The organism is Ignavibacteriota bacterium, assembly GCA_016708125.1.
In the GTDB taxonomy this organism is placed as follows: Bacteria; Bacteroidota; Ignavibacteria; order Ignavibacteriales; family Melioribacteraceae.
In genome coordinates, this window is record JADJGF010000001.1 from 3,290,559 (window position 1) to 3,348,229 (window position 57,671).

Below are 57,671 nucleotides of genomic sequence, written 5' to 3' on the forward strand. Positions count from 1 at the left end.
CAAAGGTGAAATTTATTCGAATACAAATGATAATATAATTTTACAAAGCTCACTTGCCGTAAGAGGAAAATTACTTTTTGATTTATCATTAGTTCCGGAGAATATAGTAATAAATAAAGCTACTTTAGATTTGTTTATTGATAATAACAATACAGAATTTGGAACAATTGATGCTGATACAATTGCGATAGGATTTTTAACAGATTTTGAGAAGTCAACTTTAAGTACAGAAATTGGGAAATATCCAATATTAAAAAGCGGCGATAAATATTCCGGCGATATTAGATTATTTGTTCAAAAATGGATGGATGGCGAAGAAAATAAAGGATTACTTATTCAGCTCTCTGATGAACTTAGATCTGTTTCCCGAGTTGGAATTTTTAATAGTACATCTTCAGTAGATTCACTTAAACCAAGATTAACAATTTACTACACAAATAAATACGAATAATGAAAAATAAGTCAATTATAGTTTTACTAATATTAATTTCACAAATTACATTTGCTTCCGGTGGCACAATTTACACGCGATATGGCGTTGGCGACTTATTCCATTATAACTCTGCGGGAAAATTATCACTCGGTGGAATTGGAACTGCATTAGTAAATGAGAATTTAATAAATTTGAATAATCCCTCAACTTGGAATTCAATTAATAGTACAAAGTTAGGTTTAAATATTCTCGCAAACATTTCTCAAATTGGTGATGGAAATTCCGACGCAAATTTTTCTGAAGTTAGATTTACCGGATTTCATTTAGCATTTCCTGTTGAAAGAGATTTAGGAATTGGATTCGTATTTGGATTAACTCCATATTCAACAATTAACTATGATATTACAAATAAATATTTAGAAGGCGAAGAAAATAGTTATACCGAAGATTTTATCGGTACCGGAGGATTATCAAAAGTATTTTTTGGATTTTCAACTCTTCTTCCATTGGATTTTTCCGTTGGAGCAACTTTTGAATATTATACCGGAAACAGTAAATATGAAACACAAATAATTTATAATGACACATCTGATTTTTCCGATTCATATTTTACATCCGAATTAAAACATAAAGGATTGGGAACAACAATAGGATTTTTAACTCCAAATATTTCATCAATTTTTGGAAGTGAAAATATCAAAAGTTTAAGATTTGGCTTAAGTTACGAAGTTGGAAGCAAAATAAATACAGATAGTTCTTCTTACGCTACAACCACCTTGGGTAAAAAGGTATTACAAAGTAAATCGTTTAAAACAGAAATTCCATCAAAATTATCAATCGGTTTAAATTTCTCGATCGATAAATATAATTTAATTATAGATTACGTAAATCAACCTTGGTCAAAATTCAAACAAAACGATAAAATTTTTACTAATTTAAAAGACCTTAATAGATATAGTTTGGGAATTGAGTATGATAAGCAGGTCAAAAAATTTGCCACATTTTGGGAACTAGTAAAATATAGATTTGGTTTAAGTTATGAACAAACACAATATACTTTTAAAGGTGAAGACATAAATCAATTTGGAATACATACTGGAATATCATTTCCGTTAGGATTTGAAAATTCAATAGATTTAGGTTTAATGTACGGAATTAGAGGTACAACTAATCAAAATTTACTAAAAGAAAATATTTTACAAGCAACATTTTCTGTTAACTTTGGTGAGCTTTGGTTTGTTAGACAAGATAGATAATAACTAAAGGAGAATTAAATTGAAATTACTTAAAACAATTACATTAACAATAATTGCTACTATTTCTCTTCTTAACACAAATTTATCAGCAAAAAATATTTCTGATAGCGGTGATAGTATCAATGTAATGGTTGAAGCAAGTCTCTTTTTTGAAGCATACAAAATTAAGCAATATGAAATGTGGACAATAGAAAAAGGATTTAATGTAATAAATATTAAACCAGATTTTATGCCTCAATATAAAATTTATAAAAAAATGGATAAAGTAATTTTTGAAGTTTATGCAGACAGCATTACTACTGAAGAAACAAAAACATTACTTGCTGATACTGTAATATATTTATATGATAAAGCTGCTCAATATGATAAAGAAGATGCCGGATACTATCTGCTGAAAAAAGCTTATGTTTTAGATCAATGGAAAAAATCGGATCCGGAAATTTCCATTGCAGCGTATGAACAAGGATTTGCTATCGATACAGTTTATAATACAGATGAAATTTATTATGCAGATCAACTTGGAAATTTATATGTAAATAATATGAATGATAGCAATGATTATAAAATGAAGGCTTTAGATATTTATATGAAACTTGCTGATTTGGAACCGGACAATGCAGTTTGGAATAGTAAAATTACAAGATTGGCAGAAGATCAGACTCAACTCCAAGAATTTATGAAGAAAGCTTGGTATCAGGACAAAGAGAATTCCGAAAAAGCTTGGAAATATGCAATGATATGCAAGAAGAATGATGATTATGAAGCTTCATTAGAACCTTTAAAATTCTTAATTGAAAAAAATCCAGAAGTAATCAATTATTGGAACGAAATTGCAAGAGCATATCAAAAAAATGATCAAGTTGATATGGCAATTAATTCATATAAAAAATTAATTGATCTACAACCTGAAAATAGAGATAGCTATTTTAACTTAGCATTGCTTTATAAAGATATGGATCAATTATCAGTTTCAAGAAGCTATTTAGTTAAAGCTTCAAAAGCAAGTCCTGGATGGGATTATCCAACTTATATAGAAGCTGGGTTATATGAACAAGCTGCAAGAAGCTGCGGTTTTGAATTTGAAGATAAATGCGTTTACCAATTAGCCGCAGATACATATCGTCAAGTTGTTAGAATGGGCGGAGAACATGCTTCTGCAGCGGCAGAAAGAGTTAGTGCGCTTCAAAATTCAATTCCGCAAAAAGAAGATTATTTCTTTAGAAAAAAACAAAATGGTGATGTAATTAAAATTGAAGGCAGATGCTACGATTGGATAGGAAAATCAATAACCGTTTCTTTCTAAGGAAAATTTATGTATCAATATTTAGCGAATGATAAAGAAATTGCCGATGTTTTAAAATTAGAAATTTCACGTCAATCAGATTATCTTGAACTTATCGCATCCGAAAATTTTGTGAGTCCAGCCGTCTTATCTGCGGCTGGTTCTATTTTAACAAATAAATATGCAGAAGGTTATCCGGGCAGAAGATATTACGGCGGTTGTGAATATGTTGATATGGCCGAAGAAATTGCTATCAATAGAATAAAAAAAATATTCAATGCGGAATATGCAAATGTACAGCCGCACAGCGGATCCCAAGCAAATATGGCTGTATTTATGACTTTACTCAAACCCGGCGATACTTTTCTTGGTTTGGATTTGGCTCATGGCGGACATTTAACTCACGGTTCTCCAGTTAACTTTTCCGGAAAAATTTATAAAGCGATTGGATATTCACTAAATAAAGAGACTGAAGAATTAGATTATAATGTTATTGAAAATTTGGCGATGAAAGAAAAACCAAAATTAATTATAACCGGAGCAAGTGCATATTCGCGAGAATGGGATTATGCAAAGTTTAGAGAAATTGCGGATAAAGTTGGCGCATTTTTAATGTGCGATATGGCTCATCCGGCTGGACTGATTGCAAAAAATTTATTAAACAATCCGTTACCTTATTGTGATGTTGTTACTTCTACTACACACAAAACTTTACGAGGTCCAAGAGGCGGAATTATTTTAATCGGAAAAGATTCTGAAAATAAATTGGGAATCAAAACTCTTAAGGATGATCGATTAAAATTAATGTCTGAATTATTTGACAGCACAGTTATGCCGGGAATTCAAGGCGGACCATTAATGCATATAATAATGGCAAAAGCTGTTGCATTCGGGGAGATTCTTCAAGATTCATTTCAAACTTATGCTGAACAAGTTATAAAAAATGCAAAAGTTTTAGCTGATAGTTTAGTTCAGAAAGGATATAAAATTGTTTCCGGCGGAACTTCAAATCACTTAATGCTTGTTGATTTATCTAATAAAAATGTTTCCGGCAAAAAAGCTGAAATTGCTTTAGAGAAAGCCGGAATTACTGTAAATAAAAATATGGTCCCGTTTGATACAAAAAGTCCGTTTGTAACAAGTGGAATTAGAATCGGAACTCCGGCAGCAACTACACGCGGAATGAAAGAATCGGAAATGAAAATTATCGCTGATATAATTGATAGAGCAATTACAAATTTTGAGAATGAAGAAAAACTTGTTGATCTAAAACCGGAAGTAAAAAAATTATGTTCAAAATTTCCGCTTTATTCAGAATTTAGAAATTAATAATTCTTTGTGAAAAGTATAGAAACTCCAGCTGACGAAATTATTGAAGAAGAAGGAGAAATGTCCTTTCTTGAACACCTTGAGGAATTAAGGTGGCGAATTCTTTATCTTTTAATTGGCGTAACTTTAGGTACAATTTTATCATGGATTTTTATCGATTTTTTAATTGATAGCGTTTTACTCATTCCCGCCAAAAAAGCCAATTTAAATCTTCAAAATTTAAAGCCTTTCGGACAATTATTTATTTATTTTCAAGTTGCAGTTATTGGTGGATTTATTCTAAGTGTTCCAAATGTTTTTTATCAACTTTGGAAATTTATTTCTCCCGCACTAAAAAAAAATGAACGTAAATATGTTTCGCTAATTGTAATTTTTTCTTCACTTTGTTTTTTAGCGGGAATTACTTTTGCGTATTTTGTAATGCTTCCTTTAACTTTAACTTTTGCCGGTCAATTTGGAACAACATCAATAGAAAATAATTTTGCAATCGATGAATATTTTTCAATAATAATTAGCGTTATGTTAGCTTCCGGCGTTATTTTTGAATTACCAATGTTATCATTTTTCCTAACTAAATTAGGAATTCTAACTCCAAAGTTTATGCGAAAATATAGAAAACATTCGGTTGTAGGAATTTTAATTGTTGCCGCAATTTTAACTCCCGGAACAGATCCGGTTGCACAAATACTTTTAGCAATCCCTTTGTTTTTATTATATGAAATAAGTATATTCGTTTCAAAATTTTCAATGAAAAATAATATTGAAACCTAATCTTTCCGAAATAAGCAAACCAATTCTAAATGAATTAGAAGACTTTAATCTACTCTTTAAAAAATCTCTAAAATCTGAAGTTGGAATTGTTGATTTAGTTACCAAATATATTCTGAAGCAAAAAGGTAAAAAAATTCGACCAATACTTGTTTTGCTTTCTGCCAAAGTAATTGGAGATGTAAATCAAAAAAGTTTAAGAGGCGCAATTCTTGTTGAACTTTTACATACGGCAACTTTAGTTCATGATGATGTTGTTGACGGAGCAGAAAAAAGACGCGGACTTCCATCAATAAATGCAGTTTGGAAAAACAAAGTTGCAGTTTTAATGGGCGATTATTTGCTTTCAAGAGGTTTATTAATTTCTTTAGATAGTGATGATTTTGATTTGCTTAAAATAATTACAAAAGCTGTAAAGAGAATGTCGGAAGGTGAATTACTTCAAATAAGAAAAACACATAAACTTGATATTGATGAAGAAACTTACTTTAGAATAATTTCAGATAAAACTGCATCGCTGCTTTCAACATGCTGTGAAATTGGCGCTGCAAGCTCAACAAATAATGATTTATACATTTCTGCTTTGAGAAACTACGGCGAAAATTTAGGAAAAGCATTTCAAATTGTTGACGATATTTTAGACTATATCGGAACTTCTTCTATAATCGGAAAACCACTTGGAGCTGATATTCGAGACAAAAAAATTACACTTCCATTAATTCATTCACTTAGAACTGCATCAAAAAGTGAATCATCCGCAGTTATTAAACTTATCAAAAATGTAAAAACCAAAAATAATATAAATGAAATACTGGATTTTGTTAATAAGTATAAAGGAATTGAATATTCCTACAATATTGCAAAATCATTTATTTCCGAAGCAAAAGAATCTTTAAAAGTATTTGACGAATCTGAAAGTAAAAAATCTTTAGAATTACTTTTAGATTTTGTACTTGAAAGAAAAAAATAATTTTATAGTATAAAAGTTTATTATTTTTTTTGGTAATTTATATCAGATTTTTTATCTTAAAAAAGTATTTTTTCTAAAATATTATAGTTTGTTTGTTCCATCGATCTTTAAGTTGCTTCTGATTTTAGATATAGTTAAACATTTAGGTAATAAATGAAAAAATCTTTTCTTGATTATACTCTTAAGGTTAGATTACCGCTTACCTTATTTGTTGCATTGGTTTCCTTTTTAATCACATTTTATGTTTCAAGACCAGAAAGAGATGGGATTGGTTATCAGCCAACACAACCAATTGCATATTCACATAAACTGCATGCCGGTCAAATGAAAATTGATTGTCAATATTGCCACACCGGAGTTACAAAAGGAAGACATGCATTAGTTCCATCGGCTAATATTTGTATGAACTGCCATACTTTAGCAAGAAATAAACAACCGGAAATTATTAAACTTGCAAAATATTATAATGAAAATACTCCAATTCCTTGGAAGAGAATTCACAAAGTTCCGGAATACGCTTACTTCAATCATTCGGTTCATGTTAATAAAGGAATGAAATGCGAAACTTGCCACGGCAATATTGCCGATATGGAAGTTGTAAGTCAAATGAAAGGTTGGACAATGACGGCTTGTATTGATTGCCATAGAAATCCCGAAAAACAATTACCATATTTAGAAAATGTAAAACAAGGTCCAACAAATTGCGCGGCTTGTCATAGATAAAGGATTAAGAAAATGTCATCAATAAATAGAAGAAAATTTTTTAATAAAATATCATTAAGTGCAATCGGAACTTTATTTTTAAGTTCGTTTCCGTTAAACATTTTTGGCACAGAAAAGAAAAAAAGTTTTAAAAACATAAAAGTTAAAATTCACCCAGATTCAGTAAAGAGAAATAAATAGGATTTTGTAAAATGTCGAATAAAATCGGAACGAATAATATCTGGAAAAGTATTAAAGAATTTGAAAACGATCCTAAAATTCTGGAAGATAAGTTGCATGAGTTCAAATCCGGAGTAACAGATGATTTTGATCCGGAAAATATGTCAACATTTTCACGAAGAAAATTTTTGGCTGTCCTAGCTGCTTCAACGGCTTATGTTACAACTGCTTGCACTAATTATAGAGATAAAGGTGAAATTGTTCCTTATGTAAAACGACCCGAAGAAATTTTGCCCGGTAAACCAACTTATTATGCTTCAACTTTTTCTGAGGATGGTTTGAGTTACGGAATTTTAGTAAAAACAAGAGAAGGCAGACCAATTAAAATTGAAGGAAATCCCGATGATCCAATAAACAAGGGAAAAATTCCATCAAAAGTTCATGCAAGTATTTTAAATCTTTATGATCCGGATAGATTACAATTTCCTACAAAAGCAAAAGTTAAAACTACATGGAAAAATATTAGTGAAGATTTGATCAAAATTTTAAATGATACAAATTCCGCAAATAAGGAAATTGCAATTTTCGCAAATCCGATTACGTCACCAACAACACAAAAAGTTTTAAATGATTTTAAAATAAAATTTCCAACTACAAAAATTTATACAACTCAACTTGCAAATAATAATAACAAAATTTCTGCATGGAAAAAAAGTTATGGACAAAATATTATTCCATCAATAAAATGGGATAAAGCAAAAATAATTGTTGCTCTCGAATCTGACTTTTTAGGCAAAGAAGGAAATACTGTTGAAAATAGAATTAAATATTCCGATGCAAGAGATATTGTTAAAACAAAAGAATTGAATAAACTTTATTCGGTTGAAGGTGCAATGTCTTTAACCGGAATGAATGCCGATGTAAGATTTAGATTAAACCCAATAATGCAATTTGATTTTTTACTCAGTTTGATTAATGAATTGATAAAAGTTGGCGCAGTTAATTCTGATGAAATTTCGAGCAGCATTTTATCATCAGTAAATAATTTCTCACTTCAAAAGTTTGCTGAGAAAAGCGGATTAAGTTTACAAAAATTAAAATTACTTGTAAGCGATTTAAAAGAAAATAAATCCAATTCAATTTTGTTTGCCGGAGATGTATTAAATTCTGAAGTTCATTTTTTAGTTAATTTAATAAATGAGCTTTTAGGAAATCAAAATTTATATGATTTTGAAAACGGATTTCTTGTAGATTCTGAATTAACAACTTCAGCAGAATTAAAGAATTTTATTGATAATGGTAAGAAAGGAAATATTGGAGCAATAATTTCGTTTGATGCAAATCCAATTTATGAATTACCAAAATCTTTTGGAGTTCAAGAAATTTTTAATAATTCGAAAACAACAATTTGCATTTCAGAAGTTCCAAATGAAACTTCAGAAATTTCCAAATATGTTCTTCCCATAAATAATTATTTAGAATCTTGGGGCGATCATAAAACAAGAAACGGACATTTAACTTTTCAGCAGCCGGTGATTTCTCCACTATTTGATACAAAACAAAAAGAAGAAATTTTACTTACTTTACTTGGAAATGAAAATCCAAATTATCATCAATATTTGATGAATGAAATTAACACAAATGTTTATGCAGTTAGTAATTCTGCCGCTGATTTTAATACTTATTGGCTTACTGCTTTGCATGATGGAATTTTGAAAGTCTCAAATATTTCTGAATCGTATAAAAAAATTGATCAAAGTTTTTATAAAGAATCAAATATTAAAACTGATCAAATTACAATTTTACTTCAGAATAATTATAGCATTGGAACCGGAAAATATTCAAATAATGGCTGGCTTCAAGAACTTCCTCATCCCGTTACAAAAGTTACTTGGGATAATTTTGCGGCAATTTCTCCGGCAACTGCAGAAAAATTAAATGTAACTTATGATGATGTAATAGAAATAAATTTAAATAGTAAAAAAATAAATTTACCGGCTTTTATTCAGCCCGGAATGGCTGACGATATTGCCGTTATTGAGCTTGGTTACGGGCGCAAATTCAGTGGTGAAGTTGCAAATGAAGTTGGCGTAAATGTGTATGAATTTTTATCAGTAGAAAATCTTTCAAATTATATTTTTAGCGGTGCGCAAATTTCTAAAACCGGAGAAACGTATAAACTTGCATCTACTCAAGAACATCATTCGTTAAATGATGAATCTGTAAAAGATTTTCATAAAATTAGAAATATAATTCAAGAAGGAACTTTAGAAGAATATAAAAAGAATCCTAATTTTCTTAAAGAACACAAACATGAAATTTTCAGTATTACAAAATCTCATGAATATAAAAATGAAAAATGGGCTATGAGCATTGACCTAAACAAATGTTTGGGATGTTCAGAATGTGTTAGCTCTTGTAATGTTGAAAACAATGTTCCGGTTGTTGGAAAAGATCAAGTTTCGCGCGGAAGAGAAATGCATTGGATTAGAATTGATCGATATTACAGCGGAACTCCGGAAGAACCAATTGTAAGTAATCAGCCAATGCTTTGCCAGCATTGCGATAATGCGCCATGCGAAAATGTTTGTCCGGTAAATGCAACAAATCATAGCCCGGATGGATTAAATCAAATGGCATATAATAGATGTGTTGGAACAAGATATTGCGCAAATAACTGTCCGTATAAAGTAAGAAGATTTAATTTCTATAATTTTAGAGATAATTTTGCAGACGCTCATTATGATAACGAACTTACTTATTTGGTTAATAATCCGGAAGTTACGGTAAGATCACGCGGCGTAATTGAGAAATGTTCATTCTGCGTTCAAAATATTATGCTTGTTCGAGAAAATGCAATTAGAGAAAATAGAGCAATTAATCCAAATGAAGTTAAAACAGCTTGCCAAACTGCATGTCCGGCAAATGCAATTGAATTTGGCGATACAAATAATAAAGAATCGTTTGTTAATAAATTTAGAGAACATGAATTAAGTTATCATGTTTTGGAAGAATTAAATATAGTTCCAAATGTAACTTACATTGCAAAAATTAGAAATACTCATTCGGAGGATGTTTAGTGAGTAGTATTGATTATACAAAAGAATTTTCTGTGGTAGAAGGCAGACCGCCTTTAAGATCACTAGATGAAATTATTTCTAAACCACTAGATTCCAAACCGGATATAAAATTTTATTTAGCACTATCTGTTACTTTAACAATGTTAACAATTGGAGCTATTGGAGTTTTATTGTCTTTGTATTATGGAACCGGCTTGTGGGGAAATAATAACCCAGTTGGCTGGGGATTTCCAATTGTAAATTTTGTGTTTTGGATCGGTATTGGTCATGCCGGAACTTTGATTTCAGCTATCTTATTTTTATTTAGACAAAAATGGAGAACCGGAATTGCAAGATTTGCGGAAGGAATGACAATTTTTGCAGTTACAACAGCCATGATATTTCCAATTTTGCATACCGGTAGACCTTGGATTGCCGCAGTATATTTATTGCCATATCCAAACCAGCATTCATTGTGGGTTAATTTTACTTCGCCTTTACTTTGGGATGTTTTTGCCGTTTCGACTTATTTTACAGTTTCGTTTGTATTTTGGTACATTGGATTAATTCCGGATTTTGCAACTTTAAGAGATCGTACTTCAAATAAAATTAAGAAAATTATTTATTCAATCACAAGTCTGGGATGGAGACATTCAAATCGTCATTGGCAAAATTATGAATTAACTTATTTAATTCTTGCCGGTTTTGCAACTCCGCTTGTATTATCTGTGCATACAATTGTAAGTTTTGACTTTGCCGTTTCTGTTTTACCCGGATGGCACACAACAATTTTCCCTCCTTACTTTGTTGCTGGTGCAGTATTTTCTGGATTTGCAATGGTTCAAAATGTGCTGATTTTTATTCGTAAAATTTTTAATTACGAACATATTATTACTCTTGACACTTTAGAAAAAATGAATAAAATTATGCTTCTTACCGGAATGTTAGTTGGTTACGCATATTCAATGGAATTTTTTATTGCATGGTATGGAGGAGTTCAAGCAGAATATTTTACTTTTGTAAACAGAGCTTTTGGTGATTACTCTTGGGCATATTGGATAATGTTTACTTGTAATGTTTTTATTCCACAATTATTTTGGTTTAAGAAAATTAGAAGATCAATCCCGGTTATGTTTGTAATTGCAGTTTTTGTAAATGTTGGAATGTGGTTTGAAAGATTTGTAATAACTGTTACTTCTTTATCAAGAGATTATTTACCGTCAAGCTGGGGATATTTCAAACCAACACTTACCGATGCTTCGTTATTGATTGGAAGCTTTGGCTTATTCTTTACATTAGTTTTATTATTTACAAAATCATTACCGGTTGTTTCAATTTCGGAAGTTAAAGCTGTAGTTGATGGATCACAACCATCGCACGGAGATCATTAAAAATGAGTGAAAAATTATATTCGTACACTGCATTATTTAATACGCCAGATGAAATTATTCATGCAGCAAAAGTTGTTGTTGAAAAAGGTTATACTAAATTTGATGTAAATACTCCATATCCCGTGCATGGAATGGATGATGCAATGAAATTGCCGCCATCAAAACTTGGATTTGTAACTCTCTTTGCCGGATTAGGCGGAATTGTTTTAGCTTTGTTAATGATGGGTTGGATGATGGGAATTGATTATCCAATTGTTATTGGCGGAAAACCATTTTTCCCTTTACCGGCTTTTATTCCAATTACATTTGAAATAACTGTATTACTTGCAACTTTAACAACTGTTGCAGCATTATTATTTTTCTTTTTCAAATTGCCGAATAATAGACATCCTTTGCACGATACAAATTATATGAAAAATGTATCATCAGATAAATATGGAATTTGTGTTGAAGCTGTTGATCCAATTTTTAATGAAAGTGAAGTTAAGGAATTGTTTAAAAATCTTCATGCATTTGTAATTGAACCAATTTATTTTGAAAAAGAAGAAGTCAAATTTAAACCGGTAATTGCAGAACCAAAGTTTGTTGCATTTCTAGTTGGAGTAGCAATTTTTGTTTCTGTGTCTGCATATCTTCATTTGAATAAATTGTTGTACATCGTTCCTTTTTCTTGGATGGATAAACAAGAAAAAGTTATCGCACAATCAACTTCGGAATTAAATGAAAATGGTTCCGGAATGTTAAAACCGGTTGAGGGTTCTGTTGCAAGAGGATTTATTCCTTATGCTTTCAAAGATAAACCGGATGAAGCCGGCAGACTTTTAGTAAACCCAATAATTCCAAATAAAGAAAACTTAGCGATTGGTAAAAATAAATTTAATATATATTGCAGTCCATGTCACGGATATTTAGCCGAAGGTGATAGCAGATTAAGAGGACAGTTTCCAAATCCTCCAAGTCTACACTCGGAAAAAGTAAGAAATTGGTCTGATGGTAGAATTTATCATGTATTAGTTGAAGGACAAAATGTAATGCCTTCTTATACATCACAGCTTTCAAGAGAAGAAAGATGGGCTGTTATAAATTATATTCGTGTTCTCCAAAGATCATTAAATGCTAAGGAGTCTGACTTATAATGAGTTCTGTACCACACAATGAAATTGAATATACAAAAAAAGCTTTGCCTCCTTTTTTTAATAATTTGGCAATTGGGCTAACTGCTGTTGGACTTATTCTTGTAATTTTTTCTTATTTAACCGATCCAACACGAAGTGCGTTCAACAATATTATTTTATTAATGTTTGTTACAAGTATTGGATTAGGCTCACTTTTTTTAGTTGCAATTGAATATATCAGCGGTGCAGTTTGGAGCACACCTTTTAGAAGAATTGCAGAAATTCTTTCTTCATTATTATTGGTAGTTCCAATTTTAGCAATTCCAATTTATTTTAATTTGCATGATGTTTACCATTGGACACATTTAGATGTTGTTGCAAATGATAAAATATTATCACAAAAAAGTCCGTATTTGAATGAAGCATTTTTCACAATTAGAATTGTAGGATATTTTGTTATTTGGATATTATTTTATTTTCTGATTTCCAGAAATTCAAAAAAACAAGATGTAAGTAAAGATCAAACTTTAACTAAAAAGAATGTAAAATTATCAGCAATTTTTATCCCGTTTTTTGCAATTACAATTACGTTTTCGGCTATTGATTGGATGATGAGCTTAGAACCGCATTGGTTTTCTACAATTTATGGAGTTTATTATTTTGCCGGAACTTTTCTTTCATCATTATCTTTAATTACTTTTTTAGTTGTTTACTTGCATGAAAAAGGAATGTTTGTAAATGGAATTGTTACAGATCATTATTATAGTTTCGGTGCGCTAATTTATGGATTTGTAAATTTTTGGGCTTATATTGCATTCAGTCAATTTATGTTAATTTGGTATGCAAATCTTCCCGAAGAAACTATTTGGTTTATCAATAGATGGGAAGGCAGTTGGCTGACTTTTACAGTTGTTTTTATTTTTATTCATTTTGTTATTCCGTTTTTCGCACTTGTTTCACAACCGGCAAAGACAAATGGAAAGCGATTGAAATTTATGACAATTTGGCTTTTAGTTGCTCATTTTATGGATTTGTATTTTTTAGTAATTCCAACTTTTAGTCCAAACGGAGTTTCTTTAGGATGGATTGAATTAGGATTTTTCTTACTTGCATTCGGAATTGTATTTTTAGTTTTTTCAATAAAATCAAAAAGTGTAAACTTAATCCCAATTGGTGATCCAAAATTAAAAAGAGGAATTGATTTTAGACTTTAATCAAGAGCTGAATTATGGATGAAAAAAATAGTTTTGAACCAGAAATAAACTTTAAAGATTTGCCAAAATCTCCTTCAAGATTATTTGGATGGATATTCCCATATTATGCGATTTTATTTTTAATCGTTGGAATTTATTTTGTTAAAAATATGGATACAACTTCGTTTAATAATGTTCCGGCAATTTATACGGATTCTTTAGAAATAAATGTTGATGTTGCAGTAAAAAAAGGGGGAATTCTTCCGGCAGTTGATTTGGGTTTAATTTCAAATCCTACAAATGAAATGATTGAAAAGGGGAACACTTTATATCAGACAAATTGCGCATCTTGTCACGGAGCAGAAGGTAACGGAGATGGCATTGCTGCGGCTGCGTTAAATCCAAAACCTAGAAATTTTCATCAAAAAGATGGTTGGACAAACGGAAGAAATTTTTCTAACATTTTTAATACGCTTCAAAAAGGCGTTCCAAATACCGGAATGATTGCTTACGAATTTATTCCAGTTGCAGATCGAATTGCAATTATTCAATTTATTAGAAAAATGACGGATTTCCCAGAAGTTGCAAATACTGAGATTGCGGAATTGGATCAAACATATTCTCTATCAAAGGGAGTTATTTCACCAAATAATGTTAGTCTTGAAACTGCTACAAAAAAAATCGCCGAAGAATCACATTTAGTTGAATCAAATTTGAATTCAATAATTGAAAAAGTTAATTCGAATTCTGATCAGCAAATTGCAAATATTTTTAATAATTATGTGTTGGATAAACAAAAAGTAATTTCAATTTTTAATAGAGATTTTGCACAAAACAAAGATGTAGATTTATTCATCAACAAATTGATAACATCCCCAACGGCAAACGGTTTTAAGCCAAGTATTATTGATTTGCCGAAAGACGAATTAGTAAAATTATTTAATGTACTTGCAAATGCAATTAGTTAAAATTTTAATAAATTTTTAGGAAAATTAAATTGAACCTTTTTAGCAATTTGTTAACTGTTGAAAATCTTACGGATTTATTTATTCTAAAATATGGACTTTTTGTTTCATTACTTTTTTACATTCCTTTTGTAAGTATTTTGCTGGGTTCATTACTGTTTTCTTTAATTAATTTTAGAAAAGGGAAATTGTTAAAATCTGATTCTCATCTTTCATTTGCAAAATTTATAATTGAAATTATTTTAGCAAAAATTTGGATTGTTTTTTTAATTGGAATTATTCCGGTTTTAGGCGTAGCATTTACGTTTAGTCAAATTTATAAAAATGTAAATACGGAAGATTTATCTTTTGCTTTGTTAATTCATATTGCCGGAATTATTCTTGCACTAACTTATAAAGGAAGTTTTTCAATTTTCAAATCTGAAAACAATGAAATAACAAATGGAAATATTTCTGCAAAAAAGAAAAATATTTCATGGTTAAATTTAGGCGGCTGGCTGGGATTTTTATTATTGCTTAAATCATCCTATATAATTTTTAGTTACATAAATTTTGCAATTAGTAAAACTTCTGCTGTGGATTCTTTTTCAATTTTGCTTAACAATTTTAGCATAATTAATTATTTTCTTTTTCTTTCAATTTCGTTTGCAATAACTGCCGCAATAATTGTTGTAAAATTAAATCATCAAAAAGTAAAAATGAGTTTTTCTGAATATGGAAAAGATTTTTCAGTTAAATCGGGAATTTTATTTTCAATCATTCAACCTCTACTTTTTGTTTTAATAATCTTCTCAATTTCAGTTCAGGCATTTTCGTTTTCATATTTTATTTCAACAATTCTTGTAATGAGTTTAATGCTTATTTCTAGCGTTCAATTTTATTTGTGGTACAGAGGCAATAATATCAAAAGTAATAAAATTGTTTTAACAATTTTGTTTTTGCTTGTAATGTTAATTTATCATGGTCAATTAAACAGCGAAAAACTAAATCAGAAAAATGATATAAAATCTGGAATGCTGATTAATTTATTTTCCTAATTTAGATTAACAACTTCACTATAACTGTTCGCAGTACAAATTTAAATTTTCTTTTTATTGCAAAATTTGAAAAAATTAAATAATTTCTGATTCATTTAAATTATACTTTATATCCAATTTTGAGAAAATTTTGACAAATAAAATAGGACAAATACTCTACATTATTATTTTGAATGTGATTTTTTCCTTCCAAATTTTTGCTGAAGAAAATCATGTTGAAATTGGAATTGATGAAAAATTAGGAAATGTTTTTGATGGAAATTTTGTATTTACAAATTCTGATGGAAAGAAAGTAAAATTATCTGAAGTAATAACCAAACCAACCTTGCTGGCTTTTGTTTATTATGAATGTCCCGGAATTTGCAACAGCACTTTAACGGAATTAGCTTGGGTTATTGATAGAGTAGATTTAGAGCCGGAAAATGAATTTCAAGTTGTAACAATTAGTATTGATCATACAGAAACTTCTGAAGTTTCCGCGCAATCAAAATCAGATTTTATTTCAACTTTGGAAAGAAAATTTCCTAAATCTGCATGGACATTTTTATCCTCGGATTCTATTACAATTTCGAAAATTACGTCTCAAGCCGGATTTTATTTTCAAAAAGTCGGCGATGAATATAGACATCCCGGCGGATTAATTGCAGTTTCTCCGGAAAGAAAAATTTCAAGATATATTTTTGGTTCACAGTTTAATCAGTTTGATGTAAAAATGGCTTTGCTTGATGCAAAAGCCGGAAAGACAAATCCAACTGTCGCAAAACTTTTACAGTTTTGTTTTAGCTATAATCCCGATGGAAGAAATTATACTTTAAATATTACAAGAATTATTGGAACGTTAATGTTATTGGGTGTTGGAATTTTCTTTTTGTATTTAACAATTTTAAAAAAGAAAAACGTTAATAAAAAATCACAAATAAGTGTTTGAATTTTATAGGAGATTTGATGGCAAACGGAACAATTGCTATTTCTGAAAAATCATTTTTTGAAGAAGGGACAACAAAACAAGCGAGTGGAATTTTATCGTGGTTGTTAAGTACAGATCACAAACGAATTGGAATAATGTACTTATTTGCAATTGCAATTTTCTTTTTCACCGGAGCAATTCTTGGCGTTTTAATGCGGCTTGAATTAATTGCTCCCGGAAGAACTATTATGGATGCGCAAACTTACAATACAATTTTTACACTTCACGGTGTAATTATGATTTTCCTATTTATTGTTCCGGGCATTCCGGCAGTTTTTGGAAACTTTTTTTTACCGCTTCAACTTGGTGCAAAGGATGTTGCATTCCCAAGATTAAATTTATTATCATTTTGGATTTATTTAGTTGGGGCAATTTTGGTTTTAATTTCGCTTTTTGTAAAAGGCGGACCGATTGATACGGGCTGGACTTTCTATATGCCATATAGTGTTAGAACAACAACAAATGTTTCACTTGCAATTTTTGCCGCATTTGTTTTAGGATTTTCTTCAATTTTAACCGGATTAAATTTTGTTACAACTGTGCACAGATTACGCGCTCCGGGAATGACATTTTTTAAAATGCCGCTTTTTGTTTGGTCAACTTATGCAACTGCATGGATTCAAATTATTGCTACTCCGGTTATAGGAATTACAATTTTGTTAGTAATGTTAGAAAGATATTTTGGAGTTGGAATATTTGATCCGGCTTTAGGCGGAGATCCAATTTTATTTCAGCACATGTTTTGGATTTATTCACATCCGGCAGTTTACATTATGATTTTGCCCGCAATGGGAGTTGTTTCGGAAATAATTCCAACTTTTGCAAGACGTACAATTTTTGGTTACAGAGCAATTGCAATGTCGAGTTTGGCAATCGCATTTATTGGATATTTAGTTTGGGCACATCACATGTTTACAAGCGGAATGAGTGATACCGCTGCTATTATATTTTCATTTTTAACATTTCTCGTTGCATTGCCAAGCGCAATAAAAGTTTTTAATTGGGTTGCAACTCTTTACAAAGGATCAATTGATCCGCAGCCTCCGTTTTTATGGGTAATGAATTTTATATTTCTTTTTACAATTGGCGGATTAACCGGATTGGTTCTTGGAACTCTTGTAACAAATATCCATGTTCACGATACATATTTTGTTGTTGCACATTTTCATTATGTAATGTTTGGCGGAACCGGAACAATATTTTTTGCGGCACTTTATTATTGGTTTCCTAAAATGTCCGGGAAAATGTATAACTTAAAACTCGCTAAAATTAATGCTGCATTATTTTTTATTGCATTCAACACTTTGTATTTTCCAAAGTTTATTTTAGGTTATATGGGAATGCCAAGAAGATATTATGATTATCTTCCGGAATTTGCTGACTTACAATTAATTTCTACAATTGGTTCTTGGATAATGTTATTAACAATAATTTTAATTTTTTACAATTTTGTTTCAGCAATGATTAATGGAAAAAAAGCTGAAGCAAATCCTTGGGGAGGAGTTACATTAGAATGGCATATTCCTTCTCCGCCGCCTTTAGAAAATTTCGATGAAATTCCAACAGTTACTCACGAACCTTATGATTTTAGTCAATTAAAAACTATGAAATATATTCCCAAGGGAGAATCTTATGAGTAATCATGCTGTAAATATTGCACATAAACATAGAGATGATATTGGTGCAAGAATGGGAATGTGGTTATTTCTGTTTACAGAGCTTTTGTTATTCGGAGGTTTGTTTTTAATCTATGCGGTTTATCGCCATGAATACATTGCTCAATTCAGAGTTGCCGCAATGGAATTGAATACAACAATCGGCGCACTTAATACAATAATTTTATTGACAAGCAGTTTAACTGTAGCATTATCAATTGCAGCTTTGCAAAAAGGCAATAGAATGCTTTCAATATTATTACTGATTATGACAAATATTTTAGCTTTTGCTTTTATGATAAATAAATATTTCGAGTGGTCATCAAAAATTCATCATGGAATTTATCCCGGAAGTGAACATTTATTAAATCTTCCAAATGGACAGATTTTATTTTACGGTTTATATTATATAATGACCGGACTTCATGGTTTGCATGTTATTATTGGTTTGGTTTTTCTTACTACAGTTTTAGCATTTATTATTACCGGATCAGTAAATAAAGATAATTATGTAAAACTTGAAAACGCCGGACTGTATTGGCATTTAGTAGATTTAATTTGGATTTTCCTTTTCCCACTATTTTATTTAATTCAGTAGGAGATAATTGTGCAAGAAAAACATTCGCATGAAAATCATAATATCAGTTACAGTAAATATTTACTTGTTTGGGTAAGTTTAATTGCGTTTACGTCAATAACTGTTACAATTGCCGGAATTGATTTAGGCGATTACACATTGGCAATTGCTCTAACAATTGCTGCAATAAAATCTGCATTGGTAATAAATATTTTTATGCACATAAAATTTGAAGATCCGATTTTCAAAGTTTTCTTATCAATTAGCGGCTTCACATTAATTGTAATATTTACTTTAACATTTTTTGATTATTTCTATAGGTAAGAGATTTTATGAATTCGAACCCAACTTCATATGCTAATTATGTTGATTCAACAATGATATTTGTTGTAGCAGTTTGTCTGATATTTCTAATTGGTATAACAATTACGATGATTTATTTTGTATTTAAATACAATAGAAAAAAAGGACACAAACCGGTTGATATTCACGGAAGTATTTTGCTTGAAACGGTTTGGTTTGTTGTTCCAACAATTTTAGTTATGGCAATGTTTTATTACGGTTTTATAGGATTTAAAAAATTTAAAGAAATTCCCAAAAATGCTTTAGAAATAAATGTTACTGCAAGAATGTGGAATTGGGATTTTATTTATGAGAACGGATTAAATTTAGATACGTTATACGTTCCGCAAAATAAAACCGTAAAATTAAATTTGATTTCAAACGATGTAAATCATTCATTTTATATTCCGGCGTTTAGAATTAAGCAAGATGTTATTGGCGGAAAACAACATTACATTGTTTTCAATTCTGAAAAAGTTGGAAGCTATAATATTGCATGCGCAGAATATTGCGGAGTTGACCATTCTGCAATGTACACAAAATTGGTTGTGCTTGAAGAAAGTAAATACAATAAATGGTATGAAGCAAATAATCCAAAATTAGCAACTAATGAAAAAGTAAATTAAATGTCAGTTAATGTAACAACAAATCAAATTGAAAACGGAAATATTGAAACTGTAAAAAGTTTTTTTCAAACATTTGTAAAACATAAAAATATTTTAATGGAGTTAACCAAATTTAAAATTACATTTTTTGTTTCGGTTACAACTACAGTTGGATTTATTCTTTTTGATGGAAAAATTAATTTTGAATTACTGATCGTTACAGTCGGAGTTTTATTTTTAGCTTCTGGTGCTTCGGCTTTTAATGAATATCAAGAAAGAAATATTGATGGAAAGATGGAACGAACAAATTCCCGTCCAATACCATCCGGAAGAATTAGTTCAAATTATGCAATTATTTCATCAATAATTTTAATTCTATTTGGAACAGTAGTTTTATTTTTCAGTGGAATGAATAGTTTACTTTTGGGAATTTTTACTTTGTTATGGTACAATGCAGTTTATACTCCACTTAAGTTAATTTCACCATTTGCAATTATTCCGGGATCTTTAGTTGGTGCACTTCCGCCAATGATTGGCTGGGCTGCAGCCGGTGGAGAAATATTTGATATAAAAATTTTATCATTAGCCGGATTTTTGTTTATTTGGCAAATTCCGCATTTTTGGCTGCTTATCCTTATGTACGATGATCAATATAAAAAAGCCGGAATTCCAACTCTTTCTAATATTTTCACATTTTTACAAATTAAAAACATAACATATTTTTGGATTGTAATTTTAGTTTTGGCAAGTTTCACATTTCCAATCGCAAATTTATCATTAAGTATTTTATCAAATATTTTATTTATTGTTTTTGGAATCTTAACTTTTTTTGCAACAGTGATGAGTAAACAAAATCACACAAAAGAAAATTTCAGAAACAAGTTTATGATAATTAATCTTTATGTTTTAAGTATTCTTTTACTAATCACAACTGAAAGTTTATTTTAAAATTTAGGAAAATTTTTAATGGATATACTTCAAGATATAGTTTTTCCACAATCACCGACGCATATTTTATTATTAAAATATTTATTCTTTTTAACATTGCTTTTACTTCTTCCGTATTTAAGTGTGTTGATTGGAACAACTTTATTTTCGGTAATGCATTTTCATCAAGGCAAAAAATTTGAAAATCGTAATTCATTAATTTTTGCAAAAGAATTGATTGACCTTTTTACTGTTAATAAATCAATGGCAATTGCATTGGGAATAGTTCCGTTTTTGAGTTTAATATTTATTTTAGCACAGCTTCTTTACGGAACAAAAACAAACTTTACGCCGGATTTAATTTTTGCACTTTTACTTCTAGTGAGTTCACTTTTCTACATATATATTTATAAATATAGTTTCAGTTTGAAAAATGCTTTCAATCTTGTGAATGTTAAAGATATTTCAAATCAAAATTCTGCTGAAGAATTTAAAGCGCTTAGAAAAAGTAATTCCAAGCTGCTTTCTAAATCCGGAATAATTGGATTAATTTTATTATTGATTTCGGTTTACATTTTAATCGGAGTTATAAAAATTGTAAGCTTGCAAATTTCTGAAATTGATTTCTTAACAATTCTCATTTCAACGGATACAATTTTATATTTTCTATTTTATTTAGCATTTTCGATTTCAATAACTTGCGCTGCTATTATTTTTAAGTATTTCAAAAGTGATGCAAAAAAATATAAAAGTGATTATCTGAATTTCATTAAAATATTCACTTTAAAAACCGGACTTATTTTCACGTTCATTCAGCCATTTTTATTTGTAATATCTTTTATTACTTCACCGGAAAATTCTTTATCATTTTCAATCTTTATTACCGGAACGTTGACTTTATTGCTTATGCTGGTTATAAGTATTTTGTTTTATTTAATGCATAAAGATTCCAAAACTCATTTGGGAGGTTCTGCAGTTTTAGTATTTTTAATTCTTACAGCAACTTTGATTTACAAAGATCATTTAGCTTTCGAAACAAAAAATGTCAAAAATTTATTTGAGCAAGAAAAAGCATACAAAATATTCTCCGTAAAAGTTAAAGAAGAAGCCGGAATTACAGAAATTGTTGAAATAAAAGGTGAAGATATTTATAATGCAAAATGTATTGCGTGCCATCGTTTTGATACGAAATTAGTTGGACCGGCTTATAATGATGTACTTCCAAAGTATGATGGAAAAAGAGTAGAGTTGATTGATTTTATTTTAAATCCGAGAAAAGTTAATCCGGAATTTACTGCAATGCCAAATCAAGGATTAAAACCAAAAGAAGCTGAAGCCATTGCGGATTATATTGTAAAGATGTATAAAGAAAATAAAAAATAGTGGTATTTAATTTCTTTTTTTGGAAAAAATTTTACAGTTTAAAATAACACTATTATAAAATTATTCATGTATTCTATTCTTCAACTAATTGAACGTTCTGCAGATTACTTAAATTCAAAAGGTGTTGAATCGCCAAGATTAAATGCCGAATTATTGCTTGCTAATATTTTAGATTGTAATAGAATGCAATTATATCTTAAATATGATCAGCCGCTAAAAGATTTGGAAATTTCAAAATACCGAGAATATATTTCCAGAAGAGGAAAACGCGAACCACTTCAATATATAATTGGTAAAGTTGAATTTTACGGATTGAATTTTATTGTAAATAAAAATGTGTTAATTCCACGACAAGAAACAGAAATTTTAATAGATACAATTCTTGAATATGTTAAATCGCAAAGTGAAATTAAAATTCTTGATATTGGAACTGGAAGTGGAAATATTGCAATTGCACTAGCAAAAAATTTAAGTGATGCTGAAATTGATTCAATCGATATAAGTAAAGAGGCAATTGAGATTGCAAAACAAAATGCAAAAATAAATTCGGTTGATGATAAAATTAATTTTATTGTAAATGATTTTAAGAATTTTAATAATATTGAAAATCAGTATGATATTATTGTTTCAAATCCACCTTATATAAATTTGAAAGAATACAATTTACTTGAAAAAGAATTACTAGAATTTGAACCTAAAATTTCATTGACTGATTTTAACGATGGATTAAGTTTTTATAACTTAATTTCGCAAAAAGCAAATTTATTATTGAAGAAAAACGGAATAGTATTTTATGAAGTTGGAATTTACCAATCTGAGCAAGTAAAAAAAATATTTGAACAAAATAATTTTGGTAAAATTAATATCAGAAAAGATTATTTAGGAATTGATAGAGTTGTATTTGGAGAATTAAATTGAGAGCTTTAGTTCAAAGGGTTTCCGAAGGACATGTTTATGTTAAAGAAAATCCTTATTTAGAAAAAATTAATAAAGGAATGGTAATTTTATTAGGAATAAGCGAAGACGATTCCGAAAGTGAAGTTTTATTTGTTTCTGAAAAATGTGCAAATCTTAGAATTTTTGAAGACGAAAATCAAAAAATGAATTTATCAATTAAAGATATTGATGGAGAAGTTTTGATAATTTCTCAGTTTACATTATACGGCGATACTAGAAAAGGAAACAGGCCAAGTTTTAACAAAGCTGCAAAACCGGAATTGGCAGAAAATCTTTATAATAAATTTGTTGCAGAAATGAAAAAACATCTGAGTAGTTCAAAAATAAAAGAAGGAATTTTTGGTGCAATGATGGAAGTAAAAATAATTAATGATGGTCCGGTAACAGTACTTGTTGAATCTAAGTAACTATATTTGTAATTTAAACTATTAAATTTATATAGAAGATTAAAATTTGCATTCAACAATTTTAATATTTCTTGATGGAGTTGGAATTGGAAAATCCGATCCGTCAATCAATCCTTTTTTCAAATATCCTTTCAAAACATTTACAGAACTTTTCGGCGAAACTCCATCTTTAGAAAAACAAAAAATTTCAAAAGACGGCAGATTTATTTTCCCAACAGATGCAGTAATGGAAATACCGGATTTACCACAAAGCGGTACCGGCCAAACATCAATCTTCTGTGGTGTTAATGCTGCAAGAATTGTCGGGCATCATTTTGGACCTTTTCCACATTCAAGTTTAGTTCCAATAATTAAAATTCAAAATATATTTCAAAAATTTAAAAAGATAAAAAAGAAAGTAACTTTTGTAAATGCATATCCAAAAGTATTTTTTGAATATATAGAATCCGGTAAAAAAAGATTAAGTGTAACAAGTCTTAGTTGTATGTTAAGTAACGTTCCATTAAATGGCGTAACGGAATTAAGAAAAGGTGAAGCTTTAAGTGCGGAAATTGATAACGACGGCTGGGTTAACAAGCTTGGATATTCTCTGCCGATAATTAAACCAGAAACTGCCGCAAAAAGATTATTCAAAATTGCTGCGGAAAATCATTTTACATTATTTGAACATTTTCTCACTGATCATCTTGGTCATGGCAGAAATATTGAAACCCTTGAAGAAAGATTAAATGTTTTAGATCAATTTTTGTATTGTGTAATTAAAAATGTTCCGGAGAATTTTACAATTCTTATTTGTTCCGATCACGGAAATTTGGAAGACATCTCAATAAAATCGCATACTACCAATCCGGCACTAACAATTTCAGTGGGAAAATATGCTGAAAGATTATCAAACAGAATTACAAATTTATCGCATATAAGGGATGCAATTCTGGAGCTTTATTAGTGGAAAAATTTCCTATAATAAAAATCGTAATTGCTTTTTGTTTAGGAATCACACTTCAAGAAATTTTTAATTTTAATTTTATTGTAATCCTCTCAACAATTATTTTCATCTCAATTTTACATATTACTTTTATAATATTTTCTAATAATAAAAATCAAACTTGGAATGTTTTTATAATTTTATTTCTTTCAATTTGTCTTGGAATATTTTCGCTTTATACTCAAAATTTAACAATTGCAACATATCCTTTCGAAACTCCTAAAATTACAAATGCAGAAATTGTTGGAGTAATTGATGACATTGAATTGATTAAAAAAAAGAAACTCACTTTTGAATTAAGTTTATCAGAAATAAATAACCAAAAAATATCCAATCAAATTTTCTTTTGTAATTTCTGGAAAGATACTTTAACAAATGTTGAAAAAATTTATAATAATATTAAAATTGGGAATAAAATAAAATTCATCGGTACAATTGTTCAAGCGAAAAATCAAAGAAATCCGGGTGAGTTTAATTATGAAGAATACTTAAATAATATTGGGATTTCCGGAGTAATTAGCTGTTACGAATATGATGATTTTAAAATTGTTGATGAAAGAAAATTCGTTTTAAATAATTTAATTTTTGAAGTAAGAAAATTAATCGATAATAGAATTAAAGAATTATATTCTGAAAAATATTCATATTTTCTCAAGGGAATTTTACTTGCCGATAGATCCGATATTGATACAGGAACTAAAACTGCATTTACAAATACCGGAGTAATTCACGTTCTTGCCGTTTCCGGGCTGCATGTTGGATTTATTGCAGTTATTATTTTTTTACTTTCCGGCAGAATTAATATTAAATACAAATATTACACATCAATTGTTGGAATAATTATATTCTTAATTCTAACTGGTAGTTTGCCATCTGTTTTTAGAGCTTCAATTATGGCTATTTTATTTTTCATTTCAAAATTATCCGGAAGAAGTACAAACGGATTTAATTCAATTGCTATTGCGGCATTTATAATTTTGGTTTTAAATCCAAGTGAACTTTTCAATCCGGGTTTTTTACTTTCGTTTTCTGCAGTTTTATCAATCCTAATTATTTTTCCAATTTTTTCAGAAAAATTAAAAACATTTAGTATAAATAAAATTGTAAAAAATATTTTATTGTTTTTTTCAGTTTCAATGGCAGCACAAATAGGAACTTTACCATTCACAATTTACTATTTTAATAAAATTTCAATTATATCATTATTTGCAAATATGATTGTCATTCCGATGATTGGAATTATTGTAGCTGTTGCCGTGCTTTCAATTTTGGTCAGTATAATTTCAATATCGTTTGCATCAATATTTGCTGTGGCGAATACATTTTTAATTTCCTTAATATTTTATTTTATAAAAGTACTTTCCAATTTAGATTTTTCATTTATCAATATTTTTAATTTCTCAATTTATGATGGAGCAGTTTTTTACATTTCATTAGTTCTAATAATTTATTCTACTAAAACTATTAACGGATTTAAACTAATTCTAACTTTAACTATTATAGTTTTTAGCACATTTTTACTTTTTAAAATTGATAACAAATCTTTATTGCCGGAAAATGAATTAACAATTTTTACAATTGATGTTGGGCAAGGCGATTCTTTTTTAGTTAAATTTCCTAATAATAAAATTGCATTAATTGATGCTGGAAATTCCACCGAATTTTTTGATTGTGGTGAATTTATAATTTATCCGTTGCTGCAAAGATTGGAAATTGAAAAAATTGATTACGCATTTATTTCACATTTGGATTCCGATCATTTTGGCGGAAGTATTTTTTTGATTCAAAATAATTTGATTGAAAATCTTTTTAAACCAAAAAAAGAAGAAAGTATTAAAGATAAAATTTTTGAGAAATTTTTAGATTCAAATAATGTGCAATACTTTTTTTATTCTGATACAACTTTTAAAATTGGCGAAACAAGTGTTACTTTTTTTAATGATACGACCAAATTAAATTCAATGAATTTTAGCAGCAATGATAATAGCGGAATTGTGAAAATTGATTATGGGAAAAATTCATTTTTGTTTGTCGGCGATGCAGAATTGGAAATGGAAAAATTTCTTGTTGAAAATTATTCTGATAAATTGAAATCGGACGTTTTAAAAATTGGACATCACGGAAGTAAACATTCTTCAAACGATGAATTTTTAGAAATTGTAAATCCTAAAATTGGAATTATAAGTGCCGGAATAATGAATAAATTTAAACATCCAACAAAAGAAGTTTTGAATAAATTAAGCGAAAGGAAAATTCAAATTTTAAGGACAGATAAAGTTGGGGCAATAATTTTATCATCAAACGGAAAAGAAATAAAAAATATTGATTGGAGAAATTTTTAATCTATGGAAATTGCTGAAAATATTTCTTTAAAAAATTTAAACACATTCGGAATCGAATGTTCCGCAAAAAAGTTAATAAAATTTGCAAATGAAAATGAGATTCACAATTATTTATCACAGAATAATATTGATAATGAAAATATTTTTATTCTTGGCGGCGGAAGTAATATTTTATTTACAAAAAATATTGATGGAATAATTTTCAAATCGGAAATAAAAGGAATTAATGAAATAAAACGAACGCAAGAAAATATTTTTTTAGAAGTTGGAAGCGGTGAAATTTGGGATGATTTGGTAAATTATTGCGTTAATAAAAATTTCGGCGGAATAGAAAATCTTTCGATGATTCCCGGAACTGTTGGCGCTGCGCCGATTCAAAACATAGGAGCTTACGGTTCTGAGTTTGAAGAAGTTTTTGTAAGCTTAGAAGGAATTGATTTATTTCAAAATAAAAAAATATCTTTTATAAAAAGTGAATGTAAATTTGGATACCGTGAAAGTATTTTCAAAAAAGAATTTAAAAATAAATTTCTGATCACAAAGGTTGTAATAAAACTTGATTTGTATCCTAAAATAAATCCAACTTACAAAGCTATTCAAGATGAAATTTCAAAAGTGAATTATCAAAATCTTGATGTTAAATTAATAAGTGAAATTGTAAGAAAAATTCGCTCAAGTAAATTGCCGGATCCAAAAGAAATTGGTAACGCCGGAAGTTTCTTCAAAAATCCAACAATATCAAAAAATCATTTCGAAAAATTACTTTCAGAAAATTCAGATTTAGCATTTTATAAAATTGATGAAAATAATTATAAAATTCCCGCCGGCTGGTTAATAGAAAAATGTGGATTCAAAGGAGTAAAAAATAATAATGTTGGCGTTCATATTAAGCAAGCACTTGTGCTTGTAAATTACGGAAATGCAAACGGAAATGAAATATTAAATTTAGCAAACGAAATTAAAAATAAAATTCAAAATCAATTTAGAATTAATCTTGAATTTGAAGTAAATATAATTTAACATAGGTGGGGTATGAGCGATTTATTTGTTGTTCTGGTCGGGCTTTCAATTATTCTTTATATTTTTCTTGTTCTTGCAACTGCAAGATTAGCAATCCAAAAAAACTTAAACTCAATTTTATTAACTCTTATTGCATCAATTTTACCAATTGCCGTAATTTATTTTTATGCGGATCAAGATAATATTTTTGAAGCAATAATTATTTCTTTAACAATTCCCATTTTAACTTTTGTGTACGCAATATTTACTAAAGCTGATGAAAAAAAATCTGAAGATAAATTTGTTTTCTTTAATGATATAATAATGGAATTAACTCAACCTTTTGTTGATTTAGCTCATACTTCTCAAGCTTTGTTTGGATTGAATTTGTCATATGTTCTAGAAGGATTAACTTATTTTGGCGTTGTTGGTTTGCTTGCAATATTTTTTAATGATTATATAAAATTAGATGATATTGATGCCGGAAGAATGGTAGGAATTTTAACCGCCGGGATTACAATTGCAATGTTATTTCTTGGTGCAACTGTTGATTGGATTGGTTTACGAAAATCATTAATAATTTCACTTTCATTAATGTTGGGCGGAAGAATTTTATTAACACTTTCTCCAAATATGGGTTTACCGGGTTTGTGGGATTCTGCTCATATTTATGCAATGTTAGGAATTTTCGGAGTTGTTTTAGGTTATGGAATTTATCAGCCGGCTTGCTATGCCGGTGTTAAACAACTTACAAATGAGAAAACATCCGCAATGGGTTATGCAATGCTTTATGCACTTATGAATTTAGGCGGATTTTTACCAGGAATTATTTCTCCGCCAATTAGAAAATCTTTTGGAATTACCGGTGTGTTTTGGGTTTATGCTGTTTTAACTGTAGTTGGAATTGGTGTTGTTTATTTTATTATAACAAAAAAAGCAATGCAAAAAGCAACTGCAGATTTAAATAGAAATGCAAATAAAAAAGATGAAATTGATCCGATGGCTGATTTAACCGGAAAAGAAAAATTAATGTATTATTTGAAAAACTTTCCGCTAAGGGATTTAAGGTTTCTTTATTTCGTATTTATTCTAATTTTTGTTCAAACATTATTTGCACATAATTGGCTTACAATTCCACTATATACAAGCAGAGCTTTTGAAGGATTTGTGGGAGAAAATTTTGAATTTTTTGTAAACCTAAATCCAATTTTAATATTCATTCTTACGCCAATGGTTACAGCATTAACTTCAAAAAAAGATACTTACACAATGATGATAATTGGAACTTTTGTAATGGCTTTCCCAACATTTATTTTAGCATTGGGACCAAGTTTTAATACATTAATTGCTTATTTAGTAATTATGACAATTGGCGAAGCAATGTGGCAGCCAAGATTTTTGCAATGGGTTGCTGAAATTGCTCCAAAAAATATGACCGGAATTTATATGGGAATTGGACAATTTCCATGGTTTTTAACAAAAGTAATTACGAGTCTTTATTCCGGTTGGTTTATTATGAATTACTGCCCGGATAATACTCCTATTTCCGAATTAAATACAGAAACAATGTGGTTTATTTATGGATGTATTGCAATTGTTAGTCCGGTTGGGTTATTACTTGCAAAAAATTGGATGCAAAAAGGTTTTAAAGTTAAGCATGAAGATTAGTACGGAGTTATAATGAAAAATTTCTTTAAAATTTTTTATAGTTTAATTTTGCTAACAAATTTTTTCTCCGGCTGCGGTTCATTAAACCCAATTAATGATTTTTTTGGAATTCACATGAATATTGATGAAGAACAAAATTTCAAAATTGTTAAGTATAATGAAATTGATGGAATATCTTATCAGAACAGCATTAGTATGGATCCGAAAATAAATGCTTGGTCAGAAATTACATCAAATGAAATTGTATTAAAAATTATAAATAATTCAAACCAAGAAATTCCGCTAAACTATACTGTTGATCAATTTATTTTGATTACAAATGAAAAAGAATATAATCTTGGGAAAGGTGAAAGAGCCGATTATATTTCAAAAAGTATAATTCCGGTAAATTCTTCACAAACATTTATTTTAGAACTTCCGATAAATTACACAAACATTTCGCAAAATTTATCAAATAAAAGCGAAACGGAATTAACAAAAGAAATTCTTAGAGATTATTCAAAAACCGGAAACAAATTAAATGTTGATAAAGAAAATATAAAATATATAATTGCAAGAATTGGATCATCAACAATATTATTAAAAAAAGTTCCGCAAGATAATTAATTATTTAGGTATGATATGTCAAAATTTCAAAATGTAATTAAGAGAAGCGGTGCAATAGTTCCGTTTACAAAAATTAGAATTGTTAATGCAATTTACCGTTCTGCAATTTCTGTAGGAGGAAGAGATAAAAATCGAGCAGAAATTTTAGCAGATAAAGTTATTGAACTTCTTGAATATACATTTCCGGGAAATCATATTCCATATATTGAAGAAATTCAAGATGCGGTTGAAAAAGTTCTAATTGAAAACGGTCATGCAAAAGTTGCAAAAGAATATATTTTATATCGTGATGAAAGAAATAAAAAAAGAATGGTTGATGCGAAGATTGCATCAAAGCCGGATGAAAATATTCCTTGGGCAAAAATTTGGAGAGTTTTAGATTGGGCTACTTCTCATAAATTGAATACAATTGAAAATTATAATTCAAGAATTTCAAACAATGAATTTCCACAAATTGTTCATGAATCTGAAGCTGCGTATGAAGATGATTTAGATATGGCTGCAGAAATGATTTCCGAAAGAAGCGATAAATTAAAAATGGTCTTCATTAGCGGACCATCTTCTTCCGGCAAAACAACTACAACTATAAAAATTGAAGATCGATTAAAAAAGAATGGTTTAAAATTCGCAACTGTAAATGTTGATAATTATTTCTTTGATTTGGAAGAACATCCTAAAGATGAATTTGGTGATTATGATTTTGAAACTCCGCAAGCTCTTGATCTTCAATTAATAAATGAACATTTGCTTCAACTATCAGAAGGCGAAGAAGTAAAAATTCCATTTTATGATTTTAAATTAGGTAAAAGATATTTAGATCAAACGCCAATGAAACTAAAGGAAAATGAAATTATTCTGATTGATAGTTTGCACGGACTTTTTCCCGCATTCAGCAGTGAAATACCAAATGAAGTTAAGTTTAAATTGTATTTGGAACCGCTTATGCAAATGAAAGATAAAAATAATAAATATATTCAGTGGACAGATATTCGTTTGATGAGAAGAATGCTGAGAGATTCCGTCCACCGCGCTTATGATCCATTGCAGACTTTGGAACATTGGCATTATGTAAGATCGAGCGAATTAAGAAATATTATTCCTTTTGCAAACTCGGCAGATTTTATTATTAATAGTGCAATGCCATATGAATTATCTTTATATAAAACAAAACTTTTCAATCAATTTAAAGAATGGAAAAATAAATTTGCAAATAATCCGTTAAAGGAAGATGCATTTTTAAGAGCTGAAAGAATTTCAAATTTTATGGAAGAAATTTTAGAAATAAGTGATGATTCGCCAATTCCAAAAGATTCAGTTCTAAGAGAATTTATTGGTGGAAGTATTTTTAAATATTAAAATCAATTTCATTATTTGAAAGAAATTTACGATGATAAAAAATAAAAACATATAAATAATAATAGTCAGTGGATTGAGAAATAATTTATAATATTTTTATCAAGGGGAAAGGAAATAATTACCAACAGAAAACAGAGGAGGGGAAATGAAGATTATTAAAAAATCTACAATTTTAATAATTATCTTTTTATTAACATCAATTAATTTATTTGCACAAGAAACACCGGAATTTACCGTTAAAGTTGGTGGGTTAATTCAAGCATGGACAAGTTACGGACAAATTAACGGAGCTGATACAAATTCAATCGGATGGGGAGTTAGAAGAGCAAGACTTGTAGCAACATCAAATTTTGGTTCAAAAATGAAAGGTACCGTTCATCTTGAATTAACAAGTTTTAAACTTTTGGATGCAAAAATTGAATATTCATTAAGTAATATGTTTTCTTTAACCGCCGGAAGATTTATTGGTGCCGGAGTTAGAGGAGCTGGATTAACCGGTGCGGCAAATATCGATATAACTGAAAGAGCATTCACAACCGATAAATGGGCAGCTTCAACTATCGGAACCGATTTTAGAGATTATGGAATGGATCTTACTGCAAATATTGGTGAATTAAAAGCTAATGTTACTTTACACAATGGAGATGGTTCTGCTAATATTTCCAATAAAGTATTGGGAACCCAAATTCAGAACGGCGGTTTTGCCGTTAGCGGAATGTTGATATACAAACCGGAACAATTAAAAGGTTTGGAAGTAGGCGGTTATTATGGAATGGGAAACAAAGAAATTAATGAATACAACGCCTATAATGCTTATGCTTATTTTGAACCCGGCAAATTTAAAGTAAAAGCAGAATTGATTGGCTGGACAAATACTTTTGGATCAGTTGATTTTTCTCAAATGGGATATTATTTAATGGGTGGTTATAAAATTATGGATTGCGTTGAAGCAATTGCAAGATATGAAATTTATGATGCTAATACCGATTTGGATGATAATGAAAGAAACTTTTTAACAATCGGTGCAACTTATTCTTTATTTCCAACAAAATGGAATGCTGGTAAAATTACTGCAGCTTATGTTATGACTGGAGAAGCTCAAGATCCTCAGCATGATAATGATGTATTCCAATTAGTTATGCAATTAGCATTCTAATCTTTAGAAAAATTTACTCCGATTTGAAAATTCAGATCGGAGTAATAATTAACTATCCTTCAATTAAAACAGCAGTTCCGGTAGCGGCAACCATTAACATACTTCCGTTTGCTGCAATTGTTTCAAAATCCAAATCAACTGCAATAATTGCATTTCCACCTAAAGATTTTGTTTGCTCCATCATTTCTTGAATTGCAATATGTTTTGCTTTTTTCAATTCAGCTTCGTAAGCAGCAGATCTTCCGCCGATTATATCTCTAATTCCCGCAAATAAATCTTTAAAAATATTTGCCCCAAGAATTGCTTCTCCCGAAACTAATCCCAAATATTTTGTTATTTTTTTACCTTCAATTGTATTTGTTGTTGTAACTAACATTTTTACCTCAGTTTTGTTAAATAATAAATAAATTTATAAATAATTTACAAACAATTTCAAATGATAATGAATTCTACAATAGCAGAAATTAATATTAAAAGTTTGAGTTATAATTATAATTCAATTAGACGAAAAACTAAAACAAAAGTTATGGCAATTGTTAAGGCAGATGCTTACGGTCATGGAATGATTGAATGTGTAAAAGTTTTAGAAAAAGAAAAATTCGCTCCCGAATATTATGGAGTTGCATTATTGCAAGAAGCCATTGAATTGAGGAAATCTAAAATTACGGAGAAACCAATTTTATGTTTTGCTCCAATAAATTTTGAAGAAATAAATATTTATAAAAATATTATTTCTACAATAACTTCGGAAAATCAAATTGAAGATTTGAAAAATATTAAGTTGAATTTTAAACTTAAAGTTCACGTAAATATCAATACCGGTATGAATAGACTTGGAATTAGATTTGAAAATTCGATTGAAAATATTTTGAAATTAGCGAAAATTAAAAATGTAACTGTTGATGGAATTTATACACATTTTGCAACTTCGGATGAAAAGAATAAGGATTTTGCAAACCTTCAATTAAATAGATTTACTAAAATTGTTGATGAGTTAAAACTTCAAAAAATAAATTTTGGAATTGCTCATTGTGCAAACAGCGGTGCAATTTTAGATTTGCCGAATTCATATTTTGATATGGTTCGTCCTGGAATTTCTCTTTACGGATATTATCCTTCATCGGAAACCACAGAATCAATTAAATTAAAACCGGTTATGTCAATCAAATCCAAAATTTCTAATATTATGGAAATTCAAAAAGGTGAAACTGTTGGTTACGGACAATTATTCAAAGCAAAAAATAAAATGAGGATTGGAACTATACCAATTGGTTATGCAGATGGATTATTCAGAGCTTTAAGCAATAAAATTAAAGTAATTTGTAATAATAAATTTGCAACTCAATTAGGAAGAATTTCTATGGATAGAATTTCTATAAGTTTAAATGAAAATAATAAATTAAATGATGAAGTAATTATTCTTGGGAAAAAAAATAAATTAGAAATTAATGCTTGGGATTGGTCAAAAATTTTAAATACAATTCCATATGAAATTACTTGCGCAATTAGTAAAAGAATTCCAAGAGTTTATATCAGTGAATAATATTAAATTTTTGCCGATTTTATTCGTGCAAAAATTCAATAATCAGTTTAAAATACTTATCTTTTGAAAAACAAAAATCTAACTTAAAGTAAATCTTTAAAAAGGAGAAAAAATAATTTTATGGAATTATTTGCAGTCATTATGGCTGGGGGCGTAGGATCAAGATTTTGGCCAAGAAGCAGACAAGAAAATCCAAAGCAGCTAATTCAAATTTTTGGCGAAAATACAATGATTCAAGATACGGTTAGTAGGTTAGAAGGATTAATCAAAAACGAAAATATTTTTATCATCACAAATCAGATTCAAAAAAATAGTATTATAAACCAACTCAAAAATGTTCCCGAACAGAATATTATTGCTGAACCATTTGGGAAAAATACTGCGGCTTGTATTGGACTTGCATCAATCTTAATTCATAATAAATCAAAAGATGCAGTAACAATTATTCTTCCGGCTGATCATTTAATTCAAGATAAAGAAGGATTTCAATCCACATTATTAAATGCGGCAAATTTTGCAAATCATTCTGATGGACTTGTGACAATCGGCATAAATCCAACTCGACCAGAAACCGGTTATGGATATATTCAAATTATTGAAAAACAAATTGAGAAAGATATTTTTAGAGTTCAAACTTTTGCGGAAAAACCAAATCTATCAACTGCAAAAAGATTTGTTGAAGCCGGAGATTTTTTATGGAATTCCGGAATGTTCATCTGGAAAACAGAAGTAATTCTAAATGAAATTAGTTTGTATTTGCCCGAACTTTATGAAGGTTTGTTGGAATTAGAAAAAAATATTTCCAGCGAAAATTTTAATGATACGTTAATAAAAGTTTACGGACAGCTTGCAAGTATTTCTATTGATTATGGAATAATGGAAAAATCCAATAAAGTATTTTTGATAAAAGGTAATTTTGATTGGAGCGATGTTGGAAGCTGGGAAGAGGTTTATCAGCTTTCTGAAAAAGATGAAAATGGAAATGCAAAAATGGGAGATTTTTATGCAGAAAATTCTTTTGGAAGTTATGTTTTTAATCCAAAAAAATTTACTGCGATTGTTGGATTAGAAAATATAATAGTTATCGAAACTGATGATGCACTTCTGATTTGTAATAGAGATAATGCTCAAGATGTAAAACATGTTGTTGATTATTTAAAGATGAATAAAAAAGATAATCTTTTGTAAAAATGAATAAAAAATTAATTACCGAAATTGATATTATAAACCTTTTACGGAAAGGGAAATTTAAATTAGAAATTTTTGGTAATGAAATTTTTACTCCCGCTGCAAAAGATAAAATAAAAGAAAATTCAATAGAATTAATTAAAATTGATTTTAGTAAATCAATCGCTGATTCCTCACAAAAAAAAGATTGCAAAGTAAAATTAGCAATCGGCTGTGATCATACCGGATTTAAAACTAAACAGATTTTGATTTCAATTTTAAGCAAAGATGGATATGAAATTATTGATGTCGGAACAAATGATGAGAACTCTTGCGATTATCCGGATTTTGCAATTAAAGTTGCCGAAGAAATAAAAAACGGAAATGTTGATTTTGGAATTCTAATTGATGCAACCGGAATTCCATCTTCCATTACCGCAAATAAAATTCCCGGAATTAGAGCCGCAACTTGTTACAATGAATTTTCCGCAAAAAGTTCAAGAGAACATAACAATTCAAACATTCTTGTTTTAGGTGCAAAAACATTGGGCGAGGAAACAATTAAATCAATTTTAAGTGTTTGGTTAAACAGCAACTTTTTAGGCGAACGTCATCAAAAAAGATTAGATAAAATTACAGATGTTGAGAATAAATATTCAAAATAATTTTTAGTTGAGAAACTTGTGTTCATAGAAGATTTTAAAATTAATTCAAATATAAAAATTGCGGAAAACACTTTTGTAATTGGAGTTGAATCAAATCAAAAAGTTGATGATTTAAAACCCGGACAGTTTTTTAATATTCAAGTTTCTGAAAATTATTTTCCACTTTTGCGCAGACCTTTCAGCATTTCCGATGTTCAAGAAAATAAAATTTTCTTCATGTACAAAATTGTTGGTGAAGGAACACAAATTCTATCTAAAAAAAAAGTTGGTGAAAAAATAAATTTACTTGGTCCGCTTGGAAATAGTTTTAATCTGCAAGATAATTTTGAGAATTTAATTTTAATCGGCGGTGGAATTGGCATTGCTCCTTTTCCATTTATGATTAAACAAATTTGCGATAAAAATTTAAAAGTTTTGTATGGTGTGAAATCAAAAAATGAAGCACATAATTTTGGATTGAAAAATGTAATTTATTCATCAGAAGACGGGAAGATTGGAATAAAGGGAAATGTGATTGATTTACTCGATGAAGAATTAAAAAATTTGGAATTCGAAAAAACCAAAATTTTTGCATGCGGACCGAATGCCATGTTTAGAGCTTTGCAAAAATATTTGAGTGATAAAAATATTTTGTGCGAAGTTTCGATGGAATCAGCAATGGCATGTGGTTTTGGAATTTGTCAAGGTTGCCCAACCGAACATAAAAATTCTGATTCATATAAATTGATTTGTAAAGATGGTCCAATTTTTAATATTCGAGATATTGTAATATGAACGAAATTGATTTATCTGTAAATGTTGGTCCGTTAAAATTAAAAAATCCAATTATGCTTGCTTCCGGTACGGTTGGCTATGGGAATGAAATATCAGAATTTATTGATTTGAGTAAAGTTGGCGCAATAATTACAAAATCAATTTCACTCAAGCCCCGTAAGGGAAATCCGCCGCAGAGAATTACAGAAACTCCATCCGGAATGTTGAATGCAATTGGATTAACAAATGTCGGAGTTGAAGAATTTATAAAAACAAAAATTCCGTTTTTAGAAAAATTAAACTCAACATTAATTTGCAATATTGCGGCAAGCTCAATTGAAGAATATGTTGAATGCGTGGAAATTTTAAATTCGCAAGAAAGTATAAAAGGTTTTGAGATTAATGTTTCATGTCCAAATGTTAGAGAAGGCGGATTAATTTTTGGGAATGATATTAATAATGTTGGAAAAATTACTGAAAAAGTTAGAGCAAAAACTTCAAAACCGTTAATTATAAAACTTTCACCAAATACATCCAATATTTTTGAGTTTGCAAAAGTTGTAAAAAAAGAAGGCGGTGATGCTGTATCCGCAATTAACACTTTGGTGGGAACATCATTTAATATTTATACAAGAAAACCAAAAATTAAAAATATTACCGGCGGATTATCTGGACCAGCAATTAAACCGGTGGCTTTAGCAAAAGTTTTGGAGATCAGCAGAAATGTAGATATTCCAATTATTGGAATTGGCGGAATTATGGATTGGAAAGACGCTATAGAATTTATGATTGTCGGTGCTTCGGCTGTTCAATTGGGAACAGTTAATTTTATAAATCCCAAAGCCGGTATAGAAATAATGGATGGTTTAATAAATTACTGCAAACAAACTTCAACAAATAAAATATCAGATTTAATTTCTTCGCGCATACTTGAATGAACATTGATTTAGCTTTAGAAAAAATTTATTCTCTTAAACAATTTCACGTAAAATTGGGATTGGAAAAAATAATCCAATTGCTGAATCATATTGGAAATCCGCAAAATAGTTTTAAATCTATTCACGTTGCTGGTTCAAACGGAAAGGGAAGTACATGTTCATTTATTGCAAGTATTTTACAAGAACATGGTTTTAAAGTTGGATTATATACTTCGCCGCATTTTATAAGATTTAACGAAAGAATTAGAATAAATGGAAATGAAATAAGTGATAATGAAATTTTAAAATTCCTTAACGCAAATAAAAAATTTGTTGATAAAGAGCAGCCTACATTTTTTGAAATTACAACGGCTTTAGCATTTCAATATTTCGCAAAAGAAAAAGTTGATTTTGCCGTTATTGAAACCGGACTTGGCGGAAGACTTGACGCCACAAATACGATTACACCTTTAATTTCTGTTATAACGAGTATAAGTTTAGAACACACAAATATTTTGGGGAATAAAATTCCGCAAATTGCTTTTGAGAAAGCCGGAATAATTAAAAATAAAATTCCAATCGTAATTGGGAAAATTTCTAAATCTGCAAAAAATGTTATATCACAAATTGCTGATGAAAAAAAATCAAAATTAATTGATCTAAAAAATGAAATAAAAGTTTATAAAAATTATTTCAAATTAAAATTGAAAAAAGATTTTGTAAAGTTCGAAGTCAAAAACTTGCTGGGGAAGCATCAATTTTATAATGCTGGTTTATCAATAAAATCTTTGGAAAATATTATTCCAAATTTGGACTATAATAAAATTCAGTTAGGTCTCGATAATATAATTGTTAATAGTGGTTTGCAAGGAAGATATGAGATAATTTCACAAAATCCTCTAATCATATTTGATTCAGCACATAATTTGGAAGGCGTTAAGTCTTTTGTTAATCAGTTTAAAAAAGAATTCTTGAATTTCGAAAACTGTAAATTGATTTACGGTGCGCTAAATGATAAGAATAATAAACAAATGTTATCTTCGCTTAAGCCATATTTCAACAAAATTTACATTACTTCCGTAAATAATGAGAGAAGTGAAAATGTAAATAAATTATATTCAATTTGTAAAAATTTGGGCATTAGTTCTAAGATTATTAACAAACCTGAAGATATTATTACGAAATTTAAGAATGCAAAAAAAAACCAAAATTGTTTTGTTGTTCTAGGCAGTATTTATTTATTAGGTGAAATTAAATCAAAATTGCAGAAAAAATAACTTGACTTTATTCACGAATAAAATTAGTTTTGAATGTACCTCTTGGTCCATTCAGTTAATTCATAATTTAATTAATACAAAAAATCATAAATAATCCCCAAAAAAATCTTGTCAATAAAAATTCATATTCATGTAAATTAAAAATTAGTAGGTTCCTATGCCAATGGATATTTCCACACTCAAATCAAAAAAAATTGTTGACTTACTTCAAATTGCTAAAGAATATAATTTAGCCGGCGTTAACGATTTAAGAAAACAAGAATTAATCTTTAAAATATTGGAAGCACAAACGAAGAAAGATGGGTTATCTTTTTCGCAAGGTGTGTTAGAAGTTTTAGCCGATGGTTATGGTTTTTTGAGGTCTTCGGATTACAACTATTTGCCTTCTCCGGATGATATTTATGTTTCGCCTTCGCAAATAAAAAGATTTAGTCTTAGAACCGGTGATCATGTAAGCGGTCAAGTTCGTCCGCCAAAAGAGGGCGAGAGGTTTTTTGCACTGCTTAGAGTTGAAGCAGTAAATGGAAAAGATCCCGAGGAAATTAGGGGAAGAACACTTTTCGATAATTTAACTCCGCTTTATCCAACAAAGAGAATAAAATTAGAATCTGTGCCCGGTGAATATTCCATGAGAATTATGGATTTACTTGCTCCAATCGGAAAAGGTCAAAGAGGTTTAATTGTTTCACCTCCTAAAACCGGTAAAACTGTATTACTTCAGAAAATTGCAAATTCGATAACCAGAAATCATCCAGAAGTAAAATTAATTATGCTTCTGATAGATGAACGTCCCGAAGAAGTTACGGATATGCAAAGATCGGTTCAAGCTGAGGTAATAAGTTCAACTTTTGATGAACCGCCGGAAAGACACGTTCAAGTTGCAAACATGGTGATTGAAAAAGCCAAAAGAATGGTTGAAGCCGGTGACGATGTTGTAATTTTGTTAGATAGTATTACTCGTTTAGCAAGAGCACATAACACAACTCAGCCGCATAGCGGAAGAATTTTATCCGGCGGTGTTGATTCAAATGCTTTGCATAAACCAAAAAGATTTTTCGGAGCCGCAAGAAATATTGAAGACGGCGGAAGTTTAACAATTCTTGCTACTGCACTTATTGATACGGGCAGCAGAATGGATGAAGTAATTTTCGAAGAATTTAAAGGCACCGGAAACTTAGAAATTGTTTTAGATCGTGCACTTTCTGATAGAAGAATTTTCCCGGCATTTGATGTGAACAAATCCGGAACACGAAAAGAAGAATTGTTAATGACGGAAGAAGAATTAAATAAAGTTTGGATACTTAGAAAACTTTTAAGTAATTATGACACAATTGAAGCAATGGACTTTTTAATTGACAAAATGCGCGGAACAAAAAATAACAAAGAATTTTTGCAAAGTATGAACAGTTAATTTTTCATTGAAACATTTTTAGTTTTGTTTCTGTAAAACAAAATATTCATAAATGTTAGGGAAATTTTGAAAATAAAAGTTGTTGGAATAGTTTTAATTTTAGCTTCACTTTTAATTGCTCAAGAAAAAACAAATCCAATATTTCTTGAACATCATTCTCTTTTGAATGATGAAACACAGAAAGAAATAATAAGTTTTAGAATTCCTAATAATGTTCTTTTATTTACAAAAATTAACGAACATTACGAATCAAAATTTTCATTTTCATTGGAAATTTTTGATAGCAATTTATTTATTCTGCGTGAAATAAAAACTTCAACAGTCTCAACTTCTGATTACGAAAATACAAAGAAAAATTCTGTGTTCTTTCAAGATATGATTGAGTTTTCACTTTCACCCGGAAAATACAATCTTAAAACAAATCTGCTTGTTGAAGGAATTGATCATCAAATTGAAATTCCTACTATAGAATTAATAATTGATACATTAAAAAATAAAAAAATCAACTCACCAATATTTGTCGAAAAAAACAAAGTAAATTCTAATGAAACACTTTTATTAAATTTCTCAAACTCAATTCCACTTTCCTCTAATGATTACGAAATGATTGTCAGAGTTTCAGATACTTCCGTAACCGAATTAAAATATATTTTAACTCAATTTGATAAACAAATTTTTAAAGATTCTACAACTAATTATAAAAAGGGTAGAATTAATTTTGTAAAAGATGAAAATGAAATTTCCGTTTCAAATGATGGAAAAAATTTACTGCAAAATGTTTTTGTCATTTCAGAGTTTTCTAAATTATTAAATGAAGGAAAAGCTGAAATTGAAATTTCTTACAAAAATGAAAAAGAAAAATTTCCAGTTAATGTTGTTTGGATAAATAAACCGAATGTTCTAAATAATCCGGAATATTCAATAAGATTATTAAGTTATATTGATGATGAAGAAGCAGTTAAAGATTTGTTATTTACAAGTGAAGAAAAATATTATGAAGGTTTAAACGAATATTGGAATTCGAAATATCCGACGAACGGAATAAAATTTAATTATGCAATGAATGAATATTATATAAGAGCAGATTATGCAATTGAACATTATTCATCGCTCAATTCCTTCGATGGTGCAGAAAATGATCGGGGCAGAATTTATATTACTTATGGAAAACCAACTTCAATTGAAAGAAATTATTCTGAAAAAAATGAAATTATGGAAATTTGGAATTATGAAAAACTTGGAAGAAATTTCGTTTTTAAAGATACAAGCGGAACCGGGAAATTTATTCTAATTCAATAAATATGAGAAATTTTGCTTTTACTTGCGGCGACGTAAATGGAATTGGTCCAGAAATAGTAATCAAAACTATTAACAAATTACCTTCAAAAAAGCATTCGAAAATTGTTTTTATTTGTCCCCAAAATGTGTTTAACGAAACGATTAAAATTGTTCCGGCAAAATTTGAATTTATAATTTCCAAAAAATTTTTGGATGATGCGAACACAAATAAAGTTTTAATTTATGATTTAGGAAATGTAAAAATAAATTTCGGCAAACCCACAATTTCTTCCGGAAAAATTAGTTATAACTCAATATTAACAGCGTGCAAATTAGCTGATGAAAGAAAAGTTCATGCAATTATTACTGCACCAATTTCTAAATTTGCATTTCATAAAGCAGAAATAAATTTTCCGGGACATACGGAATTATTAGCTGATTATTTTCGTGTTTCAAAATTTGCTATGATGTTTTTAAGCAATAAAATGAAAGCCGGACTTATAACAATTCACATTCCGCTAAAAAATATTTCAAAAGAATTAACGAAAACAAAATTACAAAAAACCATTAGCGTAATTATTGAAAGTCTGCAAAAGGATTTTAGAATTAAAAATCCGCAAATTGCAATATTGGGTTTAAATCCTCACGCCGGTGAAAATGGAGAAATTGGTACTGAAGAAATAAATTTATTAAATCCATTTATCCAAAAAAATAAAAATTTAAAAGGGCCATTTGTTCCCGATGCCTTTTTCGGAAATCATTTTTATAAAAATTATGATTTGACAATCGGATTATATCATGATCAAATTTTAATTCCATTTAAATTGATGAACTTTAACAAAGGAGTTAATTTTACTGCCGGATTACCGATTGTAAGAACTTCACCGGATCACGGAACTGCTTTTGATATTGCCGGAAAGGGAATTGCAAGCTCTGAAAGTATGATTGAATCCTTTAAATTTGCAGAACTTATTTTAAGGAATAGAAAAACTTTTCTCTAATGAATGCAAAACCTTATACTTATTTCTCGGAGCTATATGCATATTTAATGAATTCTGTTGATTATTCATTTTGGGCAAAATACATCTCGGAAATTCATAATACAATCGGAAGTAAAAAGGATATTGCTTTAGAACTTGCTTCGGGAAATTGTAAACTTTCGCAAAAACTTAATTTACAGTTTAACAAACTTTTTATAAGTGATTTATCCCTAAAAATGCTTCAGCAAAATACAAACTGCAAAAATAAAGTTTGCTGTAATATGGTTTACCTGCCGTTTAAAAACAAATTTGATTTTATATTTTCAACATTTGATTCAATAAATTATCTTTGCGATGAAGAACAAATGAATTTATTTTTTCATAATATTAGAAATTTTTTATCTAAAAATGGCAGCTTTATTTTTGATGTTAGTTTGAAAAAAAACAGTCTGAAACATTTAAAGAAACTAAATAGAAAAGGTATTTTCAAGAATATAAAATATGAGCAAATAAGCACATTTGATGAGGTATCGATGATTCATCAAAATAAAATTAATTTCCAATTTGATGATGGAAAATTAATTACCGAAGTACATAAACAAAAAATTTATGATTTTTATTATTATTTTGATGTTGTAGAATCAAATAATTTATACGTATCAGAATGTTTAGAAGCTTTTGATTTTATTAACGGATCACCGGAATCGGACAGAATTCAGTTTATTGTTAAAAGGAAAAAATAATGCTGACATTTACAAATGTTGAATTTAAATATGCAAATCAATCTGTTTTTAATAATTTGAATATGCAATTAAGTGAAAAAGATTTTGCATTTCTGATTGGAAAAAGCGGAGTTGGTAAATCTACATTATTGCAATTAGTTTATATGGATATTTTACCTCAAGCCGGTTATGTGCAAGTTGGTGAATTTAGTTCTGATACAATTAAACCAAAACAATTGCCGCGTTTAAGAAAAAAATTGGGAATTGTTTTTCAAGATTTTAAACTATTAGATGATAGAAATGTTTACAATAATTTGGCTTTTGTGCTTCATGTTACCGGAACGCCAAGAAAAGTTATAAAAGATAAAATTATGCATGCGTTAAAAGCAGTTGGACTTGAACACAAATATAAAAATATGCCAAATCAATTATCCGGAGGGGAACAACAAAGAGTTGCAATAGCAAGAGCAATAATAAACGAACCGAAATTAATTTTAGCTGATGAACCCACCGGAAATTTAGATCCTAAAACATCTGAAGAAATTATGGCAATATTAAAAAATATTAATGACAGAGGAACGGCTATTTTATTTGCAACACACAATTATGATTTGGTAAAAAAAACAGACGCAAAAATTTATAAAATTGAAGATGGTAAAGCAGTAAAAGTTAAACTAAGAGCAAACTCGGAAAATTAATTTATAACTTCCATAATTTTATTTGTAATTTCTTCAACACTTAAAGTTCCGTCAATTTTAAAAACAAAATCATGTTTTTCAAAAAAATCCAATACCGGACTTGTAGCTTTATGGAAAACAAGCAAACGGTTTTTAATTACATCAACCTCATCATCTTTTCGTTTAATAAAACTATTTTTACTTCCGCAGATTGGGCAAATTGAATCATCTTCTAATAAATTCAGATTTACAATTCCATTACATTCCTTGCATGTTCTTCTTTGAGTTAATCTATCAATTATAATTTCATCGTCTGCTTCTAAACTTATAATAATAATTTTTTCATCTGAAATATTCTCAACAATCGGCTGTAAAATTTCTGCTTGGTGAACAGTACGAGGAAATCCATCTAAAATAAATCCTTCTTTACATTTTTCGTCTCTTAAAACATTCTCAACTAATTCAACCATTATTTCATCCGGAACAAGTTCGCCTTTATCGGTAAATTTTTTTGCTTCCAATCCCAATTTATTTTTCTTACAAATTGCTTCTCTTAAAATATCTCCGGTGGAAATATGAGGAATATTTAATTTTGAAGAAATTATTTTAGCCTGAGTACCTTTCCCAACGCCCGGAGCTCCAAAAAATATTAGCATTTTCATTTTTAATTATTCCTCCGAAAAATCCTTTAAAATTTTATATAATTAGAATTTATTCAATTGATTGTTCTTTTTTTTGAAAAAAATGATTGAAGTAGATGCTTGCTTTCATCGGCATAAATTCCAGAAAATATATTGATTTCATGGTTGTATTTATTATTAGATAAAAGATTATATAATGATCCTGCTGCTCCCAATTTTGGTTCAAATGCTCCAAAATAAACATTTTTAATTCGTGATAATAGAATTGCACCTGAACACATAATGCAAGGTTCAAGAGTTATATATAAATCGCAATCATTTAGGAATTTATTATTAAGATAATTTGATGCGGCGGTAATAGCAATCATTTCTGCGTGGGCTGTGGAATCATTTAATTGTTGAGTTTGATTATGACCACGACCAATAATTTTGTTTTTGTAAACTACAACAGCACCAATCGGAACTTCATCTTTATCAAAAGCAAGTTCAGCTTCTTGAAGTGCAGAATACATAAATTTATATACAGTTTCGGGAAACAGCAAAACGATATCATTAATTTTTGTTGTACGCCCGGAAGGATTTGAACCCTCAACCCTCTGATCCGAAGTCAGATGCTCTATCCAGTTGAGCTACGGACGCATAAAATAATTATACACAAATATATTATTTTACAAAAGAATATAAAAGACAATGTTATAAAAATACAAAATTGCCGTAATTCATATTTTATGAATTTAGATGATAAAAAATTCTTAAATTTACCAACTTTATTTTAGGAAAAAATGAAAATTAAAGATATAAAGTGGCATGAAAGTTTTGAAATAAAAATTTCAAGTAAAGAAGGTGCGGGTCGTGGAGTTTTTACAAAAAGGAAAATATTGAAGGGCGAACATATTGGATATTACACTGGAAAAATTTTAAATGCAAAACAAATAACAAGAGAACCTTTTGTTTCATCGTTATTTATTCTTCAGGTAACCAAGGATCATTTTATATACGGTGAAGGGAAAGAATCAAATTTTGTAAGTTTTATTAATCACTCAAATAAACCAAATGCTGAATTGGTAGTTTCAACAAGATGGAAGAAAGCACGAATTGTAGCAATTAAAAACATAAAAATTGGTGAAGAAATATTTTATAATTACTCCGATGAATATTGGAGAATATTAGAAAAAACTCCAAAATAAAATTTGGTTTATGAGACATAAATAAGTAAAAAAATAATTTTGTATATTTGAAAACAAAATTTGCACCCGTAGCTCAATTGGATAGAGCGTCTGACTACGGATCAGAAGGTTTGGGGTTCGACTCCCTACGGGTGTACAAATTTTCAATTCTGTTAAAATTCATCACATTATTACTACCTTATTAGTACAAAAAAAAATCAATAATTTATTAACCTCTTTATCATTTTAATAAATAATTATTAGTATGATATCTTATAAACGATTCCTTTTGCCAAATTAAGCTATAAACAATATACTTTAAGTAAACTTGAACACTTTTTATTGGCACATTATCTGATTAATTTACAATAAAACTGTGGGGAAAATGAAAAAAAAAATAATCATTTTATTTGTTATACTTTTCAATTTACAACCAATAATTGCGCAAAATAGCGTTAAATATAATGATCAGGATTTATTTCTAAGTGGCGCAAATTTAGCTTGGTTAAGTTTTGCAAATGATATTGGAAAGGGAACAACAAATGTTGAAGAATTTGCAGACATCTTACTCCAAATTCATGAAAATGGTGGAAATTCTCTAAGATGGTGGCTTCATACAAATGGAACAGTTTCTCCGGAATTTGATTTAAACAACAAAGTTATTAGTCCCGGCGAATATACAATTCAAGATATTCATAAAATTTTAGAATTAGCTTGGGAACGAGAAATTGGAATAAAACTTTGTCTTTGGTCGTTTGATATGTTGAGATCAAATTTAATTCCAACTGCGCTAAATAGAAATATTCTTTTGTTAACTGATACTTCTTACACAAATTCTTACATTAAAAATGCTCTAATTCCAATGGTTGATTCACTAAAAAATCATCCGGCAATTATTGCTTGGGAAATTTTTAACGAACCCGAAGGAATGAGCAATGAATTTGGCTGGTCTGATATTGAACACGTTCCAATGTCGGATATTCAGAGATTTATTAATTTAACTTCCGGAGCTATTCACAGAACGGATACTTTAGCAAAAGTTACGAATGGATGTTGGAGTATTCAAGCTATGACTGACGTTCCGACCACAAGTTTAAGAAAAATTTCCGAAATTGAAATTGAAGAATTTACAAATCAAATTAATACTAAATATAATTTTAATTTAACTTCAGAAAATTTATTAAAACAATTACAGAAAATTTCTGCAGCTCCAAATTATAATTATTATTCAGATGAAAGATTAATTGCTTCCGGCGGTGATCAAGATGGAATTTTAGATTTTTATTCCGTTCATTATTATGATTGGGCTGGAACTTCTTTATCTCCATTTCACAATGTAAATAGTTTTTGGCAATTAGATAAACCACTTGTTGTTGCCGAATTTCATATGAAAAATACTTTGGGAATTTTAAAAACTGATCTATATAAAATTTTATTTCAAAGCGGTTATGCAGGAGCGCTAGCTTGGTCGTGGACAGATAATGCGGTCACTCAACCAAACGATATGCTTATTGGGATGAAATATTTGTGGGATAATTATAAAGAAAGTGTTGACGTTTTAGGTATTGGCGGTGATTGGCCAACAATTTCAATTTTATCTCCAAGTGATAATACACCTTTTTCAGATACTGCTTCAGTTAATATTGAAATTGAAGCAAATGATTTAGATGGAACAATTTCTTTAATTGAAATTTTTGCAAACGATTCTATAAAAATTGGCGAATTATTAGAAAACCCGTTTATTCTAAATTGGATTCCGGCAGAAAATAGTAATTATAAAATTTTTGCAATCGCAACGGATAATGAAGGTCACCAACGAAAATCAAATATTGTGAGAATAGTATACGGAACACCACCTTTTCAAAGATTTGAAGCTGAAAAATTTACAATTCCTACAACTGGAATTACAATTAAAAGTGATTTAACAGCAAGCGGCGGCGCATATACTGAATTAAGACAAACAACAAGTAAAATTATTTGGAATATAACTAATCAATTATCTTCTGGAAATTATGAAATAAAATTTGGTTATCGACTTTCATTTGATTCTCCCAAAGGTCAGTTTGTAAATGTAAACGGAAGCAGAATTACTGAACTTATGTTTGATGGAGTTGTAAATAAATGGCTTGAGAAATCTTTATTTGTTGATTTAGTTTCGGGCGAAAATACAATTGAAATTGAACCATCTTGGGGATGGATGGATATTGATTACCTAGCCGTTCCGGTTGATTTAGTTACTGATATAAAAGAAAACAATAAAATATTTCACAATTTTGAATTATCGCAAAATTACCCAAATCCTTTTAACCCAACAACAACAATAGAATATTGCATTCCATCAAATATGAAAAGTGAAATGTCACATGTGAAATTAATAATTTATGATGTTCTTGGAAGAGAAGTTGAAACTATTATTAACAAAGTTCAATCTCCCGGAAATTACGAAATTCAGTTTGATGGAAGCAGATTATCAAGCGGAATTTATTTTTACGGTTTGGTATCGGAATCTTTTACGCAAAGAAAAAAAATGATTTTATTAAAATGATTTAAAAACTTTTTATAATTCAATAAAGGTGTAAAATGAAATTATTTCGTTGGACTTTTTTAGTTTCAATTTCATTATTAATTATCAATTGTAATTTGGTTGGACAAATGAAAAATGAACTACCACAAATCAGTGTGAGAGCGAACCAATTTGTTGATGTACTTGGAAACTCAATAATTTTCAGAGGAGTTTCAACTTCAGATCCGGATAAATTAATTAAAGAAGGAAAGTGGAATAAAAATTTATTTGAAGAATTAAAAAATTGGAATGTGAATTTAGTTAGATTCCCGGTTCACCCAATTGCATGGCGCGAACGAGGCGAAGAAAATTATTTAAAACTTTTAGATGACGGAATAAAATGGGCATCTGAATTAGGAATTTATGTGATTATTGATTGGCATTCAATTGGAAATTTACGAACGGAACTTTATCAGCATCCAATGTACAACACAACTAAAACGGAAACTTTTAGATTTTGGAAAACTATTGCTGCAAAATATAATGGAAATTCGACGGTAGCTTTTTACGAACTATTTAACGAGCCTACAACTTACAACGGAACTTTAGGTAAAATTTCTTGGCAGCAACACAAAGAATTAATGGAAGAAATTATCGGAATAATTTATGCGCATGATACAAATAAAATTCCAATAGTTGCCGGATTTAATTGGGCTTATGAATTAACCGATGTAAAATTTGAACCGATTGCTTATCCAAATGTTGCATATGTTACTCATCCATATCCGCAGAAAAGAGAAAAACCTTGGGAAGAAAAATGGGAACAAGATTGGGGATTTGTCGCCGATCATTATCCGATAATTGCAACAGAACTTGGTTTTATGAAAGCTGATGGTCCCGGTGCGCACATTCCTGTAATTGTTGAAGATGAAGAGTACGGTGAAACAATTGTAAACTATTTTAATAAAAAAGGAATCTCATGGGTTGCTTGGGTTTTTGATCCTTTTTGGTCGCCGCAGTTAATTGAAAGCTGGAATTTTGAACCAACAATGCAAGGTAAATTTTTCAAACAAAAATTGATTGAGTTAAATAAATAGAAATTGCGTAATGAAAAAAGTATTTAATATTCTTTCATTATTTATAATTATTTCATCAAGTATTTTTTCTCAAGATGAAAAATTATCAAATGAATTATTTCAATCTTTGAAAAAAAATATTTTCGAAACTTGGTATCCAAAAACTATTGATACTTTGCACGGAGGATTTTTAACCGATTTTAATTTTGAGTGGAAAGCAGAAGGTCGACAAAATAAAATGCTGGTTTCACAAACTCGGCATGTGTGGACTTTATCAAAAGCCGCTGAATTTTTTAATGATGAAAAATATTTACAAATTGCAAAACATGGATTTGATTTTCTAAAAAATAAAATGTGGGATTCATCTAACGGAGGATTTTATTTTTACCGTGATCAGAAGGGAAATGAAATTCAGCAAATTGGAAATAACAAAACCACATACAGCAATACGTTTGCAATATATAGTTTATCGGCGTATTATAAAATTTCCAAAGATACTTCCGCGCTTAACTTAGCAATCAAAACTTTTAATTGGCTTGAGAAATATGCTCATGATCCAATTAACAAAGGATATTTTGATTTATTAAATCAAGATGGCTCACAACAAAAATTAATTACAGAAAAGAGAGGTTTGCAATATTTAGTAAAACCAAATTGGAAAGATCAAAATTCTTCAATTCATTTATTGGAAGCATTTACAGAGCTTTATTCTATTTGGAAAAATGATCTTCTAAAAATAAGATTGAAAGAAATGCTTATTTTAATTAGAGACAAATTAGTTACTCAAACTGGATATTTAAATTTATACTTTGATGAAAATTGGAATCCAATTTCATTTAGAGATTCAATTGATGAAGTTAGAAATGCAAATAGCTATTTGGATCATGTTTCCTTTGGGCATGATGTTGAAACTGCTTATCTAATGTTAGAAGCAGAAGAAATTTTGGAAAATTTGGATAAATCAAAAACTTTATCAGTTGCAAAAAAAATGGTTGATCATGCTATAAAATATGGGTGGGATAATGACAACGGTGGATTTTATTATGAAGGATATTATTTTAAAAATGAAAATAAACCTAAAATTACAAATCCCACAAAAGTGTGGTGGGTGCAAGCAGAAGGATTAAATTCTCTTTTGTTGATGTACAAAATTTTTTCTCATGAAAAAAAATATTATGAATTATTTTTAAAACAGTGGGAATATATTGATAAATATTTAATTGATCACAAATATGGTGGCTGGTATAGTGAAGGATTAGATATTTCTCCAGACGCAATAAATTATCCTAAAGCACATGATTGGAAAGTTAATTATCATAATTCAAGAGCATTGATGAATTGCATTAAAATGATGGATGACAGATAAAATTTATTTCGGAAAAATAATTTTAGAGATAAAATATGAAAAGAAGAGAATTTGTTAAAACCAGTGCAGTATTGGGTTTTGCAGCTTTTAGTGGAATACCGTTTGAATCAAAATCTCAAACTAAAGAGGAGAATATGAAATTTTCAAAATATAAAGGATTTAATTTAACTCAAAAAACTGGCGGTAGTGGACCAAGAAGAAAATTTGAAGAAGAGGATTTTGAAATTATGGCTGAGCTGGGATTTAACTTTGCAAGAATTCCAATGTCATACTGGAATTGGTCAAAACCGGAAAATTGGTTAGAAATTAATGAAGATATATTTACCGATATTGACGAAGTAATTGAATTTGGGAAACAATATAAAATTCATATAAATTTAAATTTGCACAGAGTTCCGGGTTATTGCATAAACGGAAGGAATTTAGAACCAATGGATTTATTTGATGATACTATAGAAAATATGCAAACTGCATTGGATGCTGTTGTGCACCATTGGAAGTTTATTGCAAATAGGTATAAAGGTTTGCCAAATCAACAAGTTACGTTTGATCTGATTAATGAACCTCCCGGAAAAACAAATGTTAAACGATACGAAGAAATTGTTCGTGCTTTAGTTAAAGGAATAAAAGAAGAAGATTCGGATCGTTTAATTGTTGTTGACGGCAAAGATATTGGACGTTATCCTCTTTTGGGAATTGAAGATTTGAATATTGTTCAAAGTACACGCGGTTATGATCCGATGAGTGTTAGTCATTATACAGCGACTTGGGTTCCAAAACATGAATTTGAAACTTTTAATAAACCAAGTTGGCCTTTGCCTGCAGATGATGGAAAAATTTGGAATAAAAATGCTCTTAGAGAAAAATTAATAAATAGTTGGAAACCCGTTGTAGATAAAGGAGTTCAAGTTCATGTTGGCGAATGGGGATGTTTTAATCAAACTCCACATGATATTTGTCTTAAATGGATGGAAGATATTTTGTTATTATGGAAAGAAGCAAATTGGGGACAATCAATGTGGAATTTAAAAGGTGATTTTGGAATTATAAATAGTAATAGATCAGATGTAAAGTATGAGGAATATAAAGGTCACAAACTTGATAGAAAAATGCTGGAATTGTTAAAACAATTTTAGAATAAACATTTATATGAATCTATCATTCCCGCTAAAGCGGGAATCCAGAGAAAACTATCCTAAAGTTACTTCAACAAAATTTTCACTTCCTTTTTCCATAAATGGAATTACATTTCCTTCAATCATTTTTCCATTCAGAGAAATTTGTTTAACACCATTTGAAACATGATTTGGATTTACAATTTCAATATTGTAAATCGCATTTCTAAATTTTCTTACAATCTTAAAACCATCCCAATTATTAGGGATACATGGATCTATTTTTAATCCATCATATTGCGGCTGAATTCCCAAAATATATTGTGTAACTGCGTAATAATTCCACGCAGCAGTTCCGGTTAACCAAGAATTTTTTGCTTCGCCCGGTTTAAACGCATCTTTCCCGGCAATCATTTGAGAATAAACATAAGGCTCAGTTTTATGCAAATCACTTATTTCTTCTAAATATGATGGCGCAATTTTTTTATAATATTCAAACGCTCTATTGCCATTGCCCAAAATAGTTTCTCCAATCATTATCCAAGGATTATTATGACAAAATATTCCAGCATTTTCTTTGTAACCAGCCGGGTATGTAGAAATTTCCCCCATGTTAATATGATATTTTGTAAATGCCGGATTGTTTAAAACAATTCCGTATTCGCAATCCAAATATTTTTTTACGGAATCTAAAGCAAGTTTTGCACGTCCATCTTCAACGCCAATTTCTGCCATTGTGCAAATTCCTTGAGACTCAATAAAAATTTTACCTTCGTCGTTTTCATTGCTTCCGATTTTTTCTCCATAAAAATCATACGCGCGCAAAAACCAATTTCCATCCCATCCATATTTATCAATCGCAATTTTCATTTCTTCAATATGAAATAAAGCACTATTTGCTTCATCAATTTTTTCTAACTTTTTGCAAAGATCAACAAATTCATTTCCATAAAGAACAAACATTCCGGCAATGAAGATTGATTCGGCAACTCCGCCTTTTTTATTTTCTGTAGTTTGAAATGATTCATCCGGATTTTTTGAAAAGCAATTTAAATTCAGACAATCATTCCAATCGGCTCTGCCTATTAAGGGAAGTTTGTGAGGTCCCAAATTATTTACAACATGATAAAATGATCTTTTCAAATGTTCGAATAAAGATTGAGATTTCGTTTCATCATTATCAAATGGAACTTGTTCATCAAGAATTGACCAATCGCCGGTTTCTTTTATGTAAGTTGTTGTTGAAAGAATTAGCCAAAGCGGATCATCATTAAAATTTCCGCCAATTGCATTGTTGCCTTTTTTTGTTAACGGCTGATACTGATGATAAGCTCCGCCGTCTTCAAATTGAGTTGCCGCAATATCCAAAATTCTTTCGCGTGCTTTCTCCGGAATTTGATTAACAAATCCAATTAAATCTTGATTAGAATCTCTAAAACCCATTCCGCGACCAATACCGCTTTCAAAATACGATGCACTTCGCGACATATTAAAAGTTATCATACATTGATATTGATTCCAAATGTTTACCATTCTATCAAGTTTTTCATCGTGACTTTTTATTTGAAAATTTGAAAGAAGGGAAGTCCAATAATTTTGTAAATCGTTAAAAGCATTATTTACAGATTCCGAAGTTGAAAATTCATTTATCAATTTTACAGCTTTTTCTTTATTTATAATTCCTTTAGATTCCCATTTATTTTCTTCATCATTTTCAACATAACCAAGTATGAAAATAAATTCTTTTTCTTCATTTGGCGAAAGTGTTATTTCTATTTGATGAGAAGCAATCGGCGACCAGCCGTGTGCAATTGAGTTTTTTGATTTTCCTTCAATTACAACATCTGGATTATCAAATCCGTTATACAAGCCGATAAACGAATCGCAATCGGTATCAAATCCATTTAACTCAGAATTTACCGAATAAAAAGAAAAATGATTTCTTCGTTCCTTATATTCTGTTTTGTGATAAATTACGGAATCTTTAACTTCAACTTCTCCGGTTGAAAAATTTCTTTGAAAATTTGTTTGATCGTCTTGAGCATTCCACAAAGCAAATTCTACGAATGAAAAAAGTTTTATAGATTTTGATTTTTCACCCAAGTTGGAAATTTTAACTTTTTGAATTTCGCAATTTTTTTGCAATGGAACGAAAAATAAAATTTCTGCTTGAATAAAATTTCTTGTTCCATTTATAATTGTATAACCTAATCCGTGTCTGCAAGAATAGTTTTCAACATCAGCTTTAATTGGCTTCCAACCCGGATTCCAAATATTACCGGAATCATTTATATAAAAATATTTTCCTCCGTTATCAATCGGAACATTATTATATCTGAATCTCGTAATTCTTCTAAGCAAAGCATCTTTGTAAAAACTGTAACCGCCGGCAGTGTTTGATATTATTGAGAAGAAATTTTCACTTCCCAAATAATTTATCCATGGATAAGGTGTTTTGTAATTTGTAATTACGTATTCTTTTTTTGTGTCATCGAAAAATCCAAATTTCATTTCAAACCTTTTTAAATTTTATTAAGAAATAGTTTTATCAGAATGATAATTATATATCATAAGAATAAAAGGAAATAGTATCTTTATAGTTATAAAATTCTTCTATCAAGATTTTGTTTTTGTGACAAACCAAAATTCAATTGTTTTAATCAAAAATACGTGGTATAAATTTTGAATAATTATTTAACAAAAATTTTGTTTGCCAGTAAAATCAGATCCGATAAATGAGAATTGCAATAATTATTCCAAAAACTAAATGACAGAAATATTATGAACGAAAACGGAAAATTGAGCTTTAAGGAAAAATTTGCATATGGATTTGGAGATTTAGCTTCAGTCCTTTATTGGCAAACTTTTATGTTATACCTAACTTATTTTTATACGGATGTTTTTTTAATTCCGGCTGCTGCTGTTGCAACAATGTTTTTATTAAGTAGAATTTGGGATGGAATAAACGATCCGATGATGGGAATACTTTCCGATAGAACAAATACAAAGTGGGGACATTTCCGCCCATATTTATTATGGATGTGCGTTCCGTTCGCAATTGCCGGCGTTTTTACTTTTACAGTTCCGGATTTAGATGAAGGCGGAAAATTAGTTTGGGCATACGCAACTTTCTTTATAATTATGATGCTATATACTGCAATCAATATTCCTTATACTGCTTTGTTAGGTGTAATTACTCCCAACTCAAATGAACGGACTTCAGTTTCTTCATTTAAATTTCTTTTTGCATTTGCTGCCGGAATAATTGTTTCAGCAACATTGCTTCCGTTGGTTCAAATTTTAGGTGATGGTAATGATGCAAAAGGTTGGCAATCTGCTTTTATAATTTACGGAATTGCCGCAGTTATATTTTTTCTAATAACTTTTTTTGGAACAAAAGAAAGAGTACTTCCACCTAAAACTCAAAAGTCTTCTATCAAACAAGACTTTTATGAATTAGTTACAAATGGTCCTTGGTTAATATTACTACTTGCAACAATTTTATTTATTCTTTTTGTTGCGATAAGAAGCAGTGTTACAGTTCACTACTTCAAATATTTCGTCGGAACTCAAGAAATTACCTTACCATTTATGGATAAAGCTTCATACGATTTTAATGCTATTACGTCAGCATTTAATACAGTTGGACAATTTTCATCTTTTGTTGGTGTCTTGTTAGTTAGTTTTGTTTCAAATAGAATGGGAAAGAAGAGAACATTTTTTCTTTACTTTGTCGTTGCTGTAATTGGTACAGCCGGATTTTATTTTTGCAAACCAGATCAATTAGGTTTGATATTCTTTTTTCAAATAATTGGTTCTTTAACCGGCGGACCATTAAGTGTTTTGGTTTGGGCAATGTACGCAGATACAGCTGATTATAATGAATGGAAACGCGGAAGAAGAACAACCGGTTTAGTTTTTTCTGCTTCAACAATGTCTCAAAAATTTGGTTGGGCAATTGGATCTTTCGTTGCATTAAATTTAATGGCACAAGTAGGATTTGAACCAAATCAGGTTCAATCACAAGAAAGTTTAGATGGGTTAGTTTTATTATTCAGTTTAATTCCAGCTGGGTTTGGAGTTTTGGCAATAATAAGTTTAATATTTTATCCATTAGATGAAAAGAAAGTTTATGAAATTGAAACTGAATTAAAGCAAAGAAGGCAATTAGAAGAAAGTTAAATTTTAAAGTATTATAAAAGGTTAAAAATGGCTTCAACAATTGTGGGTAAAAGTTTACCAAATATTCCTTGGGAAGAAAAACCTAAAAACTGTAATGATATTATTTGGAGATTCAGCGGAAATCCTATATTAGATTGGAATCCAATTCCCAAAGCGGCAAGAGTTTATAATAGTGCAATTGCTCCATTTAATGGAAAATTTGCCGGAGTTTTTAGAGCTGATCAGAAAAATGGTAGAGCAACATTATTTGCTGGCACAAGTGAAGACGGAATTAATATAAATTTGGATTTGGATCCAATAAATTGGATTGATGAAAATGGAAATCCGAAACCTACAAGTTATGCTTATGATCCAAGAGTTGTAAATGTTGACGGAACTTATTATGTAGTTTGGTGCGACGATATGAAAGGTCCATCAATTGGATTAGGCAGAACAACAGATTTTAAAACATTTATTCGAATGCCTAATCCGCTTATGCCGTATAACCGAAATGGAGTTTTGTTCCCAAGAAAAATTAATGAAAAATATATGTTATTAAGCAGACCGAGCGATACCGGTCATACACCATTTGGAGATATTTACATTAGTGAAAGTCCGGATTTAATTTATTGGGGAAATCATAAACACGTTATGGGAAAGGGAGGACAAGGCTGGTGGCAAGGAACCAAAATTGGCGCCGGACCAATTCCCATCGAAACAAATGATGGTTGGTTACTTTTTTACCATGGAGTTTCCGGAACTTGCAATGGATTTGTTTATAGTTTTGGTGCGGTAATTCTTGATTTGGAAAATCCAAGTAAAGTACTTTACAGAACGCGGGATTATTTGTTAACTCCGGAAAAAAATTATGAAACTTCTGGTTTTGTTCCAAATGTAGTTTTTCCATGTGCAAATTTGTATGATGCAGAAACCGGAAGAATTGCTATTTATTACGGAGCTGCTGATACTTATACTGCAATTGCGTTTACTCAAGTTGATGAATTAATAAACTATATTAAAAATAATTCTGAAATTCTTTAAAACAATTGGAAATATTTTAGGTGCAAAATGAAAATCAACAATTTTAAAAAAAATTTTATTCAAACAATTTTTATTCTAATTTTTATTACAAATTTATCGAATGCGCAAATTTCGTATAATTCACCGGATCAAAATCAATCTTTGTTAAATGAACCGATTGATATTAGCGGAGACTTTAGAAATTTTTCGAATACTTATTATGTGGCAGATAGCTTATCGGAATTTGATCCAATAACCGGAAATGGTAAAATTAAATATTTACGACACGAATATGTTACGAGATTTGCATTCAATAATATTATGTCAAATTTGGAGCCGGTGGTTGCTAATGAATTTCCATCGATTGAATATGAATCTGCACCGGAACTTCCATTCTCAATAGAATTTGTTTCGGCAAAAACTATTAGAATAAAAATTATTTCAAGATTCCAAGTTAAACCAAATGAAGAATCTTTAATGCTGGTAAATGGTTTTGCGCCAATAGATAAAAAATCTTGGAAGTATAATAAAATTGCCGGAGGTCATTCATACAAAAGTGAATTTGGGACGATTAAAATTTTTGAACATCCTTGGTACATTAAAGTATTTGATATGAATGGA

The 57,671-nt window shown here is 29.4% G+C and carries 53 protein-coding genes and 2 tRNA genes (2 of these 55 cut by a window edge); 50 read left to right on the forward strand and 5 right to left on the reverse strand.

Translation table 11 applies throughout. The features are described from left to right. The 30 genes from IPH62_14200 to IPH62_14345 form a co-directional block, all read left to right on the forward strand. Window positions 1-451, forward strand: the final stretch of a protein-coding gene (locus IPH62_14200; GenBank protein ID MBK7106428.1) for a hypothetical protein. The gene continues 740 nt to the left of window position 1, outside the view; only the last 451 of its 1,191 coding nucleotides appear in the window; its start codon lies off the left edge, out of view; the stop codon is at window positions 449-451. After that, entirely contained in the window at window positions 451-1,689 is a 1,239-nt protein-coding gene (locus IPH62_14205; protein MBK7106429.1) for a hypothetical protein, read from the forward strand. The genes IPH62_14200 and IPH62_14205 overlap by 1 nt, the downstream gene beginning before the upstream one ends. A gap of 19 nt (window positions 1,690-1,708) precedes the next feature. After that, a complete protein-coding gene (locus IPH62_14210; protein MBK7106430.1) occupies window positions 1,709-2,992 on the forward strand; it encodes a hypothetical protein in 1,284 nt (427 codons plus the stop codon). 9 nt (window positions 2,993-3,001) lie between these two features. Further along, window positions 3,002-4,300 carry a serine hydroxymethyltransferase gene (locus IPH62_14215; GenBank protein MBK7106431.1) on the forward strand — a complete coding sequence of 433 codons (1,299 nt, stop codon included), beginning with the start codon at window positions 3,002-3,004 and terminating at the stop codon, window positions 4,298-4,300. Window positions 4,301-4,360: 60 nt separating this feature from the next. Further along, entirely contained in the window at window positions 4,361-5,071 is a 711-nt protein-coding gene (gene tatC / locus IPH62_14220) for a twin-arginine translocase subunit TatC (protein ID MBK7106432.1), read from the forward strand. Next, window positions 5,061-6,038: a polyprenyl synthetase family protein gene (locus IPH62_14225; GenBank protein ID MBK7106433.1), complete on the forward strand. Its 978-nt coding sequence runs from the start codon at window positions 5,061-5,063 to the stop codon at window positions 6,036-6,038. Before tatC ends, IPH62_14225 begins: the two co-directional genes overlap by 11 nt. 153 nt (window positions 6,039-6,191) lie before the next feature. Then, window positions 6,192-6,761 (forward strand): cytochrome c3 family protein, encoded by a 570-nt coding sequence (locus IPH62_14230; protein ID MBK7106434.1) that lies wholly within the window; start codon window positions 6,192-6,194, stop codon window positions 6,759-6,761. Between the two features lie 12 nt (window positions 6,762-6,773). Next, the gene (locus IPH62_14235; GenBank protein ID MBK7106435.1) at window positions 6,774-6,941 is read left to right on the forward strand and encodes a hypothetical protein; all 168 of its coding nucleotides are present in this window, start codon (window positions 6,774-6,776) and stop codon (window positions 6,939-6,941) included. Between the two features lie 11 nt (window positions 6,942-6,952). Beyond that, window positions 6,953-10,000 (forward strand): TAT-variant-translocated molybdopterin oxidoreductase, encoded by a 3,048-nt coding sequence (locus IPH62_14240; protein ID MBK7106436.1) that lies wholly within the window; start codon window positions 6,953-6,955, stop codon window positions 9,998-10,000. Beyond that, a complete protein-coding gene (gene nrfD, locus IPH62_14245) occupies window positions 10,000-11,370 on the forward strand; it encodes a polysulfide reductase NrfD (protein MBK7106437.1) in 1,371 nt (456 codons plus the stop codon). The genes IPH62_14240 and nrfD overlap by 1 nt, the downstream gene beginning before the upstream one ends. Window positions 11,371-11,372: 2 nt before the next feature. Next, complete coding sequence (locus tag IPH62_14250) at window positions 11,373-12,506, forward strand: DUF3341 domain-containing protein (GenBank protein ID MBK7106438.1); 1,134 nt, start codon at window positions 11,373-11,375, stop codon at window positions 12,504-12,506. Between the two features lie 161 nt (window positions 12,507-12,667). Further along, entirely contained in the window at window positions 12,668-13,699 is a 1,032-nt protein-coding gene (locus IPH62_14255; GenBank protein ID MBK7106439.1) for a quinol:cytochrome C oxidoreductase, read from the forward strand. Window positions 13,700-13,713: 14 nt separating this feature from the next. Then, window positions 13,714-14,646 (forward strand): cytochrome c, encoded by a 933-nt coding sequence (locus tag IPH62_14260; GenBank protein ID MBK7106440.1) that lies wholly within the window; start codon window positions 13,714-13,716, stop codon window positions 14,644-14,646. A gap of 29 nt (window positions 14,647-14,675) precedes the next feature. Further along, window positions 14,676-15,680 (forward strand): hypothetical protein, encoded by a 1,005-nt coding sequence (locus IPH62_14265; GenBank protein MBK7106441.1) that lies wholly within the window; start codon window positions 14,676-14,678, stop codon window positions 15,678-15,680. A 130-nt stretch (window positions 15,681-15,810) separates the two neighbouring features. Next, window positions 15,811-16,608 (forward strand): SCO family protein, encoded by a 798-nt coding sequence (locus IPH62_14270; GenBank protein MBK7106442.1) that lies wholly within the window; start codon window positions 15,811-15,813, stop codon window positions 16,606-16,608. Window positions 16,609-16,625: 17 nt separating this feature from the next. After that, window positions 16,626-18,287 (forward strand): cytochrome c oxidase subunit I, encoded by a 1,662-nt coding sequence (gene ctaD, locus IPH62_14275; GenBank protein ID MBK7106443.1) that lies wholly within the window; start codon window positions 16,626-16,628, stop codon window positions 18,285-18,287. Further along, window positions 18,280-18,900: a cytochrome c oxidase subunit 3 gene (locus tag IPH62_14280; protein MBK7106444.1), complete on the forward strand. Its 621-nt coding sequence runs from the start codon at window positions 18,280-18,282 to the stop codon at window positions 18,898-18,900. The genes ctaD and IPH62_14280 overlap by 8 nt, the downstream gene beginning before the upstream one ends. 9 nt (window positions 18,901-18,909) lie before the next feature. Then, window positions 18,910-19,203 (forward strand): cytochrome C oxidase subunit IV family protein, encoded by a 294-nt coding sequence (locus IPH62_14285; GenBank protein MBK7106445.1) that lies wholly within the window; start codon window positions 18,910-18,912, stop codon window positions 19,201-19,203. Window positions 19,204-19,211: 8 nt separating this feature from the next. Continuing rightward, window positions 19,212-19,847, forward strand: a complete 636-nt coding sequence (coxB, locus tag IPH62_14290) for a cytochrome c oxidase subunit II (protein ID MBK7106446.1) — start codon at window positions 19,212-19,214, stop codon at window positions 19,845-19,847. Continuing rightward, on the forward strand, window positions 19,848-20,774 hold the full coding sequence (locus IPH62_14295; GenBank protein ID MBK7106447.1) for a protoheme IX farnesyltransferase: 927 nt from the start codon (window positions 19,848-19,850) through the stop codon (window positions 20,772-20,774). Window positions 20,775-20,792: 18 nt separating this feature from the next. After that, on the forward strand, window positions 20,793-22,136 hold the full coding sequence (locus IPH62_14300; protein ID MBK7106448.1) for a cytochrome c: 1,344 nt from the start codon (window positions 20,793-20,795) through the stop codon (window positions 22,134-22,136). Between the two features lie 66 nt (window positions 22,137-22,202). Beyond that, entirely contained in the window at window positions 22,203-23,054 is an 852-nt protein-coding gene (prmC, locus tag IPH62_14305; GenBank protein MBK7106449.1) for a peptide chain release factor N(5)-glutamine methyltransferase, read from the forward strand. Further along, the gene (locus tag IPH62_14310) at window positions 23,051-23,500 is read left to right on the forward strand and encodes a D-tyrosyl-tRNA(Tyr) deacylase (protein ID MBK7106450.1); all 450 of its coding nucleotides are present in this window, start codon (window positions 23,051-23,053) and stop codon (window positions 23,498-23,500) included. Before prmC ends, IPH62_14310 begins: the two co-directional genes overlap by 4 nt. Before the next feature lie 46 nt (window positions 23,501-23,546). Continuing rightward, entirely contained in the window at window positions 23,547-24,446 is a 900-nt protein-coding gene (locus tag IPH62_14315) for a metalloenzyme (GenBank protein MBK7106451.1), read from the forward strand. After that, a complete protein-coding gene (locus IPH62_14320; GenBank protein ID MBK7106452.1) occupies window positions 24,446-26,827 on the forward strand; it encodes a DNA internalization-related competence protein ComEC/Rec2 in 2,382 nt (793 codons plus the stop codon). The genes IPH62_14315 and IPH62_14320 overlap by 1 nt, the downstream gene beginning before the upstream one ends. Window positions 26,828-26,830: 3 nt before the next feature. Further along, window positions 26,831-27,847 (forward strand): UDP-N-acetylmuramate dehydrogenase, encoded by a 1,017-nt coding sequence (gene murB, locus IPH62_14325; GenBank protein ID MBK7106453.1) that lies wholly within the window; start codon window positions 26,831-26,833, stop codon window positions 27,845-27,847. A 12-nt stretch (window positions 27,848-27,859) separates the two neighbouring features. After that, a complete protein-coding gene (locus IPH62_14330) occupies window positions 27,860-29,494 on the forward strand; it encodes an MFS transporter (GenBank protein MBK7106454.1) in 1,635 nt (544 codons plus the stop codon). 12 nt (window positions 29,495-29,506) lie between these two features. Further along, the gene (locus tag IPH62_14335) at window positions 29,507-30,100 is read left to right on the forward strand and encodes a hypothetical protein (protein ID MBK7106455.1); all 594 of its coding nucleotides are present in this window, start codon (window positions 29,507-29,509) and stop codon (window positions 30,098-30,100) included. 15 nt (window positions 30,101-30,115) lie between these two features. Then, a complete protein-coding gene (locus IPH62_14340) occupies window positions 30,116-31,456 on the forward strand; it encodes a response regulator SirA (GenBank protein ID MBK7106456.1) in 1,341 nt (446 codons plus the stop codon). 145 nt (window positions 31,457-31,601) lie between these two features. Beyond that, the gene (locus tag IPH62_14345) at window positions 31,602-32,612 is read left to right on the forward strand and encodes a hypothetical protein (GenBank protein MBK7106457.1); all 1,011 of its coding nucleotides are present in this window, start codon (window positions 31,602-31,604) and stop codon (window positions 32,610-32,612) included. Between the two features lie 52 nt (window positions 32,613-32,664). On the opposite strand, the gene IPH62_14350 is transcribed toward IPH62_14345, so the two are convergent. Continuing rightward, entirely contained in the window at window positions 32,665-32,988 is a 324-nt protein-coding gene (locus IPH62_14350; GenBank protein MBK7106458.1) for a heavy metal-binding domain-containing protein, read from the reverse strand. A gap of 66 nt (window positions 32,989-33,054) precedes the next feature. Here IPH62_14350 and alr point away from each other — a divergent pair, with 66 nt between their 5' ends. The 11 genes from alr (at window position 33,055) to ftsE (ending at window position 44,023) form a co-directional block, all read left to right on the forward strand. Then, entirely contained in the window at window positions 33,055-34,155 is a 1,101-nt protein-coding gene (gene alr / locus IPH62_14355) for an alanine racemase (protein ID MBK7106459.1), read from the forward strand. A 120-nt stretch (window positions 34,156-34,275) separates the two neighbouring features. Next, on the forward strand, window positions 34,276-35,343 hold the full coding sequence (locus tag IPH62_14360) for a mannose-1-phosphate guanylyltransferase (GenBank protein ID MBK7106460.1): 1,068 nt from the start codon (window positions 34,276-34,278) through the stop codon (window positions 35,341-35,343). A 2-nt stretch (window positions 35,344-35,345) separates the two neighbouring features. After that, window positions 35,346-35,987 carry a ribose 5-phosphate isomerase B gene (gene rpiB / locus IPH62_14365; protein MBK7106461.1) on the forward strand — a complete coding sequence of 214 codons (642 nt, stop codon included), beginning with the start codon at window positions 35,346-35,348 and terminating at the stop codon, window positions 35,985-35,987. 18 nt (window positions 35,988-36,005) lie between these two features. Beyond that, window positions 36,006-36,761, forward strand: a complete 756-nt coding sequence (locus IPH62_14370; protein ID MBK7106462.1) for a dihydroorotate dehydrogenase electron transfer subunit — start codon at window positions 36,006-36,008, stop codon at window positions 36,759-36,761. Next, window positions 36,758-37,678: a dihydroorotate dehydrogenase gene (locus IPH62_14375; GenBank protein ID MBK7106463.1), complete on the forward strand. Its 921-nt coding sequence runs from the start codon at window positions 36,758-36,760 to the stop codon at window positions 37,676-37,678. The genes IPH62_14370 and IPH62_14375 overlap by 4 nt, the downstream gene beginning before the upstream one ends. Then, window positions 37,675-38,934: a bifunctional folylpolyglutamate synthase/dihydrofolate synthase gene (locus IPH62_14380; GenBank protein ID MBK7106464.1), complete on the forward strand. Its 1,260-nt coding sequence runs from the start codon at window positions 37,675-37,677 to the stop codon at window positions 38,932-38,934. The genes IPH62_14375 and IPH62_14380 overlap by 4 nt, the downstream gene beginning before the upstream one ends. Window positions 38,935-39,097: 163 nt before the next feature. Continuing rightward, on the forward strand, window positions 39,098-40,345 hold the full coding sequence (gene rho / locus IPH62_14385) for a transcription termination factor Rho (GenBank protein MBK7106465.1): 1,248 nt from the start codon (window positions 39,098-39,100) through the stop codon (window positions 40,343-40,345). Window positions 40,346-40,411: 66 nt separating this feature from the next. After that, window positions 40,412-41,644 carry a GWxTD domain-containing protein gene (locus IPH62_14390; protein ID MBK7106466.1) on the forward strand — a complete coding sequence of 411 codons (1,233 nt, stop codon included), beginning with the start codon at window positions 40,412-40,414 and terminating at the stop codon, window positions 41,642-41,644. 2 nt (window positions 41,645-41,646) lie between these two features. Continuing rightward, on the forward strand, window positions 41,647-42,624 hold the full coding sequence (gene pdxA / locus IPH62_14395; GenBank protein MBK7106467.1) for a 4-hydroxythreonine-4-phosphate dehydrogenase PdxA: 978 nt from the start codon (window positions 41,647-41,649) through the stop codon (window positions 42,622-42,624). Continuing rightward, the gene (locus IPH62_14400) at window positions 42,624-43,346 is read left to right on the forward strand and encodes a methyltransferase domain-containing protein (GenBank protein ID MBK7106468.1); all 723 of its coding nucleotides are present in this window, start codon (window positions 42,624-42,626) and stop codon (window positions 43,344-43,346) included. Before pdxA ends, IPH62_14400 begins: the two co-directional genes overlap by 1 nt. After that, on the forward strand, window positions 43,346-44,023 hold the full coding sequence (ftsE, locus tag IPH62_14405; GenBank protein MBK7106469.1) for a cell division ATP-binding protein FtsE: 678 nt from the start codon (window positions 43,346-43,348) through the stop codon (window positions 44,021-44,023). Before IPH62_14400 ends, ftsE begins: the two co-directional genes overlap by 1 nt. Here the strand turns inward: ftsE and IPH62_14410 are convergent. The 3 genes from IPH62_14410 to IPH62_14420 all read right to left on the reverse strand — a co-directional run bounded on the left by IPH62_14410 (window position 44,020) and on the right by IPH62_14420 (window position 45,282). After that, on the reverse strand, window positions 44,020-44,658 hold the full coding sequence (locus IPH62_14410; protein ID MBK7106470.1) for an adenylate kinase: 639 nt from the start codon (window positions 44,656-44,658) through the stop codon (window positions 44,020-44,022). The two genes, ftsE and IPH62_14410, sit on opposite strands and share 4 nt — an antisense overlap. A 59-nt stretch (window positions 44,659-44,717) precedes the next feature. Beyond that, complete coding sequence (locus IPH62_14415) at window positions 44,718-45,185, reverse strand: nucleoside deaminase (protein ID MBK7106471.1); 468 nt, start codon at window positions 45,183-45,185, stop codon at window positions 44,718-44,720. A gap of 23 nt (window positions 45,186-45,208) precedes the next feature. Further along, a tRNA-Arg gene (locus IPH62_14420) sits at window positions 45,209-45,282 on the reverse strand. A 143-nt stretch (window positions 45,283-45,425) separates the two neighbouring features. Between IPH62_14420 and IPH62_14425 the strand changes: the two genes are divergently transcribed. The 6 genes from IPH62_14425 to IPH62_14450 all read left to right on the forward strand — a co-directional run bounded on the left by IPH62_14425 (window position 45,426) and on the right by IPH62_14450 (window position 51,890). Then, the gene (locus IPH62_14425; protein MBK7106472.1) at window positions 45,426-45,830 is read left to right on the forward strand and encodes an SET domain-containing protein-lysine N-methyltransferase; all 405 of its coding nucleotides are present in this window, start codon (window positions 45,426-45,428) and stop codon (window positions 45,828-45,830) included. Between the two features lie 62 nt (window positions 45,831-45,892). After that, window positions 45,893-45,966: transfer RNA gene (locus IPH62_14430), tRNA-Arg, on the forward strand. Between the two features lie 228 nt (window positions 45,967-46,194). After that, window positions 46,195-48,354: a T9SS type A sorting domain-containing protein gene (locus tag IPH62_14435; protein ID MBK7106473.1), complete on the forward strand. Its 2,160-nt coding sequence runs from the start codon at window positions 46,195-46,197 to the stop codon at window positions 48,352-48,354. A gap of 35 nt (window positions 48,355-48,389) precedes the next feature. Next, complete coding sequence (locus IPH62_14440; protein ID MBK7106474.1) at window positions 48,390-49,409, forward strand: cellulase family glycosylhydrolase; 1,020 nt, start codon at window positions 48,390-48,392, stop codon at window positions 49,407-49,409. 10 nt (window positions 49,410-49,419) lie between these two features. After that, a complete protein-coding gene (locus tag IPH62_14445) occupies window positions 49,420-50,754 on the forward strand; it encodes an AGE family epimerase/isomerase (protein ID MBK7106475.1) in 1,335 nt (444 codons plus the stop codon). Window positions 50,755-50,789: 35 nt separating this feature from the next. After that, entirely contained in the window at window positions 50,790-51,890 is a 1,101-nt protein-coding gene (locus IPH62_14450) for a cellulase family glycosylhydrolase (protein MBK7106476.1), read from the forward strand. Window positions 51,891-51,944: 54 nt separating this feature from the next. Here IPH62_14450 and IPH62_14455 read toward each other — a convergent pair whose 3' ends face one another. Beyond that, entirely contained in the window at window positions 51,945-54,380 is a 2,436-nt protein-coding gene (locus IPH62_14455) for a glycosyl transferase (GenBank protein MBK7106477.1), read from the reverse strand. Between the two features lie 270 nt (window positions 54,381-54,650). Here IPH62_14455 and IPH62_14460 point away from each other — a divergent pair, with 270 nt between their 5' ends. The 3 genes in view from IPH62_14460 to IPH62_14470 are tightly spaced (at most 27 nt apart) and all read left to right on the forward strand, a layout consistent with a single transcriptional unit that may run on beyond the window. Then, the gene (locus IPH62_14460; GenBank protein MBK7106478.1) at window positions 54,651-56,051 is read left to right on the forward strand and encodes an MFS transporter; all 1,401 of its coding nucleotides are present in this window, start codon (window positions 54,651-54,653) and stop codon (window positions 56,049-56,051) included. Window positions 56,052-56,078: 27 nt separating this feature from the next. Continuing rightward, window positions 56,079-57,071 carry a glycoside hydrolase family 130 protein gene (locus IPH62_14465; GenBank protein MBK7106479.1) on the forward strand — a complete coding sequence of 331 codons (993 nt, stop codon included), beginning with the start codon at window positions 56,079-56,081 and terminating at the stop codon, window positions 57,069-57,071. 27 nt (window positions 57,072-57,098) lie between these two features. Further along, window positions 57,099-57,671, forward strand: partial view of an alpha-xylosidase gene (locus IPH62_14470; GenBank protein MBK7106480.1) — the start only. It continues 1,836 nt past the right edge of the window; only the first 573 of its 2,409 coding nucleotides appear in the window; its start codon is at window positions 57,099-57,101; its stop codon lies beyond the right edge, outside the window.

What these genes read in the sequence shown, in the direction of transcription:
- murB (MBK7106453.1), top strand. Translation starts at nt 26,831, where the DNA reads ATGGAAATTGCTGAAAATATTTCTTTAAAAAATTTAAACACATTCGGA.
- IPH62_14380 (MBK7106464.1), top strand. Translation starts at nt 37,675, where the DNA reads ATGAACATTGATTTAGCTTTAGAAAAAATTTATTCTCTTAAACAATTT.
- IPH62_14350 (MBK7106458.1), bottom strand. Translation starts at nt 32,988, where the DNA reads ATGTTAGTTACAACAACAAATACAATTGAAGGTAAAAAAATAACAAAA.
- IPH62_14435 (MBK7106473.1), top strand. Translation starts at nt 46,195, where the DNA reads ATGAAAAAAAAAATAATCATTTTATTTGTTATACTTTTCAATTTACAA.
- IPH62_14250 (MBK7106438.1), top strand. Translation starts at nt 11,373, where the DNA reads ATGAGTGAAAAATTATATTCGTACACTGCATTATTTAATACGCCAGAT.
- IPH62_14215 (MBK7106431.1), top strand. Translation starts at nt 3,002, where the DNA reads ATGTATCAATATTTAGCGAATGATAAAGAAATTGCCGATGTTTTAAAA.
- IPH62_14205 (MBK7106429.1), top strand. Translation starts at nt 451, where the DNA reads ATGAAAAATAAGTCAATTATAGTTTTACTAATATTAATTTCACAAATT.
- IPH62_14330 (MBK7106454.1), top strand. Translation starts at nt 27,860, where the DNA reads ATGAGCGATTTATTTGTTGTTCTGGTCGGGCTTTCAATTATTCTTTAT.
- IPH62_14295 (MBK7106447.1), top strand. Translation starts at nt 19,848, where the DNA reads ATGTCAGTTAATGTAACAACAAATCAAATTGAAAACGGAAATATTGAA.
- tatC (MBK7106432.1), top strand. Translation starts at nt 4,361, where the DNA reads ATGTCCTTTCTTGAACACCTTGAGGAATTAAGGTGGCGAATTCTTTAT.
- ctaD (MBK7106443.1), top strand. Translation starts at nt 16,626, where the DNA reads ATGGCAAACGGAACAATTGCTATTTCTGAAAAATCATTTTTTGAAGAA.
- IPH62_14465 (MBK7106479.1), top strand. Translation starts at nt 56,079, where the DNA reads ATGGCTTCAACAATTGTGGGTAAAAGTTTACCAAATATTCCTTGGGAA.
- IPH62_14440 (MBK7106474.1), top strand. Translation starts at nt 48,390, where the DNA reads ATGAAATTATTTCGTTGGACTTTTTTAGTTTCAATTTCATTATTAATT.
- alr (MBK7106459.1), top strand. Translation starts at nt 33,055, where the DNA reads ATGAATTCTACAATAGCAGAAATTAATATTAAAAGTTTGAGTTATAAT.
- IPH62_14400 (MBK7106468.1), top strand. Translation starts at nt 42,624, where the DNA reads ATGAATGCAAAACCTTATACTTATTTCTCGGAGCTATATGCATATTTA.
- pdxA (MBK7106467.1), top strand. Translation starts at nt 41,647, where the DNA reads ATGAGAAATTTTGCTTTTACTTGCGGCGACGTAAATGGAATTGGTCCA.
- IPH62_14450 (MBK7106476.1), top strand. Translation starts at nt 50,790, where the DNA reads ATGAAAAGAAGAGAATTTGTTAAAACCAGTGCAGTATTGGGTTTTGCA.
- IPH62_14455 (MBK7106477.1), bottom strand. Translation starts at nt 54,380, where the DNA reads ATGAAATTTGGATTTTTCGATGACACAAAAAAAGAATACGTAATTACA.
- IPH62_14260 (MBK7106440.1), top strand. Translation starts at nt 13,714, where the DNA reads ATGGATGAAAAAAATAGTTTTGAACCAGAAATAAACTTTAAAGATTTG.
- IPH62_14230 (MBK7106434.1), top strand. Translation starts at nt 6,192, where the DNA reads ATGAAAAAATCTTTTCTTGATTATACTCTTAAGGTTAGATTACCGCTT.
- IPH62_14280 (MBK7106444.1), top strand. Translation starts at nt 18,280, where the DNA reads ATGAGTAATCATGCTGTAAATATTGCACATAAACATAGAGATGATATT.
- IPH62_14240 (MBK7106436.1), top strand. Translation starts at nt 6,953, where the DNA reads ATGTCGAATAAAATCGGAACGAATAATATCTGGAAAAGTATTAAAGAA.
- IPH62_14300 (MBK7106448.1), top strand. Translation starts at nt 20,793, where the DNA reads ATGGATATACTTCAAGATATAGTTTTTCCACAATCACCGACGCATATT.
- IPH62_14345 (MBK7106457.1), top strand. Translation starts at nt 31,602, where the DNA reads ATGAAGATTATTAAAAAATCTACAATTTTAATAATTATCTTTTTATTA.
- IPH62_14340 (MBK7106456.1), top strand. Translation starts at nt 30,116, where the DNA reads ATGTCAAAATTTCAAAATGTAATTAAGAGAAGCGGTGCAATAGTTCCG.
- ftsE (MBK7106469.1), top strand. Translation starts at nt 43,346, where the DNA reads ATGCTGACATTTACAAATGTTGAATTTAAATATGCAAATCAATCTGTT.
- IPH62_14445 (MBK7106475.1), top strand. Translation starts at nt 49,420, where the DNA reads ATGAAAAAAGTATTTAATATTCTTTCATTATTTATAATTATTTCATCA.
- IPH62_14335 (MBK7106455.1), top strand. Translation starts at nt 29,507, where the DNA reads ATGAAAAATTTCTTTAAAATTTTTTATAGTTTAATTTTGCTAACAAAT.
- coxB (MBK7106446.1), top strand. Translation starts at nt 19,212, where the DNA reads ATGAATTCGAACCCAACTTCATATGCTAATTATGTTGATTCAACAATG.
- IPH62_14375 (MBK7106463.1), top strand. Translation starts at nt 36,758, where the DNA reads ATGAACGAAATTGATTTATCTGTAAATGTTGGTCCGTTAAAATTAAAA.
- IPH62_14425 (MBK7106472.1), top strand. Translation starts at nt 45,426, where the DNA reads ATGAAAATTAAAGATATAAAGTGGCATGAAAGTTTTGAAATAAAAATT.
- IPH62_14235 (MBK7106435.1), top strand. Translation starts at nt 6,774, where the DNA reads ATGTCATCAATAAATAGAAGAAAATTTTTTAATAAAATATCATTAAGT.
- IPH62_14460 (MBK7106478.1), top strand. Translation starts at nt 54,651, where the DNA reads ATGAACGAAAACGGAAAATTGAGCTTTAAGGAAAAATTTGCATATGGA.
- IPH62_14410 (MBK7106470.1), bottom strand. Translation starts at nt 44,658, where the DNA reads ATGCTAATATTTTTTGGAGCTCCGGGCGTTGGGAAAGGTACTCAGGCT.
- prmC (MBK7106449.1), top strand. Translation starts at nt 22,203, where the DNA reads ATGTATTCTATTCTTCAACTAATTGAACGTTCTGCAGATTACTTAAAT.
- rho (MBK7106465.1), top strand. Translation starts at nt 39,098, where the DNA reads ATGGATATTTCCACACTCAAATCAAAAAAAATTGTTGACTTACTTCAA.
- IPH62_14255 (MBK7106439.1), top strand. Translation starts at nt 12,668, where the DNA reads ATGTTTGTTACAAGTATTGGATTAGGCTCACTTTTTTTAGTTGCAATT.
- rpiB (MBK7106461.1), top strand. Translation starts at nt 35,346, where the DNA reads ATGAATAAAAAATTAATTACCGAAATTGATATTATAAACCTTTTACGG.
- IPH62_14360 (MBK7106460.1), top strand. Translation starts at nt 34,276, where the DNA reads ATGGAATTATTTGCAGTCATTATGGCTGGGGGCGTAGGATCAAGATTT.